The organism is Gemmatimonadota bacterium (genome assembly GCA_021295815.1).
In the GTDB taxonomy this organism is placed as follows: domain Bacteria; phylum Gemmatimonadota; class Gemmatimonadetes; order Longimicrobiales; family Gaopeijiaceae; genus JAGWBQ01.
In genome coordinates this window covers 1-48,146 of sequence record JAGWBQ010000015.1, presented here as the reverse complement: position 1 = coordinate 48,146, position 48,146 = coordinate 1, and the positions used below count along the sequence as shown (strand labels likewise).

The window sequence follows — 48,146 nt, the reverse complement described above, 5'->3', positions numbered from 1 at the left end:
AGCCAGGGCTCCACCTCCGGGCAGGGATCAAGGTATAGGGCGCTGCCGATCGCGCTCAAGATCGACTGCCGCATCTCCACGTCGGACTCCTCCGCCATGCGGTAGAGCTCGTCGAACGCCGCGCGCTCCCACGCGCCATCCGCAGGGCATCCGATGCGCGATGTGAATATGGTGCCGGACGGACCCCGCATCTCGGTGGCCAGGAGGCGCGCGAACTCGCGGGGGTCCTCGGGCCTCTGCGCCTGGGCCGGCTCACCGGTCGGCGCCAGCCCGATCAGCGCGGCTGCGGCCGCTGCGGCAAGCGGGCTTCGATTGCTCTTCAAAGTTCGGTCGGTCTTCATGATCGGTTCCTTTGCTCCCATCAGCTCTAGAAGTTGCTCCAGTCGCACTCGGGCGGACGCGAAGCCTCTGGGTCGTTTCCTGCGGGATCTTCAACATAGTAGGCTTGCGGGCCAATCGTCGTGTCGGAGGGGTCGAAATACACGATCGGCGCGGTTTTCGGCTGAAAGTTGCCGTGTACGAAGTGGTGGTTGGTCGCCCAAGCAAAAGTTCTTACGGCGTATCTCTCCACTTCTCTTACCTTTTTTCGATGTCGGACTTGGTTCCGTACACGATGGCTCGACGAGCGCGGCGGCGTCTCCGCAGGCGATGGCGGTGTTCGCCTTTCTCATCTGCCCCGAGTGTCCCTTGCCGTTGGGACCCGGGGCGCCGCCCAGGCCCTCGTGGCGCATGGCGCCGTCAAGGGTCAGCTGAGGGTTGAGTCCCAGACCGATCAAATACGCCCACGCGTTCACCTTTGCCCTGCCGACCGGTATCTCCACCTGGCCGTTTGGGGTAAGGCGGATGTTCACTTATTCCTTCCGGTCAACAGCGTACGTCTCGGATTCAACGTACCAATAGCTCGAGAGGCTAGCGGCGGCGGATGCGCCCGGTCACGATCAGGCGCTCCTCGTATTCGCGGGCGAACGCCTCCACGTCGCGACCTTTGGACTCGAGGAATTCCCGCACGTAATTCCTCGTGGACAGCTCGAACTCGGGCTTCGGCGGTCCGGCCGCGAGTTCGAACAGAACCGCCCTGTGTGCGTCGGCAGCGCCCCGACGATGGCGTCACCTGCCGCCAGCCGAACGGACCGGTCATCCATCACTCCGATCATGGCTCGCAGTACCTGCCGCGGGCAGGTCCTACCCCGTCGTGCCGCAGAGGTGAAAACGGAGCGCGTCCAGCTCCGACGAGACGTGCCGACCGACCCTATCTCACCACCAGTATCCGCCGCGTCACAGGGTAAAGCCACTCCACGCCCCGCTCGGTGACGACCGCGTCGTCCTCCAGCGGGATGCGCACCTTGGCGTCGTTCCACTCCGGGTTGGCCGTGTAAGCGAAGAGTTCCACCGAAATGAGCGTGCCGGGGCGGAGCTCGTAGGTCAGCCGGGTCGGGTTGAAGAAGGCGAGCGACGGGCCGAAGCCGTGCCCCCAGTTGCCGACCGAGTGCGGCCCGATCACCACGTCGGTCACTGCCGGATCGTCGGTGGGTCGGTTGAACTCGATGCGGTTGAAGCCGGCGGTCTCGATGGCGGCCCAGGTGGCGTCGAGGGCATCCTGGGCGGTGGGGGCGGGCTTGATCGCGGCCTTCATGACGTCGCGCACCTCCATGGCGCGTTCGAAGGCGTTGCGGATTCCCGGCGGCGGTTCGGTTTCGCCGTCGCGCAGAACGTAGGCCACCCGTTTCATGTCGGTATAGAAGTCGAGGAAACCGACACCCCAGTCGATCATCAGAAGATCGCCGCGCTGGATGATCCGGTCGGTGGAGGTGGCCTCGATACCGTTCGGACCTGTCAGGTAGACGGACGGCATGTCGAAGGACGAGTCGAGCCCGCGAGCGAGAAGCTGGTCCAGCATCCACCAGGCTACGTCTTCCAAGCTCGTGACGCCTGGGGTGATGACCTCGTTCGAGAATGCCCGCTCCGCGATTTCACGGCTGATCTCACCCGCTTCGGCGAACGCGGCGATCTCGGAGGCGGTACGGGTCGCTCGGAAATCCGAGACGAATCGTTCGGCGGAGACCAGCCGGTCGGCGTAGGGATCGCCCAGCTCTTCACGCAGGTGCAGCCAGGAGGTGTGGGACAAGCCGTCCGCGCCCCCGATCGAAGTCGCCATGTTGACCCCGATCCGCTCGGGATCGCGCTCGGCCACGTAGGCGGCCAGCGAGGAAGCCGGCCCGAAATGGTCGTACACTCCGCACTGCTCCAGCTTGTAGCCGCCGACCCCCAGCGCGGCGCGTTCGCTGCGCTCGCCCCGATCGGTGAAGACGTAGTAGGCCCAGTCGCCCACGTAGCCTCGACCCAACGCCTCCCACATCGGGTCGAGCAATCCCTCGCGCATGACCACGATCCACATGTCGAGGCCGTTGTCCTGCATCGCCCTCGGCAGCACCAGATCGAACTTCTCGGCTCTGATCTGGCACATCCTCTCCCAGCGCCGCCGCGCCTCCTGCCCGTCGAGCGGCTGAGTCCACAGTACGACCCCGGCCAGGGCCAGAGCCGTCAGCAGTCCGTTCGCGGATCCTCGGAGCCGCCACCTCATCTGACCACCACCCATCCCGAACGAGCGACGCCGCCCTTGTCCGACGCGGCCTCCACGCGCACCGCCCGCTCACCTGCCGCTGCCCGCACCGTCCACGTCACCGTGTGCGAGTTCGAAGCCGCTGCGCGCAGGAACGGGTTCGACCCCCTCAGATGTGGAATCACGGTGCGCGCCTCTCCCTCCACGATATCCAGCCCTGGGTGCGAGAGCGTCACCGCGGGGGCTCTCACCACGCGCCGGTCAACACTTCCGTCCGGGCGCTCGCGGCCCACCACGCCTCGGTCCGTCACGCTCGTCGGCAGGAAGCCCGTGTTGGACACCGTCACCTCCACCCGAAAGACGCCGTCCTCAACCGTCGAAACCTGCGGTTCGCTCATCGCGATCAACGGACTCTGCTCAGCGAGATACGCGATCCAGTGCAGTTGCCGGGATGTCTCTTCCTCCAGAAACTCGGGCGGCGGGTTCTGCCCCCAGAACTTGGCGTGCCATCCCCCGATCTCGACAGCGCCGAACTCCGGATGTTCGAAGGGCGTCCAGTCCGAAAAGTACCTGCCGCCGAGCTCCTCGTCGTTGAAGCGGTGCTGCTCGGCCTCGACGATCTCTCCGTCCCCGTCGTAGTCCGTCACCCACGCCTCCGGCCCGGGCGAGAACTCCGGGACCCATCCGATTACGCCGTGATCCCAGTATCCCCAAGAAATCAGCGTCCCGTAGCGATGCTCGGTGGGGTGCGTGGAGCTGGGCACCACGGGGCGTCCGGTCGAACGCGTGTACTCCTCGCCCAGGTGCAGAATCAGCTCCAGATCGTTCGGCGGGAAGAGGGACGGGGCCGACGCCGAGGGCAGCCGGTACACGAATCCTCCCGAAGTGTGGCCGGCGACGATGCCGACGATGTTGCGATGGGCGTTGACGAACTCCGCCGCCGCGCGGGTCTCGGGTTCCGAAAGCGGATAGTCCCCGGCGCCGGGCTGAAGGTGCTCGCGCTCCCAGTTGCGCGGGAAGTTGCGGTTCATGTCGAGCCCGCCGACGCCGTCCTCGTTGAGCGCGCCGTCGACGTCGTTGTCGATCCCCTCGCTCATGGTCGTGTAACGCGGCCCGGCCATGCTCATCTCGGGATCGCGCACCAGGATGCGATCGTCCGTGGGGTCGGCCACCCAGACGCCCCGCGGGTCGGGGATGCGCATGCGCGTGATCCAGCCGTCGCCGTCGAGGTCCTCGGGCGGGTCTTCGTCCGCGGTCCCGTCCTCGTCGTCGTCGAACGGGCGGGTGGTGCTGCGCAGCGACTGGTCCTCGATCAGGGCCAGGTCCGAGCCGTCGGGATTGAACTTCGGGCGAACGTAGAACGCGCGTGTGTCGAGGAGGGCGGTGATGCGCGGATCGGCGCCGTACCCGTTCAGGAGATGGCCGACGAGGTGGGTGGCCACGGCGGATCCGGTGAGCTCGCCCGCGTGGATGCCGCCGTCGACGTAGAGGGCGGGCTTCTCGTGCGCGGGACCGGTCGCCTCGTTGGTGATGGCGATCGTCATCAGGGGTCGGCCTCGCAAGCTCTCGCCGATCCGGTACAGCTCGGTGAGTCCCGGATGGAGGGCGTGAAACTCGCGCAGGATCTGGTCGGTCTCGGCGGCGGTGTAGAAGCGGTTCCAGTCGACGGCGCCGTCGGGGGAGACGAGGCTGGACGCCTGTGAGGACGCGAGGGAAGGATAGGCGGCCGACAGCGTGGCGATGACGAGAAGAACGTGAACGGATCCACGCGAAGCCCCGTAGCTGCGACAAAGGGCGCGAGGACGTGGGCCGCGGACCGGGTGGACGGCGGGACGTCCGCTTCGGGTGGGTTCGGTCATGGGGTTCCTGGGAGTGGTGTCGTCCGGTTTGCCCTATCGAATGGCGAATCGCTGCTGCCACAGGTCGCATCCGCCTGGCGTCGAAGGTGCCCCGTTTCGCTCGCGGAAGCAACCCCGGGCGGCCTGACGGCTCGGTTCCTGAACTTGGTGCGATCCCTTCCCGCCACTTTTCATGTGCGCCGTGATGGGCTTTGCCACCAGCGACTTGCTTAGAAGCATGACCCCGCCGCCATCGACTTGAGCGCCCTGCGGTCCACCTTGCCCAGGTGAGTACGTGGGAAGTCGTCGAGCAGGTGGATCGCTCGCGGGATCTTGTAGGATTCCATGCGGTTGCGGGCGTGAGTACGCAGGTCCGTCGCGTCCGCAGGCGATCCATCCGCCAGGATAACGAACGCCACCGGGACCACGAGTCCGTCGGCGTCCTCGACCCCCACGACCGCGGCCTCGCGGACATCGACGTGGGCCAGCAGCCGCTCTTCGGCCTCCGCCGGAGAGAACCACTTGCCCGAGACCTTGAGGAGGTCGTCGGAGCGTCCCTGGTAGGTGAAGTACCCGTCCTCGTCACGGGTCATCATGTCGCCGGAGACGTACCAGTCGTGGGCGAAGGCGCGACGCGTCTCGCGAGGACGCTGCCAGTAGCCGTGCGCCCGGGAGCCGCCCCGGACGCGCATGCGGCCCAGCTCGCCGGGCGGCACCTCGCGGCCGTCGTCGTCGCAGAGCCGCACGTCGAAGCCGGGAACCGCGGTGCCGAGGGTGCCGGGCCGAACCTCGCCGGGGCGGTTCGAGATGAACACGTGCCACATTTCGGCCGTGCCCAGACCGTCGAGCAGCTCAACGCCGAAGGTGTCGTTCCACCGGCGATGAAGCGAAGCGGGAAGGGCCTCGCCTGCCGTGGTGGCGAGCCGAAGACAGCTCAGGTCCTGCTCGTGGGCGCGGGGGTGCGTCACCATCTGGTTCGCCATGGTAGGCACGTTCACGAGGATCGTGGGGCGGTGCCGGGCGATCTGAGCGAAGAGCTCGTCGGCGGTGCAACGCTCCGGGAAAAGCACGGCGGACCCTCCTGCGGCGAGCGGAAAGAGGAGGTTGGAGCCGGTGGCGTAGCCGAAGAAGAGCTTCGGCACCGAGATGGTGACGTCGTCGGGCGCGTAGCCGATCACTCGGCGGGCGTAGCGTTCGGTCGAGTTGGCGAACGAGGCGTGGCTCTGAACGACGCCTTTCGGAAGCCCGGTCGTTCCGCCCGAGAAGAGCCAGATCGCCGGATCGTCGGAGTGGGAACGGAAGTTGTCGAAATGCGGGTCGGAGTCGCCCACCACCCGTTCCCCTTCCTCGGTTCCGAGCACGAGGAGACGGGGGCGGGCTCTGGCGGAGGCCGCGGCCCGGTCGAAGGGCTCCCGCTGATCCGCTTGCAGGACGACCGCAGCGGCCCGCGTGTAGTCGCAGAGGTCGCGGAGCCGGCGCTCGTCGAGGAAGCGATTAACCATCACCCCGACGGCGCCCGCCTTGAGCGTGCCGAAGAGCGCCGCAGCGAAATCGGGCACGTCGGGGAGCGCGATCAGAACCCGCTGCTCGGGCCGCACGCCGAGGCCGCCGAGCGCGTTGGCGAAACGGTCGGCCCGCGCCTGCAACTCCGCGTAGGTGACGTTTCCGTCAGCCGTGCGGAGCGCGACGCGGCCGCCGTTCCCTTCTCGGACTCGGTCGTCCAGGAAGTAGTCGGCGATGTTGAACGGGTTGGGCGGCTCGAAGGACATGCTAGATTCCAGAGACTGCGAGAAGGAGGACTTATGTTCGGGAACAAGGAAGTCATGGTCAATGGACAACCACCTCTGGGGTAGCGCGACCTGGACCGAACTCGACGGGCTCGGTCTGGGGCGAGCGCCAGCGACGAACGAGGCTGCGGGCCTTGGCAGTTCCCGCGTCGTGGCACTTCTCCCGGTCGGCGCGGTCGAGGCGCACGGCCCCCACCTCCCGCTCACCACCGACGTGATCATCTCGTCCGCGGTCGCTGAAGCCGCGCTGCCCGGGCTCCGGGCCCTGGACCTCCATCCCCTGGTCCTACCGCCGCTCGCCTATACGGCGGCCCCCTTCGCGGACGGGTTCGCGGGAACGATTTCGGTGCGTCCGGCCACCTTCTCCGCCCTGCTGGCCGATGTGGCCGACTCGCTCGAACACCAGGGCGCAGCCGCGCTCGTCGTGGTCAACGCTCACCTCGACCCCGCCCACCTGGCCGCGATCCGGGCAGCCTGCGCGCGCGACGGCCGGATGCCCGTCATCCATCCCGACCTCACGGAGCGGCGCTGGGCCTCGCGACTCACCACCGAATTCAGGAGCGGGGCGTGCCACGCGGGGAGCTTCGAGACCTCGGTCGTGATGACGGCGGCGCCGGAACTGGTGCGGGACGAAACCCGGCGCGGACTGTCCGCGAACCCGGCATCGCTCTCGGTCGCGATCCGGGCCGGCGCGACCACCTTCGAGGAGGCGGGTGTCGGGGAGGCGTATTGCGGGGATCCCGCGGCGGCGACCGCCGAAGAGGGCGAAGCTTCGACCGAGGCGCTGGCGCGGATCATGGTGGACGCACTCGCCGAAACGCTGGCGCCTGGGCAGCGTTCGGAGTGACACGCGGCGAGCTGGCCGGACGGAAGGCCGTGGTGACCGGCGGCGGGCGCGGCATCGGCGCCGCAGCAGCCCGCGCGCTCGCGGAGGAAGGGGCGGCGGTGGTGGTCGCGGCCCGCAGCTTGCACGAGATCGGAGCGGTGGCCGAGGCATTGCGGCGCGACGGTCGGACGGTGCACGCGGTGGCCTGCGACGTGACCGATCGGAACTCGGTGGCGGCGATGGCCGCCCGAGCGGGCGAACTGGTCGGCAGCGTCGATATCGTGGTCAACAACGCGGGAGCGTCCCGATCGGCGCCCTTCCTCAAGGTGACCATGGAGCAGTGGGAGGAGCTCCACCGCGTGAACGCGACTGGGCCGCTCCTCGTCACCCAGGCGTTCTTGCCCGAGATGCTCCGGCGCGGCTGGGGACGGATCGTGAACGTCGGGTCGATCGCGGGCCTCTCGGGGTCGCGCTACATCACCTCCTATGCGGCCTCCAAACATGCGCTCCTGGGTATGGTGCGCTGCCTCGCCGAGGAGCTGAGCGGCACCGGCGTCACCGTTAACTCCGTCTGCCCGAGCTACGTGGACACGCCGATGACGGATCGGAACATCGAACGCATCGCCACGACCACGGGGCGGGATGCGGCGGGAATCAGGAAGGGACTCGAGAACATGCAACCGGGGGGGCGCATGATCACACCCGAGGAGGTGGCGCACACAATGATGACCTTCATGTCGGAAGCGGCAGGCGCGCTGCAGGGGAGCGAACTCGTGGTGCGGGGAGGAGGCGGCCGCGCTGCGACCGACGGAGAGCGATGACTTTCGAGATCTTCAACCCGGAGGCTCTCGGGCCTCCCCGAGGCTGGAACAACGGCATGCTCGCACCGGAGGGCGGGCGGACGCTCTTCGTGGCGGGGCAGATCGGTGTGGGACCGGTCGGCGCGGGAAGCGAATCCGGGATGTCCGCACAGTTCGGCGCCGCCCTCGTCAACGTGGCGCGGGTGGTGGAAGAGGCCGGGGGACGGGTAGCCGATGTCGGCCGGCTGACCATTTACGTGACCGACATGGATGTCTATCGCGAATCGCTGGCCGAAATCGGGACCGCTTACGGGTCGGTGTTTGGGAAACACTTCCCCGCCATGTCGCTCGTCGCAGTCACCGAGCTCGTCGACCCGAAGGCGGTGGTCGAGATCGAGGCCACGGCCGTCGTTCCGAGTAAGCGAACCGATGAGGTGGAGCCCGCAAGGGCGGCCGCCGAGGAGCAGCCGTGACCGATCTCAAGTCCCCTCTCACCGAGCCGCCTAGTTCCTTCCTGCTGGACTTCGACGCGAACACGAAGGTCGCTCGCATCACGCTGAACCGCCCGGAGCGGCTGAACGCACTCACCTTCGAGGTCTACGACGAGCTGAGAAACACGTTCCGGGGGCTGGACGCTACACCCGAGGTACGGGCGATAGCGATCACCGGAGCGGGGCGGGGATTCTGCACCGGCGGCGACGTGGAAGAGATCATCGGTGCGTTGTTCGAGCTCGACTTCGACGGACTGCTCGATTTCACGCGCATGACCTGCGACCTGATCGCGGCTATCCGGGCGTGCCGACAGCCGGTGGTCGGCGCACTGAACGGCACGGTGGCGGGGGCCGGCGCCGCAATCGCGACGGCCTGCGACGTGCGCGTGGCGGCGGAGTCGGCGCGGATCGCGTATCTCTTCACCCGAGTGGGACTCTCCGGGGCGGACATGGGAGCGGCGTGGCTGCTGCCGCGGATCGTGGGCTTCGGACGTGCCTCCGAGCTGCTGATGACCGGCGCGTTCATCGACGCGACCGAGGCCCACCGCATCGGACTCTACAACCGCGTGGTCCCGGACGGCGAGGCGTTGGCGGCGGCGACGGAGCTTGCCGAGGAGCTGGCCCGAGGTCCGTCGTTCGCGCTGAAGGTCACCAAGGAGGCTCTCAACCGGGAGGCGCACATGGAAATGGAGGTTGCGCTCGAGGCCGAGGCGCGCGCCCAGGCGAAGTGCATGCAGGACCCGAACTTTCTCGAGGCCTACCAAGCGTTCGTCGAGAAGCGAAGGCCGCGCTTTGATTGACCGGCGCGGGCTCTCGCTCGATGCCGTGGCAGCGTTCGTGGAGCCGTCGCACCGCAGGTACGTCGAGCGGGTTCGGGCGTTCTGCCGCGAGGAAATCGGGAACGAGGGCGATCCGGAGAGCGACTCCGCAGCGCGGAAACGGGCGAAGGAGCTGGTGGGGCGGATGGGAACGGCGGGGCTCTTCGAGCCGATCCGCGCGGGTGACGTTCGCGGCTGCCTGATCGCGCGCGAGGCGCTGGCGTGGTGGTCGCCGCTGGCCGATTCGGTTTTCGCGTTGCAGGGGCTGAGCGCTACTCCGGGGCTGATTCGCGGCGAGGACCCTGGGGGTTGGACGGCGCGGGCTCTCGCGGGCGACGCGATCGGCGCATTCGCGATGACCGAGCGGGAGGCGGGTTCGGACGTGGCCGCGCTCGCAACGGCGGCCGTGCCCGACGGCGCGGGCCGCTATGTGCTCAACGGCGGCAAGGCCTTCATTTCGAACGCAGGCATCGCCGACTTCTACGTGGTCTTCGCGACGACCGATCCGAGTGCGGGAACGCGCGGCATTTCGTGCTTCGTGGTGCCCGCCGACGCACCGGGACTGGAGTTCGTCGGTGCGCAGGTGATGAGCGCACCGCATCCGCTCGGCGAGATCCGCCTCGACGGCTGCCGCGTGTCGGCCTCGGCCATGCTGGGCGAGCCCGGAACCGGCTTCAAGACCGGGATGGCGACGCTGGACCGGCTTCGTCCCACCGTGGCGGCTGCGGCGTGCGGGATGGCGGGACGGGCGCTCTTCGAGGCCATCGAGCATGCTCGGAGCCGCAAACAGTTCGGGAAGCCGCTCGGATCCTTCCAGCTCGTCCAGGCCAAGCTCGCCGATTCGGCCGTCGAGCTGACCGCCGGGCGATTGCTGGCCTACCGGGCAGGGTGGGAGAAGGACCGGGGCGCGGCGCGCATCACGCTCGAGGCGGCGATGGCCAAGGCCTTCTGCACCGAGGCCGCCCAGCGAATCGTCGACCGGGCGGTGCAGGTGCTAGGAGGGCGGGGCGTGCTGGCCTCGCATCCGGTCGAACGCCTCTACCGGAGCGTGCGGGGGCTGCGCATCTACGAAGGGACGACGGAGATCCAGCGACTGATCGTCGGGGGAGCCCTGGTGCGGGACTCCGAAGGTTGAAGGTCAACGTCGTCGGGGGCGGACCCGGCGGACTCTTCGCCGCGCTGCTCCTCAAGAAGGACGACCCGAGCCGAACCGTCGAGGTCTTCGAGCGCAACCGGCCGGACGATACCTTCGGCTTCGGCGTCGTCTTCTCGGACGCGACCCTGCAGGAGGTCGCCGACGCCGACCCGGCCACGCTTCGGGCCGTCGAGAAACGGTTCCACCACTGGGACGACATCCACATCCACTATCGGGGCCACCTACTGAAGTCCACCGGCCACGGCTTCGCAGGGCTCTCGCGCCGCGAACTCCTTCTGCTGCTGCACCGCCGCTGCCGCGAGCTCGGGATCGAGCTCAATTTCGAGGCTGAGGCGGACGACCTGGGGCCGCTCCTCGACGCCGACCTGGTAATCGGCGCCGACGGGGTCAACAGCATGGTGCGCAGCCGCTTCGCCGACACCTTCGAGCCCTCCGTCGACCTGCGTCCCAACCGTTTCGTCTGGCTGGGGACGACCCGGCCCTTTCCCGCCTTCACCTTCTGGTTCCGAGAAGACGAGCACGGACTCTGGCGTGTCCACGCTTACCAGTACGACGCCCGGGGCCGCTCGACCTTCATCGTGGAAGCCACGGAGGAGACCTGGCGGCGAGCGGGGATGGACGCGGCGAGCGAGGAGGAAACGGTCCGCTTCCTCTCGCGCCTGTTCGCCGAGGAGCTGAACGGCCACCCGCTGATCCGAAACCGGTCGACTTGGCGGCGATTCACGACGGTGACGAACGTGCGCTGGTCGGCAGGCAACGTCGTGCTGGTCGGAGACGCGGCCCACACCGCCCACTTCTCGGTGGGGTCCGGCACCCGCCTGGCCTTGCTCGACGCGATCAGTCTTGCGGAGGCGTTGCGAGAGAACGGGCCGGACGGTCGCGGCCGGGAAGAGCTGGGTCGAGCTCTCGCCGCCTACGAGGCCGAGCGTCGCCGCCCGGCGGAGTCGCTCCAACGCGCCGCCCAGGCAAGCCTCCAATGGTTCGAGGACACCGAACGCTACATCCGTCTGGAGCCCGAACAATTCGGCTTCTCTCTGCTCACCCGCAGCCTGCGCATCTCCCACGAGAACCTGCGCGAGCGCGACCCCGCCTTCGTCCGGAAGGTGGACGCCTGGGTGGCGCGAGAGTCGGAGATTCAGGCCGGGGTGACGATAGCTGAGCACGAAGCTGCGCTGGGGATCGCGCGCGCCGCTGGAGACCGCTCGCCTCCGCCCCCTCTATTCACTCCGTTTCGCATTCGGGAACTCATGCTGCCCAACCGGGTGGGCGTGTCGGCCATGTGCCAGTACTCGGCCCGGGACGGCTCGGTCAACGACTGGCACCTCGTCAACCTCGGGTCGCGCGCCGTCGGCGGAGCCGGACTCGTCATGGCCGAGATGACCGCCGTCGGGCGCGACGGACGCATCTCGCCGGGATGCGCGGGCATCTATCTGGACCAACACGTCGGGGCGTGGCGCCGTCTCGTCGATTTCGTGAAGCGCTTCACACCCGTGCGGATCGGGATCCAGCTCGGCCACGCCGGGCGCAAGGGCGCGACCCGGCTCGACTGGGAGGGGCCGAACGAGCCTCTGGAAGAGGGCGGCTGGCCGATCGTTTCGGCATCACCCGTCGGGTACTTCGAGCACAGCCCTGTGCCTGCGGAGCTGGACGAGGCGGGTATGGACGCGCTGGTCGCGGATTTCGAACGCTCGACCGAGATGGCCATCGAGGCCGGCTTCGACATCGTCGAGATACACATGGCGCACGGGTATCTCCTCGCCAGTTTCCTGTCGCCCTTGACCAACCGTCGGGCCGACCGCTACGGCGGAACCCTAGAGAACCGGATGCGCTTTCCGCTGCGCGTGGTGAGGGCCGTGCGCGATTTGTGGCCGGACGAGCGCCCGCTCTCCGTGCGCCTGTCCGCGGTCGACTGGTGGCCCGGGGGCACCGAGCCCGAGGACGCCGTGGATATTTCGCGCGCGCTCAAGGCCTGCGGCTGCGACATCGTCGACGTCTCGGCCGGCCAGACGGTCCCCTACCAGCGGCCCCGGTACGGTCGTCAGTTCCAGACGCCCTTCGCGGACCGCATTCGCCACGAGGTCGGAATCGCCACGATGGCCGTCGGGAACATCTCGTCGTTCGAGGACGTGAACGGGATCATCGCGGCGGGAAGGGCCGATCTCTGCCTCATGGCCCGCGCTCACTTGTGGGACCCGTACTGGACCAGGCACGCAGCACACGCGCTCGGGTATCCCCTTCCGTGGCCTTCGCAATACGAGACGCTGAAAGACTACACGCCGCGGTTCGGGGCGACCGGCGGCGCCTACGGACCGGATACCGGAGATGAGTGAGAGTCCGCAACCGTTGGACTACCCGCAGTACATAGCGCTGCCGGAGCTGCTGTCGCTGCAGCGGCCCCTCTCCGACCCTCCGGAGCACGACGAGATGCTCTTCGTCATCGTGCACCAGGTCCACGAACTGTGGTTCAAGGCCGCGCTCCACGAGCTTGATCGCGGCTGCGAGCTCCTGATCGGAGGAGACGGGGCCCGCGTCGCCGCCACTCTCAGGCGCGTGCGCTCTATCATGAAGGTGCTGGTGGCTCAGATGGACGTCCTGGAGACGATGACCCCCGTGGAGTTCGAGTCCTTCCGCGACCGGCTCGAAACCGCCAGCGGGTTCCAGTCCGCCCAATTCCGGGAGCTGGAGTTCACGCTCGGCATCAAACGGGCTTCGTTGCTCAAGGGTTTTCCGGACCTGGACGAGCAGCAGCGCTTGGCGAGGAGGCTCGAGGAGCCGTCGCTCTGGGACGCGTTCCTCCGGTTTCTGGCCCGCGGAGGGTACCACGTTCCGGAGTCCGCCCTCGATCGCGACCTGACCGAACCCGTCACGCCGGACCTCGGAGTGCAGGAAATGCTGGCCGGGGCCTACCGCTCCGACCCGGCGCTGGTCAACCTGTGCGAGCGTCTCGTGGATCTCGACGAGGGATTCCAGGAGTGGCGGTACAGGCACGTCAAGGTTGTGGAGCGTACGATCGGCACCAAACCGGGTACGGGCGACAGCGCGGGCGCGGCCTACCTGGCGACCACGGTCAAGCCCGCCTTCCCCGACCTGTGGGAGATGAGGTCGGCCTTGTGAGCCGTTTCCGGCGCGACGCTTCGCGTTCCCGCGACACCATCTGCGGACCGCTGTGGCCCCCCTATTCCTCGACCTTCACCCGAAACGCCCCGGTCAGCACCTGGCCCTCTCGCTTCACCTGCACCCAGACGGCGTACTCGCCGGGCTGCGGAAAGGCGTAGGGAAACTCCACCCGGGCGGCCGGGTCGTCCGAGCCGGCGACCATCAGATCGCGCGTGCCGTCGCCCATGCCTTCCTCGACCGCACCAGCCTGCGTCGGCGGACGCGCATCCGGCGCGAGCACGGAGAGCGAGCCCATGGAGATCGTGCCCGCCGGGTGCAGATGCACGAAGACCGAACCGTCGGTCCGAGTCAGGGCGGCGTGGCTTAACATTCCCATGTACGGCTCGAGCGCCGCCGGGTCTCCCACCGGATCCCGTACCGCGAAGGTCAGCTTGACCTCTTCGTCGACGCGGAGCTCGGTCTCGCCCATCCACACCAAGGTAGATCCGTCCGCGAGGGGGGTCGACGGGTTTGAATCGGTCAAAGGGACCGGCGCCCCGCGCCACGAGGAATCGTCCGGATCCCCCTCCCCGACGGCTACCGGCTCGGCTCGCGTGAGTGCCTCGTCGAGTACGAACAGGGTGTCGACGACGGTCTGCGCGAAGCCGGATTCGTGCACGATGTCGCCGTAGATCCGGTACTCGCCCGCAGGCAGGTCCGGCCAGGGCGCGCGGAATGTCGCCGAGTCGACCGGAACGGGGTGGACATGCGCGAAGCGTCGCATGTCGGGTGCGCCGATCACGAACATGTGCATCAGCTTGCCGTGGTCGGGCACGAGCGGGCTCCAGTTCCGCCCGAGCCACGACCGATCCGTGACCCGGACTTCGAGCACCGGCCCACCGACAGCCGGGGTCACCACGCCCTCCACGGAGAGGCGCTGGAAGATGCCGCTGCGTGCCTCCCGATCGACCGCGTTCCACCAGGCGTACCCTCCGTATGCGGCCGCCAGCAGCGTGCCCGACGCCAAAGCCATGGCGAAACGGGCGCGACGGCGATGGGTGTTTCGGACCCCCTCGTTGGCCGCCAGCCGGCTCTCTCGCACCGCAGCGCCCGCGATCGCGACCGCACCGGACAGCAGCAGACCACCCAATACGACGAGCAACCCTCCCAGGGCGGGCGGCAGGTCGCGCACGCCTCGCATCACCGAGGTCACGGGCACCGACGCGGTTCCGGATCCGCGCGTACCGTCCACGGTCACCTCGATTCGGTATGCACCTACGGTCATCAGCCACAGCTCGGCGCTGTAGAGCTCTGAATCGCCCGGCACGGGAACGGCGGGATCGGGCGGGGGCGCACCTCCCTCCTGCGCATCCCAGCGCACGGGACGAACCGTGACGCGCTCGACGTCGTTCCGGCCATCCGGAACTCGCACCGAAATCTCCGCCAGCCCCGGAACGACGTCGGGCGGACGAACCACGACCGAAACGTCGTAAGGACCCGCCGCGCCCGAGAAGAAAACGTTCTTGCTGCCGACGTGCGCCGCAGTCGCCAGATAAATGGCGGCGGCGAAGATGGCGGCGCGCTTCATCTGCGCACCTCCCGCATCCAGTTGCCCATGGAAAGGCCGGCCCGTGCCGAGACGAACCCTATCGGCAGCGCCCATACCGCTCGCGCCCAGAAATGGGAGGCCGAAAAATCACCGCCCGCGAAGCGGCCGCCGTGCCAGAACTCGTACTGCCAGGGACCGGGAGCGGAGAAGTACCCCCATTGGTCTCCTTGGAAGAAGTAGTTGCGCGCACCCTCGGACAGCATGAACTCGCCGAAGTACCAGTGCGCGACACCGAAGACGCCCACGAACACGATCGAACCCAGCGCGGCGATCCCCCAGTCCCTCGAACGCCGCGGCGGAGCCCGGTCGGACCCCGAAGTCCTTTGCAGAAGCATGTCGATTCCGACCGCAGGCAGGATCAGGAGCAATGGGAACGGCGGCGGCACCATCGCATCCACGCTGCGCATTATGGGCGCCAGCATCGGCTCCGCTGGAAAGAGTGGAAGGATCCACATCATGGCCAAGGTCACAGCCGTATAGATCAGGCTCGCCCATGTGGCCGGCCACGGGAGGCGTCCGGCCCGCCCGACGGCGAAGAGGACCACCGGGTAAACGCCTGCCGAAATCATGTGAAATTCGGCTCCGTGCCAGTCGTTGGGGAACGAGCGCTCCATCGTCAGCACAGCCATCGCCAGCAGGAGCATCCCGGCCCCGTAGGCGTAGGCGAAGCACAATCGCCGCCGTCTCGCCCGCGACGCGCGATTCTGCCACGACAGGGCCATGAGCAGCGCCCCGAGCTGGATCGCGTCGATGCCCATGGCGAGGACCACGTGGGGCGGACTCAGGATTTCGACGTCGAGCCCGTACGCGTTGTGCCACCAGTCGTCGAGCGGTGCGGAGGTGAGCATCGCTATCGCGCCCCAAATCCCCAGCCAGGCTCCGAGCGGTGCGCGCAGTCCCCAGATCCGCACCGACCGTCCCACCTCCGGACCGGTGCCTCCAAAGGTCGTCTTCAGGGCCAGCCATCCGCAGGAGAGACCGGCGGCGAGTCCTCCGGCGTAGATCGCCACGTGGGCCGGCGTCCAGAACGAGTCGCGTCCGATGGTTCGGTGCCAGGAAATGTCCCAGATCACGCCCACCACAACGCTCGTCGACGCGAAGAGCACCGCGCCCAGGTACCAGGGAATCCCGTCCGAGCCAGGCCCTTCGCCTGCGTTGGACGGAGTTGCTCGAGGTGTCATGGGCCGGATTCGCTTCGTCATCGCTCTTCACAGATGGAAAAGTCTCGCTGAAGCGCGGGATCGTCGGGGCACTTCAAGTGGGGACCATGGCGCCTCGTTCCCAACGTCGCGCCCAATTTGTCATGTCCTTCTCCGAACGGCAAGTTTCGGCGGTTCGGGAGTGTCGGCGGACCGCTTGGCTGCGCTGACGCCGACACCAATGACCTAACCGTCCGCCTTCGCGACCTCCGTCGCCTTCGGCAGACCTCTCTGCTTCAACAGTAGGAAGCCCACCGGCAGGAGCAGCAGCACGACGGCTCCCGACGTGACGACCCCGCCCACCAGCGGGGCCGCTATTCTCTTCATCACGTCGGCTCCGGCGCCCGCGCTCCACATGATCGGCAGCAGTCCGAACACGTCGGTCGCGATGGTCATGACGACGGGGCGAACCCGCCGCACCGCACCCTTTCGGATCGCCTGCACGAGTGCGCCCCGGTCGGTGAGCAGCCCGCGATCCCGGTAGTCCCGGTACGAGATGTTGAGGTAGAGAAGGAAGACGATGGCGGTTTCCGCATAGAGGCCGGCGAGCGCGATCACGCCGACCCACGCGGCGACGCTGAGATCGTAGTCGAGCGCATGGAGCAGCCAGAAGGATCCCGCCACGGCGAACGGGACGCCCGCCAGCACGAGCAGGGTCTCGGTCGCCGATTTCGTGGCGACGTAGATGAGGACGAAGATCAGGAAGAGCGTGAGCGGAATGAGCAGAGCAAGGCGTTCTTCCGCGCGCTCCAGGAACTCGTACCGGCCGCTCCAGGCCAGCGTGTATCCTTCCGGTAGAGACACGCCGTTCGTGACCGCCTCGCGAGCCGTTTTCACGTAGCTCCCAAGGTCGGTGTCGCGGACATCGACGTACACCCAGGCGTTCGGCCTCGCCCCCTCGCTCTTGATGCTGGGGGGTCCCGAAGCGTACTCCATGCCGACGAGTTCTCCCAGCGGCACGTTGTGCCCGTCCGGTGTCGCGACCAGCACGGAACGCAACCCCGGAAGGTCGTCTCTCAGTTCCCGACCGTAGCGCAGATTCACCGGATAGCGCTCTAGCCCCTCCACCGTCGTGGTGATGTTCATGCCGCCGATCGCGGTCCGGATCACGTCCTGCACGTCCTGAACGGTCAACCCGTGGCGCGCGATCGCGACCCGGTCGATCTCGATATCGAGGTAGTTGCCGCCCAGGAGGCGGTCGGCATAGACGCTGGCCGTGCCCGGCACGTCCCTCACGACCGCCTCAATCTCTCGACCCAGTCGGTCGAGCTCGGCCAGATCGGGTCCGGCCACCTTGATCCCGACCGGCGTCCTGATGCCGGTGGACAGCATGTCGATGCGGCCCCGGATCGGCATCGTCCATGCGTTCGTCAATCCGGGAATCGTGAGAGCCGCGTCCATCTCCGCGATCAGCGCGTCAGGCGTCATTCCGGGCCTCCACTCGCTTCGCGGCTTGAGGGCGATGGTGGTCTCGATCATTGAGAGCGGTGCCGGATCGGTAGCGGATTCCGCTCGGCCGACCTTCCCGAACACGTGCCGGACCTCGGGGAAGGTGCGGATGACCCGATCCGTCTGTTGGAGGATTTCTCGGGCCTCGGTGATCGACACCCCCGGGAGGGTCGTGGGCATGTAGAGCAGATCCCCCTCCCACAACGGCGGCATGAACTCCGAACCGAGGCGCGACCACGGCAGCCAGGTCGCCAGAAGCGCGATCACGGCTGCTCCGATCACCCATCCGCGAAAACGCAGCACGAACCCGACGACCGGCCTGTACGCGCCCGCAAGAACCCGCCCTGCCGGCGTTGCGGACGGCCGACGAATCCTTCCCCGCACCCAGTAGCCCACCAGCACCGGCACGAGCGTCACCGAGAGCAGGGCCGCCGCCGTCATCGCGTAGGTCTTGGTGAAGGCGAGCGGTCGGAAGAGACGTCCCTCCTGCGCTTCCAGCGCGAAGACCGGCATGAACGACACGGTGATCACCAGCAAGGCCAGGAAGAGGGACGGGCCGACCTCGCGAGCCGCACCCGCGACCACCTCCCAGCGCGACCGTCGGCCCCCGCTCCGCGCGATATGCCTGTGGGCGTTCTCGACCATCACGATCCCGGCGTCGACCATGGTTCCGATCGCGACCGCGATGCCCCCCAGCGACATGATGTTGAGCGTCAGCCCCTGAAGCTTCACTGCGATCATCGCCAGCAGGATCCCGGTGGGCAGCGCCACGACGGCGACGAACCCGCTTCGGATGTGAGAGAGGAAGATCAGACACACCAGGCCTACGATCAGGAGCTGTTGCAGGAGGCTCGCCCGGATGCTCGCGACCGCGCGGTCGATCAGGGATGTGCGATCGTAGGCGACCTCGATCTCGACGCCGTCCGGCAGACCGGGCCCGATCTCCGCAAGCTTGGCCTTCACATCGTCGATCACCTTGCGGACGTCGGTCCCCGGCCGCACCACCACGATTCCGCCTACGATCTCACCCTCGCCGTTCCACTCGGCAAGCCCGCGTCTGCTCTCCGGCCCCACGCTCACCCGCGCCACGTCCTCCAACAGAATCGGCGTGCCGTCCACGCCAGCTCCGAGACCGATGCGCCGGATGTCTTCGACCGACCGGACGTAGCCGAGACCCCGGATCATGAACTCCTTCTCGGCGACTTCGATCAACCCGCCACCCACGTCGCTGTTGCTCGCCCGAATCGCTTCGCGAATCTCCGAAATGGAGAGATCGAACGCTCGGAGACGATTGGGGTCTACCGTGACCTGATACTGGCGCACGAAGCCACCCACGCTGGCCACTTCCGAGACGCCCGGCACCGCGCTCAGCTCCTGTTTCAGGTACCAGTCCTGGATCGACCGCAGCTCGCCGAGATCCTGGAGCTCGGACTTCAGGGCGTAGACGAACGCCCATCCGACTCCCGTGGCATCGGGACCGAGGGTCGGGTTTGCACCGGACGGAAGCTGATCCGAGACGGCATCGAGGTACTCCAGCACACGGCTTCTGGCCCAGTAGGGATCGGTGCCGTCTTCGAAGATCACATAAACGAAAGACACGCCGAAGTACGAATATCCTCGGACCACCTGTGCGAAGGGCGCACCCAGCATCCGAGTCGCGAGCGGATAGGTGACCTGGTCCTCGACGATGCGCGGCGCCTGCCCGGGGTAATCGGTCTGGATGATGACCTGGACGTCGGAGAGGTCGGGAATCGCATCGACCGGAGACCTGTTGAGCGATACCGCCCCCAACCCGATGACCAGCGCGGCTCCCAGCACGACCAGCAGCCGATTCCGTATGGAAAAGTCGACAATTCGCTCCAACATCGGACCTCTCCGTCAGTTGTGGTTGTGGCCGGGGGTGGCCGTATCGGCCGCCGCGCCCTCGGACGCCGTCGGCTCCGCTTCGCTGAGCAGTTGCGAGATCGCACCTCTGAGGTTCGCGTCCGAGTCGATGAGGAACTGGGACGAGACAACCACGGATTCACCCTCGGCAAGTCCGTCGGTCACCTCCTGCCTCCCGTCGCTCTCCACGCCGAGCACGACCTCGCGGGGCTCGAACATCCCTTCGCCGCGCGCCACTATCGCCACCGCGCGCGTCCCGCTGTGCAGGATCGCTTCGGCAGGCACGGTCAGGGCGTCTGCGGACCCGCTCGCCCGCACCGTCACATCGACGTACATCATCGGCCTGAGCTGGAGCGACGGATTTGCGACTTCGACGAACGCGGTCAGCGTTCTCGTGCGCGTATCCACGGCCGGGCGGAAGAAGAGGATGCGACCCGTCCATTCCTGTCCGGGAAACGCATCGGCCACCACGGTCACGGTCTGGCCTTCGCGAACATGGCGGAGATCGCCCTCGTAGAACTCGGTTTCGGCCCACAGAACGGAGTGGTCGGCGATCTTCAGGACCGTCATTCCGGGGCCGAGCTTCATCCCCTCCATGGAATCGCCCATCTTCTCGACTATGAAGCCGTCGGCGGGCGAGAAGACCTGGATCGTTCGTTCGATGGTCTGCGACTCCGCCAACGCCTCGATCTGGGCTGCGGTCATGTCCCAGTAGAGCAGCCGCTCCCGTGCCGCCGCGAGGAGGGATTGCGCCCGTCCCACGGCCTCCGGTGAAGCGCCCAGGGCTTGCAGGCGTCGCAGGTAGTCCATCGCTCCCAGGAACTCGCGCTGGGTCGTGACCAGTTGCGGGCTATAAATCTCGAAGAGCGCGTCACCCCTGGCCACGGTCTCACCCACGTTGTTGACGCTGGCGCGTTCGATCCACCCCTCGTACTTCGTCTGCACCGACACGACCCGTTCCTCGTTGTGGGCCAGGGTTCCGACGGTTCGGATCGTGACCGGCAGCGCTCCCCGACGGACCTCCGCAGTTCGCACCGCGAAGTTCTGGAGGAAGGACCGGCTCACGCGGATGCCGCTCTCTGCACCGACGGCATCCGAATCCGTGTCCGCCTGCGGTAAAGGTGCGTCTTCGTAGACGGGAACGAGATCCATCCCCATGGGGGACCTTCCGGGCCGGTCCGAGGTGTAGTTCGGATCCATGGGTGCGCGCCAGTACAGGATCCGTCGCGCACCGTCCGTGTCGCTCGCGGCCAGGTCGTCACCCCGGGCGGTCGTGCCCTGCCGCGTGTTCTCTTCCGCTTCTCCGCCGATCCGGGACGACAGCAGCAGGGCCGTTCCCCCCACTCCGATCACGAGACCCACCACGATCCCGAACGCCGCGAACCAGGTGCCGCGCATTCGCTGGGGCGCCGTCATGATCCCACCTCCTTGGAGCCCGGGTCGACGAGGAAGGTCGGGCCGCCCGCCGACGTCCCGTCGTTCCCGGCGGAGGTCGGAAACGGAGATCCGGTCGCGCGTTCCATCTCCGCCGACGCCTTCATGTAGTCGGATTGCAGCCGCGCGAAGCCGAGCCGGACATCGAGAAGCAGTCGTTCGCTGTCAAGGAGTTCGACCACGCCGGTGACCCCGGTGGAATACGCCTCTTCGGTCGTGCGGAGCGCGTGTTCGGCCTGCGGGATCAGCGCTCGTTCGAAGAGATCGAGTTGCCGGGCGACGGTCTCCAGGCGGAACGCGGCGGTGCGCACGCCCATGGCCGCGCCGGCGGTCAGGTCCCGGTAGGTCTCTTCGGCCGCCGCCAGCTTGGCCGAAGCTTCCTCCACGGCCGCTCGGTTCGCGGTTCTGGAGAAGGGAATGCTGGCACCGAGAGTCAGGCTGAAATGGTCCCGGCCGTTGCCTGCGGGAGGGAGGGCGAGTCCCGGATCGTCGCGTCGGGGCAGCACGGCACCCCAGGCGATGCCGACCGTAAGACCGGGCCGGGAACGTCGGTTGGCCAAGCTTACTGCGTGTCGGCTTCTCTCCACACCCATCCGGGCCGCGGCGATCTCCGGCCTGACTGCGAGGCCGATCTCCTGCAAGGTTTCGGCGTCGATGGGGTCCTGGGGACGATATCCGACGTCGAGGACCGGCGCAATAGCGGCCCCGATCTGTCGGGCCGTCAGATGGTTCAGCAGGGCTTCGGTATCCGTCCGTTGCTGCAGCAGCTCCTGTCGTCGGTTCAGGACCCGTGTAATCTCGGCTTGGAGCTTTACCGCCTCCTGCAACTGGCCCGAGCCCTGGGAGTAGCGCGCCCGAGCGAGAGACTCGTAGTGCCGCAGAAGCTCCTCCTCCTCACCGGTTACCCGCAACGCCCGGTCGAGATAAATGAGATCGTACCAGGCCAGTTTGACCCGGCGCACGATCTCGGCTCTCAACGCCTGGTAGGACTCGCCGCGAATCGCGGACTCGGACTCGGCCATGGCGGCGCGGTCCGCGAGGGTGCCGAACCAGGGCATGGACTGGCTCAGCGAGATGTTGGAAAACTGCGGTCCGACCCTCGTCTGGGGGCCGAGCACGTGTTGAGTGAAGGACACGGTGGGATTGGGCAGCACCGATGCCTGGGGGATGCGCGCCTCGGCGGCCACCCATTCCAGCCGTGCAGCTCGGAGCTGCGGGTTGCGCTCGACGGCTTCCTCGATGAGGGCGGCCAACGCCGTGTCGCCGTTCGTACTGTACGTGAGCGTTTGCGCTTCGGCGCACGCGGCGGCGGTGCTGTGGAGAACGGCGATCGCATGTGCGACCGCCACGATTCGCGGTGTGGACATGGGTTCCTCGCGGCCTGAATAGTCGGTCGCCGGGCGGAAACGCCCGACGTGACGCGTCGTCGAGCCTGACGCGTGTCGAACAGCCCGCGGGTTTCGCCGCGGACTGCAAGGGGATCAGGCGACGTGGCGTGGAGGCGGCGTCTCGACCGAGAGATTAACAGCGCGGGGGATCGGAGCGGCATGGAAGGCGTTACGCTCCGACACGGCAGGAATGTGAACGACCGTCACGGCCCGGCCCGGCCGCGCCGATGCCGAACCGCACCCCAGAAACATCATGCACCCGTTCCCGGCGTCGTGGTGCCGACCGTGCGAGTCCGGCGGCCTTTCGGACGGAGCGGCGCGATGCCCGGGTACGCCGCGGGCCGGGTCCTGATCGCTCACCCTCGACGCCGCTGCGGCATGGTGCTCCGACCCGCCCTGTGTCCCTCGGGACGCACCGGTCCCCATGTCGCAACGGGAAGCGACCGGTTGGGACCATGAGAGTCCCACTAGAGCGATGAGAGCTACGGTGCGGCGCATTAGTGTGAAAGGTAGCCCGTTTTGGCCAGGAAAGTCTATCTTGCGAGGTTAGTGACCTAGGCGCGTCCCGGAAACCGGACGGAGGCGCCTATGCTTCATCCTCCACCGAATGGGGCGGTTTTCTTCGGTCGGCTGCCGGCGGCCCGGAACCGTTCGGGTCCTTGGTCGAGAAATCCCGGTTCACGAGGTCCGCTTCCGGGCCGCGACCCACCTCCTCGCGGCGGCAAGCGCGACGGATGCGCCGACCGCCATCACCCCGGCCAGCACGTTGAAGAGCATGTCGACGGGGTCGTACGTGCGGTTCGGTACGACGATCTGGATGAACTCGTCCAGCGCGCCCAGCGATCCGGTTGCCGCGACGGTCAGCAGTGCCGGTACGGGAACCTCTCCGCCGCGAGCGGCCCGCTCCACGAGCGCGGCGTGGATGCAGATGGCCACGACGCCGTACTCGACCAAGTGCGAACGTTCGGTCGGAATCGCCATGCGCGCGAAGACGAGCGCGTAGACAGCGGCGATCCCGAGGGCGACCCCCCACTCGGCTGCGGTCGGGCGCCTGCTCAAGCCTTGCGTGACGACGGCGATCAGAATCAGGAGGCACGCTGCGGCAAAGATCCATTCGCCCACGCCGGTTCCTGCGAACCGAGCCGCGAGGGTGCCGGCAAATCCGAGGGTCGAGTAGATGGCCGCCACGGCGACGAACGCACAGGTCCAGAGACGGCGCTCCCGTCCGGAAGAGAAAAAGGAGGAAGGTAGGGATGGCATGCGGAAAGATCGGCAGGAGCGGTGCCGCTGCGCGGTTCGTCGGTCGGCAGGCGGCTCCGATTGGCGGGATGCGGGCCGGTCCCGGCGCCGGCGGTGGAGACGCGGAACCGACCGCTCCCCCGCTAGATTCTATCCGAACGCCTTCAGAACCTCTCGTAGGAGATCCCAACGGTTGAAGCCCTGGCGTCCGTAGTCGAGACCGCGGCGCACGATCACGAGGTCGTGCGAGGGCACCACGAGCACGAACTGCCCGCGGTTTCCCGCCGTGGAATAGGCGTCCTTGGGAACGTCGTCGCGACCGTCGGGCACCAGCCACCACTGCCCGCCGTACATGTTGCCGCGATCCGCGGTCGCCGGGGCGGGAGTGCGGGTGAACTCGATCCATTCCTCCGACAGCAGCCGTTCGCCGTTCCAGACTCCTCCGTTGAGGTACAGGAGGCCGAAACGTCCGAGGTCGCGGGCGTTGGTGTACACCTGGCTGCTCAAGATGAAGTCGCCGAACCGGTCGGTGGAGAGGAGCGTGTTTCGCATACCGATGACGTCGAGAAGCCTGCGGCGCGGGAACTCCAGATAGGCGTCGCCCCCGCCCAGGGCCAGTTTCATCGCCAGCACTCCCAGCAGCGTGTCGTAGTTCTCGTAGTCCCAACTGCTCCCGGGTTCGCGGATGAGAGCCCTGGAGAGCGCACCGGTGACCGACGATGCGCCGGCCCAGTAGGAGAGCCCGGACCCGGTGGCGTACTCCATCCCCCTATTGTCAACCGTCTCGAGTCCGCTCGACATGTTGAGCAGGTGGCGCAGGGTGATTTCGCGCCGCGGATCGGTATCTTCGGGATTCTGTCGCGGCAGCCACTCGAATGGAAGCGGATCGTCCAACGAGAGCAGACCGTCGTCGACCGTCATCCCGATGAGCGTGACCGCGATGCTCTTGGCGGTGGACCAGGTGCGGGTGCGCGTATCCATGTTCACACCGTCCGCGTAGCGCTCGTGGATGATGACGCCGTCGTGGACGACGAGGAGGGAGAGCGTGACCTGCTCCGGCGACTCCCGCTCGAACGCCCATTGCGAAGCCGCCTGGAGCGCGTCGGCGTCGACCCCGTCCGGAACGACGACCTCTTCCACGAGATCGCCGTCAGGCCAGGGAATGTCGGACGCGTCGCGCACGGGGGCTCCCATGGGGTGCTCCGGAAGCGAACCTATGTCGTCGAAGTCCTGATCGGGGGCCATGGTCACGCAGCCGATCCCCTCTCTGAAGGCGGCGCGCATGGTGGGCACGGCTCCGTCCTTGCCGATGGCGACCGCGCGCAGCTCCTCGTTCACCTCGTAGTCGCCCCCTTCGGCGGAGCCCACGGGACTGGCCAGATAGGCCAGCTCCTGCTCGAAGACGAGATCGACGGGCCGGTGGGAGGTGAAGAGTCCGTTGCACTGAAGGATGGCCTGCACTCCCCTCTGGATCATGTCGCGCTGGGGCGCCCAGTAGTCCCACTCCGAGCTCCGTTGCTGAGCGCTCGCCCGGGCGGGCGCGTTCTCCCCGTTCAGCGCCGGCTCGCAGGCCGTAGACGAGAGCAGGACGAAGACTGCGAACGCGCCAGGGACCTGGGCGGTCCGACGCGGCTGGGACGCGGTTCGAAGCGATTCCATGGTTGTCAGTTGCGAGTATCGAGTGATTTGCGGTATTCTGCCGAAGCACCGTATCCCGCCGGATCCTGGAAGAGCGCTCCGAGCCCGACCGAAGAGGTCCACATGTCCCTGGAAGAGTGTCCCACACCCGGAACCACGAGTTCGCGGTGGCTGTGTGCGTCGAAGAATTCGTTCATGAAGCGAACCAGAAGCTCTCCCCTCTCGAACCTGTGCCGCCCCTGGAGGTTGGCCCCGCACGACACGTCCAGGTTGGAACTGGTAGAGTCCGCGCTGCCGATGAGGATGGTGACGTCGCGACGCAGCGTGCGAGCCTGAACCGTGTCGATTTCCAGCCCCTCCACCCGGCTCGGCCGTTCCTCCAGCCCGTAATGCCATTCGTTGTAGTCGGAGCAGAGCGTGCGGTCCGGAACCGCGAACTCCGTCCGCTGCCAGCGTTCCGGGCGAAGGTAGAGATAGGTGGACGGGTTGGCGACCACGTAGCGGACCCTGGCCGACGGCACCGAGACGTCCTCCACCGGACTCGTCGCCGCGAACCTGTGTACGAACTGCCCCCCGGCCGAGTGACCGGTCAAGACTATCGTCGCGATCTGCGGGAAGAGCGAGCGGTTGGCCAGAGTCTCGATCAACCGATCCATCGCCAGATAGGAGCTCACGCGGGGAGACGGCCCTTCCGGTCGGGAGAGATGCCCCTTGCGCCAGCCGGCGCTCGACCAGAAGGGTTCGTCCGATTCGGGGGCGTCGTCCGAGGTCTGGAAGTGCGGGGCGACGATGACGGCGGTCGCACCGGCTCGGGCCGCGGCGGCGGCGACGTTGCCGGTGACGAAGTAGTCGTCGGCGTTCCGGTCGATGCCGTGAACCGCGATCACGGCCCGGGTGACGCTCGCGTCGCCGGTCGCGAGTTCGTGAGACGAGAAGATGGGGAGAAAGAGGCCACCGGCGATCTCGATGCGCTCGGCGCAGGTCGCCGTGCCGGTCGTGCAAGGGACGGGACGGACCGCCGTGGTATCCACCGGGGGCGGCTGGGTGGGCGGAGGGTCGGATCCGCATGAGGCCAGCGTCAGACCGGCGGTCACCAGTATCGGCGCTCCAAGCCCGAGAACCGTGGGCGTTGCCGGAGATCCGCGTGAGCGTCGTAGTGTCATGGGCTTGAAGATACCGGACCGCAAGGCGGTTAGGCAAGCGAACCGGACCGCCCGCTTTCCGCGGGTGCGAACCGACGGTTCGAAGGAGCACCTCTCGCGCCCCGGGGTAATCCGGGCCGTCGCCTTCCGAGGCGCTTCCCGGAGCGACATTCTCCTTCGCGCGGAGGGCAAACCATCAGCGAAAAAGTGAAGAAGAGCGACGCCGAGTGGCGCGCCGAACTCGACCCCGAAGCCTACCGCGTGCTCCGGAAGAAGGGCACGGAACGAGCTTTCACCGGAAAATACACCGACGAGACCCGACCGGGCACCTACAAGTGCATGGGTTGCAGTTCGCCGCTCTTCGATTCCGATTCCAAGTACCATTCCGGCTGCGGCTGGCCCAGCTTCACCGATCCCGTGGTCGAGTCCGCGGTCGAGGAGGCTCGCGACACCTCCCACTTCATGGTGCGGACGGAGATCCTCTGTTCCGCTTGCGGCGGCCACCTCGGTCACGTCTTCCCGGACGGCCCGTCTCCCGGAGGTCTCCGCTACTGCATCAACTCCGCCGCCCTCGATCTCGACGAGCGCTGAGGGCTCGACCTCAAGGAAGTCCGAATGTCAAAGACCGTAACCGTCATCCCGGGTGACGGAATAGGGCCGGAGGTGGTCTCGTCCGTGCTCGCCGTCCTGCGCGCATCCGGAGCCGACCTGGAGTACGACTTTCACGATGCCGGGCTGACCGCTATCGCAAAGCACGACGTCGCGCTGCCCACAACGACCATGGAGTCCGCCGAAAGGAACCGGGTCATCCTCAAGGGACCCATCACCACCCCCTCGGGGACCGGGTTCCGCTCCATAAACGTCGAGCTGCGCAAGGCGTTCGATCTCTACGCCAACGTCCGCCCCGTGCGCACCCTGATCCCGGGCCGCTACGACGACATCGACCTCGTGCTCATCCGGGAGAACACGGAAGGGCTCTACGTGGGCGTCGAGCACCACATCGGCATACGCGGCGACCCGAGGGCCGCTGCCGAGTCCGTGATGATCGTGACACGCTTCGGGTCGGAGCGAGTCTGCCGCTTCGCGCTCGATTTCGCCCGCCGGAACGGTCGCAGGAAGGTCACCGTGGCACACAAGGCCAACATTCTGAAGAGCACTCAGGGTCTCTTCCTGGACTGCGCGCGCGACGTCGCCGTCGATTACCCCGAAGTCGAGCTCGAAGACAGGATCATCGACGCCACCGCCATGCTGCTGGTGCTCGATCCCTATCGGTTCGACGTTCTCGTCATGGAGAACATGTTCGGCGACATCCTTTCCGACCTGATGGCGGGACTGGTGGGGGGACTCGGTTTCGCTCCGGCCGCCAACCTCGGCGCGGACGCGGCGATGTTCGAAGCCGTGCACGGGTCGGCTCCCGATATCGCGGGCAAGGGACTCGCCAACCCTACCGCTCTTCTGCTTTCGGCTTGCATGATGCTCGACCACGTCGGCATGGCTCCCGAGGCGGAGCGGATCCGCGGGGCCATTGGGCAGATAATCCGCGATCCCCACTCTCGCACCCGCGACATTGGCGGACGCTCCTCCACCGCCGAGTACACCGAGGCGATCGTGCGGGCCCTGGGATGAGGGCAGACAGTCGCGGTTTCAAGGTCCTCGCCGAAACGCCCGAGACGGCCACGTGCCTCGTCTGCGCCGACGATTATCCTGAGATGGAGCTCGACCGCATGTTCTGGTGCACCGGCTGCATGCGGAGGGCCCGGGAACGGGCGGGATGGTGGGGATGGCTGGGCGGCATCGGCATCGGTGCGGCGCTCGCGCTCTACATCGCCCTCGGCATCCGACCCAGCGCCGATCTGCTCGGCGCCTGGTTCGGCGTCGTCGCCATGGGCACCTGGCTGGGCTCGAAGGCGTGCCGGGAAATCGCATTCGGCGTCATCCGCTACCGGACCGCCGCCGAGGACGCCGCCCTACCTGAGAGTAAGCCGTCCTCCTGACCTCGGCCGCCTGCGCTACCCCCCCACCTGCGGGAAGGTGAAGTTGGCATAAGCCAGCTCGTTACCCGATGCGTACGGGAACACCGTGTCTCTGAATGACTTCCAGGAGTCGTAGACCATCTTGAATTCCGCGTTGTCGGCCGCCTGCTCCTCCAGGTAAGCCATGGAATGGCTCATCGCGGCCGCCATGATGTCCTCGCTGAAGGCGTGCACGGTGACCCCGTCGTCGCGGATGAGACGCTGGAGGGCGCTGGGGTTGAGCGCGTCGTACATCGCGGTCGTGACGGAGATGGATTCCCTGCACGCGACCTGGAGAGCCGACTGGTACGAAGCGGGTAGCTCGTCGTAGGCCTCGCGCTGGATGAGGAGCGACATGGTGACCCCGGGCTCCCACCACCCCGGGTAGTAGTAGTTCTTGGCCACCTGTTGGAATCCGAGCCGCTCGTCGTCGTGGGGTCCGACCCATTCGGTAGCGTCGATCGCGCCCCGTTCGAGCGCCGGATAGATTTCGGCGGCACCGAGGACCTGGACGGTGACACCGAGCCTCGACATGATCTCGCCGCCGATCCCGGGTATGCGCATACGCAGGCCGGTCAGGTCGGCGAGCGATCCCACGGGCTCCAGGAACCATCCCCCCATCTGGCCGCCGGTGCAGGAGACCGGGAAGGTGATGAGGCCGAAGTCGGCATAGACGCTGTTTATCAGATCGAGGCCGCCGGCATGTTGGAGCCAGGCGATCTGCTGGCGTGCGTTGAAGCCGAACGGAACTGCGGCGTCGAAGGCCAGGGCCGGATGCTTGCCGGTGTAATAGTAGCCGGGAGAGATGCCGCAGTGGACGGTGCCCTGCTGGACCGCGTCCATCACCTGAAGAGCGGGAACCAGTTCGCCGGCCGCGTAGACCCGAATGTCGAAGTGGCCGTCGGTAAGCTCGGCGACCCGGGCCGAGAGACGCTCTCCCGCTCCGTAAAGGACGTCGAGCGTGGGCGGAAAGCTCCCGGTAAGCCTCCAGCGCACGTCCGGCCGAGAGGCGGCTGTCGCGCTCAGGGTCGCGGACTCGCCCGCTCCGCAGCCGGCCAGAGCCATCGCACCGGCGCCCGCTCCTGCGGTCTTGAGGAAATCCTTGCGGCGAATGGTCTCTCTGGGCATGGCGGTCTCGTTGCTGTGGAACTGCGACGGGCTTGCTATCTAACCTTTCCCGCCCGAAGTCGCAAGCCGGTCTCTCCCGAATGCGCAAGCCGAGAGGCTCGACGCGGGCGGTCCCTACCAGTCCGGGCGCTCCATCTCCTCGATCCTTCGCAGCTCGCGCGCTAGTCTGTCCTCGTCGGCCGCGGAGACTTCCGGAACGGTGAACGAGCTCGCGCCGTCCGCACCCCCGGCCCTAAGCGCTGAGCCTCGCACCCTTCGGCTGACCAGCGCTCCCGTGAAGAGGATCGCCAGCCCCGGCAAAAGGTATCCCAGGAGGTTGAAGCCCTCGGGAGGCGGAGCCATGAGCACCGTGGGTCCGAAGTCGGCGACGAATCCCGCCCTTATCGCCTCGGGGGTCTCGCCCTGTTGAAGCGCGGACATGATTCGCCGCGACCATCCCGGCGAGATGGCGCACTGCATCTGGAACTGGCAGGAGTGCAGATCGAGTCCGCATCCGCAACTGCAGCGGATGTCGCCTTCGATCGCGCGCAGAAGCTCACCGAACTCGCCCTCGTAGGCGTCGGGGGAAAGACGCGCGGCCCTTGGATCGTAGCCCGAATGAGCGGGACCCGCCGACTGCGGCGCCGCAAGCGAGAGGGCGAGCGCGAGCGGTAACGCGGTCATCGGCCGCCCCTAGCGATTCCCCGGGCCCCGGCGTCAGGGTTGCGAGCGTCCGGCACCCCCACCCGTTCACCCGAGCGGCCGTGGATCACGATCGAGTTCGCCCGACCCTGAGATCCGATCGTCTGGACCGTGTGGCCCATCTCCTCGAGCAGCGCCACGGTCTGGTCACTCACGCCGCCGCGCTCGATCCGGATCCGGTCGGGGAGCCACTGATGGTGTATCCGCCGCGCCGATACCACCTCTTCGGGCCGCATCCCGAAGTCGACGAGGTTGAGAACGAGCTGGAGGACCGTGTTGATGATGGTCCGTCCGCCAGGAGTCCCGATGACGGCCACGAGCTCGCCGTCGCGCGCCAGGATCGTAGGCGTCATGGAGGAAAGCATGCGCTGGCCGGGCCGCGCCAGGTTGGGCTCGGTGCCAATGAGTCCGGTTTCGCTGGTGAGTCCGGGTCCGGCGTTGAAGTCGCCCATTTCGTTGTTGAGGAGGAAGCCTCCGCCCGGGACCACTATGCCCGAGCCGTATCCGAACTCGAGCGTGTAGGTCACGGATACCGCCATGCCGTCTGCGTCCACCACCGAGTAGTGGGTGGTCTCCGGCGATTCGAACCCGAGCTCGACGTCGCTCGGGCTGGATTCTGTCGCGGCCTCGGAGTCGATCGTCTCGCGCAAGGCGCTCGCGTGCTCCTTGCCGGTCAGCCGGTGGAGCGGGACGTCCACGAAGTCGGGATCGGCCAGGTAGTGGGCCCGGTCCCTGAAGGCCCGGCGCATGGCCTCTGCCAGATGATGCACGTAAGGAGCGGTGTTATGGCCGAACGAGGCGAGGTCGTAGCCCTCCAGGATGTTCAGCATGGTGACCAGCGCGACGCCGCCGGAGCTGGGCGGGGGCATGGAGATGACGTCGTATCCTCGGTAGGTACCGTGAACCGGGCTCCGCTCGCGAACGCGATAGGCGGCGAGATCCTCCTCGGTGATGAGCCCTCCCTCGCGGCGCATCTCGGCGGCGACAAGGCGAGCGGTCTCGCCCTCGTAGAAGCCGTCCCGGCGGTTCAGCATGATCCGGCGCAGGGTGGCGCCGAGATCCGGCTGGCGAAGCGTGTCCCCCGCTTCGTAGTGCTCGCCGTTCTTGGAGAACTGGGCAACCGTGGCCCAGTGCTGGGAAGCCCTCTCGACCAAGCCGGCCAGACCTCTCGCGAGCACCTCGCTGACCTCGAAGCCGTCCTGGGCCAGAGCCACGGAGGGGTAGACGAGCCGTTCCCAGGGCAGGCCGCTCCCGTAGAGCAGGTGAGCCTTGTCGAATCCTGCGACCGTGCCGGGCACCCCGACCGCGGCGTGGCTGAGGTGATGGCGCTGGGAGGAGTACTCGCCGTCCACCAGCCACATCTCCGGGTGGGCCGCCGCCGGCGCCATCTCGCGGAAGTCGAGCGCCGTCGTGGCGCCGTCGGGGAATCGGATCACCATGAAACCGCCGCCGCCGATGTTGCCGGCTGCCGGATGGGTGACCGCGAGGGCGAATCCGGTCGCGATGGCCGCATCCACCGCGTTGCCGCCAGCCGCGAGAACGTCCCGTCCCACCTCGCTGGCTCGCCACTCCTCGCTGACGACCATGCCCCCGTCGGAGCGTTCCACCTGGCCGTTCTGGAGGGCCGCCGCACCAACGGGATCGAGCCACGAAAGCGCTGCGGCGGCGAGCCAGAGAGCGATGAGAAGCGGGTGCGGCTTGAGTACGGGTGTGGAGTTCGTTGCCGGGTGGCGCACGAGCGGGTCCTCGGTGAAGGGGCGCTGGCGATCTGCGAACATGGAATCTAACAGCCCGTGCACATCCCCCGCGAGCACCAAGCAGCCTCTTCTCCGCCGGCAAGCGGCGCCCACCGGGCAAGGCTCCGTCAGCTAGCCACCACCAGCTCGTACACGACCACGTGCTCCACATCCGTTTCGTCCAACTGCACCCCCAGCACGAGCCCGTGGGCCACATCCAGGATCCGATGCCTCGGCGGCGACTCCACCTTGCCCAGCCACTCCCCGTTGGGGCCAATGACGGTGTAGACGGGCACACCCTCGCTCCTTACGCCCGGCCGGTAGGAAGGCAGCCATACCCGGTTCTCAGCGTCGGCGAAGGGCGTGGTGAAGAGGGGCATCGATCCGCCGATGACGGCCCGAAAAGTGGCCATGTTGCCGTCGGTCATGCGATCGATGTCGGCAGCCGTGGCACCCGGGTTGGCCATCTGATTGCCCGCCCTGTACCCGTCCTCGATGCCCTCCAACATCTCCTCGGTCAGCGGAGCCGGCTCGGCCTGCCAGCGCACGATCTGGGTGACGGTGCCATCGGGCAGACGCCAGGTGACCTCCGGCCTGTCGGATCTGGTGTAGACGAACTGCCCGTCCGAGACCGTGACCCAGCCGGCCGCTCCGATCGGGTTCCACCGCAGCTCTGGCGGAGGTCGCTCGATGTAGTCGTAGGACGCGACCGTGTCGACGGCACCGGTCTCCATGTCGAGCCGGACCATGTGCCCCCGAAGCCACTCCTCTTCAAAGCCGGGCATGTGCGAACTCGTGGTCATCAGCAACTTTCCGGATGAGCCGAATCCCTTTACACCCAAGCCGTCCGCGTGCCGGATGTCCACCGTGCGCTCGACCGAACCGCCGGCGAAAATGGTCAGGCGGTTCAGGAACTCGTCGACCGCCAGAAACCTGTCCTGCCCCAGCGTGAAGGTGGCCCCCACGTAGTCGACGTCGCCCGGTCCCTCCCCCGGCCCGGCAATCACCTCGTGCGAGGCGCCGTCCGGACTCAGCACGATCAGCTCCTTGTTGAACACGTCTGAGACTATGGCGCTGCCGTCCGGGAAGAGGCTGCCGGGATGTATGCCCTGGAAGGTGTAGTCGCCCGGATTGGCGCCGTGGCGGTAGAGTGGCTCCGCCGAAAACTGGAAGGGCGCTTCGACTTCCGGCATCCCGTCATACTCGACGACCCGCACACCTGCGCTGTCCTCGATCTGAACCGGGACACCGCCGTTCTCGCGGACTTCGCCTACGCCCCCGCAGCCGCTGAGACCGACCGCCAACGCGGGCACCAGCAGCAGGACGAGTTCGTTTCCGTTTCGCATGGTATGGAATACCTCCGGCTGATCTGCAATTTCTTACACCACCACGTCTGCACCGTTCCGGGACGGGTCGGACTCGAGCCGCACACCGTCAGCGATACCCGCCCCATGGTCAGGGCGGCGGCCAGCGACGAGCCCGAGAGCGCTGAGAATCCGGCGAAGGCGACGAGCGCCGAGTCCGAACCTCCGCCCGTGGCGATCACGACCAACTGTCGCCCGGACCTTGTCTGATAGGTCATCAGGTTCTCATTGGTCGGGAACAGCGTCGCGCCACGCCAAAGCTCCATGCCCGTGGCCTTGTCGAAGGCGTTAGAGGAACGGGTCGCCACCGCCCAGGAAAACCAGTCCTCCCCTGGTCACCATCGGACCGGCGTGCCCAGCGTGCCTAGCCTCTCCGGCAGGTCGACCGGGCCGTGTGCCGAACTCCTCGAGAGGCGTCTCGTTCGGATCCTAACGCCAGTCGATCTCGAGTTCGTCGACGTTGGCGACCGCGATCTCCTCGGCCGCGGAATAATTGGTGTGCGCCTGGTCGGAACCGACAAGCGGCCAACCCTCCCCAGGGCCAGGGTCCGAGCCGCACGCGGCGGCGGCTGATGCCAGGGCGACTGCGACAACGAGACGTGTCATGAGCCTTGCTTGGGTTGAATAGTGGACTCCGGTTCCAGGTCATCATCATTCCGGTCGAGCGGATCGTCCCCGAAACGCTCGGCCATCAGATACCGGTAGAGCTTAAGGGCGAGCCGCTCCTCTCGCTCCTCCAGCCGTCGTCGGGCGACATGCGAGAGAACCATCGCGGTGCAGGTCGGGTCGGCGCTTACGCTCAACGCCGTGTCGCTCGGGTCGAGCGGCCAGATCGCGTCTCCCGGACCGTACTGACGAAGCCGCCTGTTCGCGGCGTCACGGGCGGATGCCTTGCCGGAGACCAGCAATATCAGCCCGTCGCTCGGTACGCCCGGACCGGTCAGAGTCTCCCTTGAAGCGTACCGGCAAGGATCCAACCAGCCCCCGAGCTCCTCGATCAGCTCTTCAAAACCGGCCTGCCGTTCGAGCTGCCGCTCCAAAACACCGACAGCGCCCGCCAGCACCGAGGACCGGCGCTCGAAATCCCTCTCCGCGTTCACCTTCCACTCGTCGATGACGATCTCCTCGCAATGTTCAAGCACACGGTCCAGGCTGGGCTCGACCTGCACCGACGCGAAATGCGACGGGGACAGATTCCTGCCCAGGCCGGTCCTCACCTGCTCCGACGGCGCGCTCAGAACCACTTTCGATCCGCCGGAAATGGCTGATCGCAGGAACCTCGCCAGCACGTTCACGGCCGAAAAATCGAATCCGGACACGTGTGTGAAGTCCAACAGCACGGCGTTGGGGGGTGGACGGCGGTCGATCGACTCCTTTAGGCGGTCGGCGAGCGAGTAGACGCTTCCGAAGAAGACATAGCCGCGCAGCCGCCACGCCGGTACGCGGTCGCCCCCGTGGTGAAGGATGACGGAGTCGGGGACGGAACGCGATCTGGTGCTCCGGCGCTCGCTTACCGTGAAACACTCTCCCACAGGGTCGATGCGGCTCAGCCGCGCTGCGAAAAAGACGAAGGCTGCCAGCATTCCGACGCCCACGCCCTCAAAGAGCCCGAACACCATCGTGACGACAGCGATCAGCACGATGACTCCGTACTCCGTCCATGGAAGGCGCTTGCGACTCCTCAGGAGTCCCTCGTCCAGCATGCCGAAGCCTGCAAAGACCAGAATGCCTCCGACGAGCGGAACGGGGACAAGTTCGAGCATCCCGTCGCCCAGAAACACGGCTGCCGCGATGACGAGGGCCGCGACGATGCCGGTAAGGCGGGTGGCCGCTCCGAAGAGCATGCTGCGCAGCGACGCCGGCACGATCAGGCTGGCCGTCGTTCCGCCGCCAAGGCCTGCCACGATGGTCGCGATTCCCGTCGCGCGGAACTCTCGGTTCCAGTCCAGATCTCTGTGCGAGGCCATCTCGAGCCCGGCGAAATTCATGATGACCACGATCAGGGCGACGAACACCAGCAAGAGGAGGGTGGGAAGGTGCGTCGCGATCGCGAACCAGTCTATGTGCGCGAGGTCGGCGGGCGCCAGGGACGGCCACAGGCTCGCCTCCGACGTGCTCGTCAACAGCAGACCCGCCACCCTCGCCTCGTCGCCGGAGATTCCGAGCAGGATCAGTGCGAGGTGGTACCCGCCCACGGCCAGCCCGACCCCGACAGGCATGATGAGTGGACGGCCCCACCGCTTCATCGCGAAGTAAAGGGCTGCGCCGAACACCACGCCCGGGAGCCATTTCCAAAGCTCAGGAGGTTGGAGGAGAGCCGGAACCGTGTGCCAATCCGGCTCCGTCACCATGAGCGACATCGCCGCCAGGCACACCGCTCCCCCAATTCCGGCGATGAAGCCGGCCGCGACGGAGTAGGGGACGAAGCGCACCAGATTGGCCAGTCCGTAGCGCCATATCGCGAGAAAGCAAACGCCTGCGGCGACAGCACCGATCGCGAGTGCGCAAACGGTGGTGACGAAGAGCGTCTCGCGCGAGCCGCCTATGGTGGCGCCGACATGCGCCATCACCAGGACGAGCGCCGGAGACAGTCCCGAGATGGCCCCGCGAAAGCCGCCGGCAAGCGCGATGACCAGGCAGGCGGCGAAGTTTCCGAACAGCACCAGTCCGACGCCTTGGGACGAGTAGGGAGCGAGGGGGCCCGAGAATATCAGGCTCCCGTAGGCGACCTGAGCGACCAGCAGCGCCAGGCCGGAGGTCAACCCGGCCGCCAGAGCCGGTACGGCCTTCGCCGAGCCGGCATCCGTCCGAAGCTCAGAAGCGAGATCGCGCAGCGACGATGTCACAGGCGGCGATCCGGTGCCGGCGCGACTTCCGCTACCGACGATCGTCGGACGACCCGTTCAAGCGGCCTGCGGACGCGAACTATCCACGCTCCCGCGACAGTTCGACTCATCGCCTCTCCCGCAGAGATCCGCTTACGGTCAGAGGTCTCTCGGCGCAACATTTCATCTCCGGGTTCAAGGCATTCCGGGCTAAAGGCGATCCGGGTCCGAGCCAAGCTGGTTAGATTATGTCCTTCCATCCCGTCCCGAGCAACGTCCCCCACGCCGACGTACCCGGATCGCCGGGCCCGAGGCCGGGAGCGAACCCCGATCACCGCTATGCCGGCATACGCCATCAGCCACACCAAGTGGGACGACATACCTCTCGAGAACGTCAAGGAGGGCATCACCCGACGTCTCTTCACGGGCGAGCGCATGATGCTCGCGCAGGTATATCTGAAGAAGGGTGCCGTGGTTCCGACCCACTCGCACGACAACGAGCAGCTCACCTGGGTCGTCGAAGGAGCCCTTCACTTCTGGATCGGAGAGGGCGACGACATCGAGGAACGCGTGGTCTCGGCGGGCGAGGTTCTCTTCCTGCCCTCTCACGTGCCCCACAAGGCGGTGGCCCTGCAGGACACTCTCGACGTGGATGTCTTCTCTCCGCCGCGCCAGGACTGGCTCGACGGGACCGACGCCTACTTTCACGAGGAGGACTAGAAGCCGTGGTGCTGGGAATTTCAGGCCGCCGCGCCCTGGTGTGCGGAGCCAGCTCGGGACTCGGCAAGGCCATCGCCGGCGCGTTGACCGCGGAGGGGGTTCGCACCGCCATCAACTCGCGCTCGCTCGAACGGCTCGAGGCGGCCAGGGCCGAGATACGCAGGCAGGCGAGCGACGAAGCCCGCATAGAGTGCGTCGAGGCCGACCTGAGCGTGCCCGGGGGACCGGAAAGGGCGGTGGCGGCGGCCCGTGAGCTTCTGGGCGGGGTGGACATACTGGTCACCAACACCGGCGGACCCCCTTCGGGGCCCTTCGAGAATCACGACGCCGCGACTTGGTCCCAGGCGATCGCCCAGAACCTGGAGAGCGTCGTCGGGCTGGTGCGCGCCGCCCTCCCGGCGATGAAGGATCAGCGCTGGGGGCGCATCGTCAACATCACCTCGGTCTCGGTGAAGCAGCCGGTGGCTGGGCTCATCCTCTCGAACGCCATCCGCGCCGGAGTCACCGGCTTCGCCAAGACCGTTGCCAACGAGGCGGCTTCGTTCAACGTGACCGTGAACAACGTCCTGCCCGGGTTCACACGTACCGAAAGGCTCGGCTATCTGGCACGGGCGATCGCGGCGCGGGAGGACATTTCCGAAGCGGACGCCTTCCGGAGATGGGAGTTGGAGACTCCGATGGGACGTCTGGGCGAGCCGGAGGAAATCGCAAGCGTGGCGGCCTTCCTCTGCTCCGAAGCCGCTTCCTACGTTACCGGCCAGTCCGTCGCGGTCGACGGCGGCTGGACAAAGGGGATTTTCTGATGGGAACGGTAGGGTTCAACGAGGCCGATTGGATCTGGCGTGACGGCGAGTTCGTACGCTGGGAGGAGGCCAACCTCCACTTGCTCTCGACGGCCGTGCAGTTCGGAACCTCGGTCTTCGAGGGGATCCGCGCCTACGAAACCGAGCGCGGCCCGGCGCTTTTCCGGCTCGACGAGCACGTGCGCAGACTCTTCGATTCCGCGAAGGTCTATCGGATGACGCCTCCGGAGCTCTCGCCGAACGACGTGCGCACCGCGATCCTCGAGACCGTGCGCAAGAACGACCTCGTCGAGTGCTACGTCCGCCCGATGATTCTGCGCGGCTACGGTGCGGCGGGCATCGACCCCCACGCCTCCCCGATCGACACCTACATCGCGGCGTGGCCTTGGGGCGCCTACCTGGGCGAAGAGGCGCTGAGCCGGGGCGTGGACGTGTGCGTGTCGTCATGGTGGCGAGCGCACCCCAACACCTATCCCACCGCCTCGAAGGCCGGCGGCCACTACACCAACGCCCAGCTCATGAAGCTCGAGTCGACGGCCAACGGCTACGACGACGCTATCGCGGTCGGACCGGGCGGACTCGTGAGCGAGGGGAGCGGCATGAATCTCTTCCTCGTGCGCGACGGCAGAGTTCTCACCCCCTTCCTGGACGGCACTTCTCTCCACGGCATCACCCGGCTTTCGGTCATCCGGCTTGCGCTCGACCTTGGGTTCGAGGTTCGGGAGCAGGACGTTCCCCGGGAATCGCTCTACATGGCCGACGAGCTTTTCTTCACCGGGACCGCGGCCGAGGTGACGCCGATCCGGAGCGTGGATCGCATTCCGGTGGGCGAGGGCAAGGCCGGACCTGTCACGCTAGCCATCCAGGAGCGCTTCATCGAGACGGTGCGCGGAGATAACGACGACCCGCACGGCTTCCTGACCTACCTCTGAGCCGGAGCTGGGTCGGGCTACCTCCCGCCCTTCCTGAGCACGCGCCCGGCGAGGGCGCCCGTGAACTCGCCGTCGCGCATGGCCGCCGTTCCGTTCACGAAGACGTGTACCATGCCCTGGGAGTACTGGTGAGGCTCGGTGTATGTGGCCGGATCGTCCATCGCTTCCAGGTCGAAGACCACGATGTCCGCCGCCATGCCGACCTGGAGCCGGCCGCGACCCTCCATTCCGTAGACCGAGGCAGGCAGGGAGGTCGCGCTGCGCACGGCGCTCGCGAGGCCGTCAATCCCCTGCTCGATCGCATAGCGGGCGATCCGCCGCGAGAAGGCGCCGTACGAGCGGGGATGTGGCACGCCCTGGTTCAGCGGAACGAGTCCACCGTCGGATGCGGTTATCGTCCAGGGCTGCGCCATCAGCACGGCGATGTCGTTCTCGTTCATGTTATGCGAAACGATGCTCACGCTCCCGCCTCGGATGAGATCGGAGGCGAGGTCGAGCCGGTCGATGCCGCGCTCCTCGGCGAGCTCCGAAAGCAGCCTGCCCTCGACGCTCTCGTCGGGAACGTAGCGTCGGAGCCGTATCCGCTCCGCTCCGCCCCTGCGCGCCAGGCCCGCCACCATGCCCTCGCGGATGCGGGCCATGTCTTCCGGACGATCCATTCGAGCCAGAAGGGAATCGCGACCGCCTGCCTGCGACCAACGCGGCAGTAGCGCGGCACTCAGGCTCGTGGCGGAGGCCGCATACGGATACTGGTCCGCGAAAACCGCGACGCCTTCGGCCCTCGCCGTCGCGACCCGGGCGACGATGCTGTCGCCGAAACCCCAGACGGTGGGTCCCAGAGCCTTGACGTGCGTGAGCACTGCCGGAACGTCCGCGACCCGACCGACGTTTATCACCTCCTCGACCGCCGCCAGGAGGCCGACCGAGTAAGAGGCCTCGTCGCGAATGTGGCTTTGGTAGGCGCCGCCGAAGGGCGCGACCTCCTTGGCCAGCTCCTCGATCTCCTCGGGGGGCGCGTAGCTGCCCGGAACGTAGAAGGTTCCCGAGGAGAGACCCCAGGCTCCTTCCGTCATCGCGTCGCGCACGATCCGCCGCATCTCGTCGAGCTCGGCGTCGGTGGCGGCTCGGTCCTCCGAACCCAGCACGTGTCCACGCGTGGAACCGTGGCCGATGAACTGGGCGACGTTGACCCCGAGGCCGTCCGCCAGGAGCTCGGTTCGCTGCTCGGCGATCTCGATGGGACCGCCGCCGTCGGGGTTCGCGAAGATCGTGGTAACGCCCATGGCAAGAAGCGGTTCGCCGTGCGATAGTTCCTCCCTGGCGAGCCCGGGTCCGGCGTGCGAATGGGTGTCGATGAAACCGGGCGCGACGTAGAGTCCGGTCGCGTCGATCACCTCCGCACCGGGTGCGTCGATCCCTCTGCCTACGGCCGCGATGCGATCTCCCTCGATGAGCACGTCGGCGCGGAGCCACGGATTTCCGGAACCGTCCAGGAGGCGACCGCCGGCGATGAGCACCTGGGCGCCGTTCGGAGCAGGCGCGCAACTGAGCCCGAGGCCTGTGACGAGCATCGCGAGCACGGCTCCGATGCCGAGGAAGGCTGCTTTCTGGACACCCGCTCCCCCGCCGAAAACCGGGCTGTGTCCGTCGATTTTCTTCATGGCGTTATTATATGCCATCGGGTTGAAGCTCGCAGCGGCCCTCTGTCGAAGGCCCACCCATTCAATTCAGCAGGCCACCCATGCTCGAGCGGTTCTTTCAGGTCCAGGCCCGGGGCTCGACCGTTCGTACCGAGCTCCTCGCGGGCCTGACCACATTCCTCACCCTGAGCTATATAGTGGTGGTGAATGCGAGAATCCTCGAAGATGCCGGGATCGATTTCGGCGCGGCGATGGTGGCGACGTGCGTGGCGGGCGCCGTGGGCTCGGCCGTCATGGGGCTCCATGCCAACTACCCCGTGGCGCTGGCGCCGGGGATGGGAATCAACGCCTACTTCGCTTACTCGGTGGTGGGCGGCATGGGCTACTCGTGGCAGGTTGCGCTGGGCGCGGTCTTCGTGTCGGGCGTCCTGATGGTGATCATCTCGGCGCTCCCGATCCGGAAGGCCATCGTGCGCACCATCCCGCCCTCGCAGAAGACGGCCATGGCGGCGGGAATCGGAGCCTTCCTGGCCCTGATCGCCATGCAGCAGGCGGGCGTGAGCGTGGACGACCCCGCCACCCTGCTGGGCGTGGGCGATCTCACATCCTGGCCAGTGATCCTGGCAGCGGTCGGACTCGTGCTCGTCACCACTCTCGACAACCGCAAGGTGACCGGAGCCATCCTGATCGGGATAATCGGGGTCACCGTCGTCGCCTGGGTGTCGGGAATCGCGGACGGCCCCGAAGGCTCGCTGGTGTCGCTGCCCCCCTCGGTGGAATCGAGCTTCCTCGCCTTCGACGTGGTCGGTGCGCTCGAACTCGGGCTCATCGCGGTCGTGGGCACCTTCTTCATGATCGACGTCTTCGACACCACACCCACGCTCGTCGCGGTCATGCAGGAGGCCGGTCTCACCGACGAGGCCGGACAGACGCCCCGCATGGGTCGAGCTCTCGTCGCCGACGGGGCTGCGACCGTCGTAGGTGCGTGCATGGGCACCTCGACCGTCACCAGCTACGTCGAGAGCGCGGCGGGAGTGAGGGTCGGCGGCAGGACCGGGCTCACCGCGGTGACGGTCGCCTGCCTCTTCCTGCTCGCTCTCTTCATCGCGCCGATCGCCGAGGCCATACCGAATTTCGCCACCGCTCCGGCCATCTTCTTCGTGGCTTGCGTCATGATGAGGTCCCTCGCGCGGATCGATTGGCGGGACCTCACCGAAGCGGTCCCGGCCATGGTCACGGTTCTGGCCATGCCGTTCACCTACTCGGTTTCGACCGGACTTGGGTTCGGCTTCATCGCCTACGTCCTCATCAAGCTGAGTTCGGGCCGGGCTCGGGAGGTGAGCGCGGGAATGTGGATCGTGGCCGGGCTCTTCGCACTCAAATTCACGTTCGGTTAGGGATGGACGTGTCGCCACAGCTTCGTTCTTCCCGGCAGCCGGCGGACCGCTAGCCCCGTGGAACTGCGCAACGTCGCGATCATCGCGCACGTCGATCACGGCAAGACCACCCTCGTCGACCAGATGTTCAGGCAGTCCGGGGTCTTTCGCCGCGGCCAGGAGGTCGCCGAGAGGATCATGGACTCGAACCCGCTCGAGCGAGAACGGGGCATCACCATCCTCTCCAAGAACACTTCGGTGGAGTGGCGGGGGGTGAAGCTCAACATCGTCGACACCCCCGGGCACGCCGATTTCGGTGGAGAAGTGGAGCGTATCCTGCGCATGGTCGACGGGGTCCTGCTTCTGGTCGACGCCGCAGAGGGACCAATGCCGCAGACCCGGTTCGTGACCCGGAAGGCGCTCGACCTCGGGCTGGCTCCGTTGATCGTCATCAACAAGGTGGATCGCGGCGACGCCCGGCCCGAGGAGGTCCAGGACGAGGTTCTCGAACTGCTCATCGATCTCGACGCCACGGACGAGCAGCTCGACGCCCCCTTCCTCTACGCGGTCGGGCGCGACGGATGGGCGTCCGACACGGCGGACGAGCCGGGCACCGATCTCGCGCCTCTTTTCGACGCGGTCCTCGAACACGTGCCCGCTCCGCAGGTGAGCGCCGACGGTCCGTTCCAAATGCTGGTCTCCACTCTGGATCACTCCTCTTACCTGGGCCGCATCGCCATAGGGCGGGTGGAGCGGGGACGGCTCGCGGTGGGCGACCCGGTCGCACGCATCGGAAGCGAGGTCGTCGAGAACGCGCGCGCAGGCGGCCTCTTCACATTCAGCGGACTCGAACGCCTTCCGGTCGACGAGGTCCGAGCCGGCGACATCGTAGCGCTGGCGGGCCTCGCGAGGGTCGAGATCGGCGACACCATCGCCGATCCGGCAAGCCCGGACCGACTCTCGGGCATCACTGTCGAGGAGCCGACCATCACGGTGGACTTTTCGGTCAACGACTCTCCGTTCGCGGGGCGATCGGGCAAGTACGTGACCACCCGGCAGCTCTCCGAGAGGCTTGACCGGGAGCTCGAACGCAACGTGGCTCTGCGGGTGGCTCCGACCGAACGCACCGGCACCTTCTCCGTCAGCGGACGCGGGGAGCTGCACCTTACCGTGCTTATGGAGACCATGAGACGCGAGGGCTACGAATTCATGGTGTCCAGACCGCGGGTCGTGACCCGGACCGGGGAGAACGGGCAGACGCTGGAGCCGTTCGAGGAGGTGGTGGCGGAGGTTCCGAACGAGGCGACCGGCACGGTCATCGAGAAGCTCGGTCGCCGGCGGGGCAAGATGACCTCGATGAGGCCCGTAGGAGACTCCAGGGTCACTCGGTTGGAGTTTCGGGTCCCCGCGCGCGGCCTCTTCGGATACCGGACCGATTTCCTCACCGACACCAAGGGTGAAGGAACGCTCCACCATCGTTTCCATTCGTGGGACGAGTGGGCGGGACCGGTGCGAGGCCGCAGTCGTGGCGCGCTGGTCGCGGATCGGCAGGGCAAGGCGGTGGCCTTCGCGCTCTTCGGGCTGCAGGAACGGGGGGAGCTCTTCGTGGATCCGGGAATCGAGTGCTACGGCGGCATGATCGTCGGCGAGTGCTCGCGCTCCGGCGACATGGACGTGAACGTGAGCCGTCAGAAGAAGCTCACCAACATGCGCACCACGGCTGCGGACGAGGCCCTGCGGCTCGAGACTCCTCGCCGTATGACGCTCGAACTGGCCCTGGAATTCATTGCCGACGACGAACTCATCGAGGTCACGCCCGACGAGATCCGGCTCCGCAAACGCCAGCTCGACCCGAACCGGCGCCGGAAGGCCAAGAAGGCGGCCAAGGCCGAGAGCGCCGCGAGAGCGACGGTCGGCCGATGACCGGCTCCGAGGAGGAAGGCGAACGCCGGTCCGGCGACGAGGAGCGGGCCGGAGGAGTCGAGCTTGCGCAGGAGATCGAGCGCAGCCTGCCCGGCCTGGGCGAGGCCCTCTCTCTGGTCGGCAAGGGAACGGCGGCCACCGCCTTCAAGTTCTTCGATTCGCCGGAGTCCCTCAAGGACGGCAAGGAAAGCGATTCGATGCTGGGACTGCCGGAGGAGCGATCCGGCAAGATGAAGGACGAGTTCGCCCGAACGCCGGTGATCCCGTATGCGCCGGAGCACGCCTGGGTGAAGGTCTCCTCGTCGCTCGCTCTTTCGGGCGGGCTGGCGGTCGAGCCGGACGGAGCGGTTTCGGGAAGCTCGGGCGCGCAGCGGGTGCTCGAGCTGACCGAGTATCGGCGCTTCGACGAGCCTCCCGAGCCTGAGGCGGCCATGGCCGTCGTCTTTGCCGGACCGAGGTTCGCCGCCCGTGCGGCGGACGTGCTCGCGCTCGGCCCGGGCGAAGCCGTGTCCATGAACCACGGCCGGGAGCTGAGCGCCAAGCTCGTCATCCGATGGAGCGACATCCTGACGGCCGAGATCGGACGTCTCGCCACCCTGCTCTCCAAGCTCGATTCCGAGGCGGACGAGCCTGCGGACCGGGACGGGACCACCAGCGGCGAGGACAGCGACCCGGACGACGCCACGGAGAGCGACGACGAGCTCGCGTCACCCCTCGGCGTCCGCTCCCGGCTCTCGCTGCATGCCAGCTTCAGCGCCCGGATCGAAGACGCCTTCGAGCTCGTCTTCGTCCGGCCCGATAGCGAATCCGCCCTCCGAGGCATCGTGCGCAGGTCGGCCGGCGAGAAGACTCGGGCGCGGGTCTCGCCCAGAATCACCGCCTCCCTGATCGAGGACGAGGGACTCGACGAAGCCACCGAAAACCTCGTCGAAGGCCTGCTTGGCGCCTCCCCCTCCTGGCTGCGCACCTTGATCTCCGCAGGCAAGGCCGGCTCGCTCAACGAGATCGAACGAGCCCTCCTCAAAGGCATTCTCGGAAGATTCGGTATCGAAACCGATCTCGATGTCGCCCGACTCCTGCGCACCGTCGAAGAACGGCTCGACGCCCTGACCGAACGCGCCCGGAAGCTCCTGGCCGCGGCGGCGAACACCAGAGTGGCGGCGGCTTTGGAGTTCGAATACAGCCGGATCGAATCGGAGGAGGTCGTCTTCGAAGCCGCACTGACGACGCCTGCGGACGCCGATTCCGAGTCGCCTCCGACTGCCGATCCGTCGACGAATTCCGAGTGGACCGCGTTCGAGGAACTCCATTCGGCGCTCGTCCGAGGCAAACTGGAAGAGGCGGCCGAACATCGCCTCGCAACGGTGCGCCGTTTTCTCGATCAGAAGAGCTTTCGGGTGGAACGCTCCTGGGGGGCGTCGCTCTCGATCGGCCCCTTCGATTTCGGAGGCACGGAGCTCACCCGGGTCAGGGAAGTGTCTCGCACGGACCGAAGCGGCGGACTCGGCGAGTACTCCTTCAGCGGGATGCGCTCCTACCGGGGAAAGTGGGCGCGTGACCGATTCTCGTGGAAGGCGACCCTGAGCGTCCGCAGCCCGACGTCGAACGAGCGGAAGCGTGGACGAACCGCTCTCGTCTCCTCGCTCTACCTGCTCATGGAGCGCAAGGAACCGTCCCTGAGCGTGGAGGAGCTGCTATCGTGTCTCGACACCGCAGCGTGCTGGGGCATACTCGACGCCGATGCCGTCCGTTTGCAGGCGGCCCGCCTCGTCGACCTCGTCGAAGGAGCCGACGAGGTCGATCTCTCTCTCCACTTCCGGCTCGGCAAGCACGCCCTGCCGGCCGCTCTGCCTCTCCTGGCGCAAGCCCCGGACACCGCCCTGGCGGCTGCGCTTGCGGAGGCCATGCCTTGGCATCCTCTCCACCCGGAACGCCACTGGCCTTCGATCCGGAGGCAGCTCTACGCCGATCTCTGGCGACACTACCTCGAGGCCGGCGGCTCGGACGACGCGAGACCGCTGGCGGGGCTCGCGGCAGCACACCTGCGGCGGGTCGGGCTCAGGAGTCTGGCGGATTTCGAAGGCGAAGCGGCGGAGCCTCGCTCCGGCTCGTTCGTCGACCTCGTCAGGCTCAACCCGAAGACCCGCGAACGGTGGCGGAAGCTCCGTCGAGGCGCGGCCGCGCTGTCCCTCCAGCTCCGCCACGACACGTCGGACGACCTCCATTTCACGGAAGCGTTCACCTCGCTCTCCGCGGTCGTCAGTCAATCTCATCACCTTCGCGCCCTCGGCGTGCTGGTGAGGCATCTCATCGCGCCCGACCGCAAGGCCTGGAAGGATGTGAGGCGAACACTGCGCGTCGGCTACAGGAGGGACGGAAAACGAACAGTCGAGAACATCACCCAATGACCGGTTACGCAGCCATCGACCCCGGACGCTTCGCCGGGGCGCCCACATTCAAGGAGTACCTGGAGCTGGTCGAGGAGCATCGCGAGCTCTGGACAGGGATCCGTTCGAGAGTTCGGCTTCAGGAGGAGCAGATCGAGGCAGCCGCCGCCATCCGACCCGTACCCCGCCTTCTGGCGCTCTCCGAGGACTGGTGCGGAGACGCGGCCAACACCCTGCCCGTGATCGCCGGTTTCGCGGAGGCCCTTGGCTGGGACCTGCGCGTGCTCGCTCGCGACGAAAACCCCGACATCATGGACCGCCATCTCACCGGCGGACGGAGCCGTTCGATTCCCGTGGTGATCGGCTACGACTCCGACTGGAGCGAGATCGGCTGGTGGGGCCCCAGACCGGGAGAGCTGCAACGATGGGCGCTCTCGGCCGAGGCGCAGGCCATGTCGTACGACGACCGCTATAAGGTCCTGCGGCGCTGGTACGCCAGGGATCGAGGCGCGACGACGATCGCGGAGCTTCTGGAGATGCTGGGCTAGCCTGCGGATCGCCTCTCGTTGTCGACTCTATGTGATTACATCGGTGGCACCTACGACGAAGATACCGGCGAATGCAACTGCGCTTCCTGGGAGACCTTGAACGAGGAGGGCATGTGCGTGCTTGACGAGGACGACGACGATGACGGCGGTGGTGGTGGTGGCGATGACGATGAGGAAGAGGAGGAGGAAGGTGAGGAGGGCGTAGGGGGGCGGTGGTGGTGGTGGAGACGATGACGATGATGGAGAGGAGGGAGAGGAGGAGGACGATGAGGACGATCGAGGGACTTTCAAGATTTCATGCAGTCCGAGCACGGTGGAGAGGGGTAAGACGGTAAGATGTACCGTGAAGGGCTCACCGATGGTGGTTGACGGCACTGAAATTCCCTTGGACAGCCTCGAATATGGATGGATGGAAGGAGAACAACTACTTGAGAGGAAATGGGGTATGACGGAATGGCAGGGCACGGCCGTAAAAACCGTCACTATTTCCGGTTGGGTGGATCACGACTTGGTCCAGCGAGAAACGATGGCTGAGGTAACGGTCACGGTGACTCCCCGTACTTCCTTCAATTGGTCACGTCCGACAAATCATGCGATGGTTGGGTACAACGAGAGGGACGCCTATCGGTGGGGTTCGTACGAATCAAAATTCACACCGCCTGTCTTAGGTCTGGGCACCGGACCTTGGAGGATGTACTACTGGGTCCAGGTTCTAGCCCATGAGAGACGCCACGAGCAGAGCTTGAACATCTGTCTGAACTCGCTGATGACACCAGACTGGCTTGACCGGATGGAAGGCCTTACAGCCCGGGGAGCAGAAGGGTGGAGCAAGATTCAGGAAAATGTTGCCGAGCTGTGGAAGGACGAGGTTACCGAAAAATTAGCGGATGCTGAAGAAACCGACATGAAGAACGAGACCAGCGGCGTCAAGGTGTGGAATTACTGGGCGGACTCCGGGCCGTGGACGTTCAGCTCTCAGACCGCCGCAAACCACAATGGTACCTGGGGGTGCTCCTAAAATGAACAAGACGACATCGACGAGAACGACGACGATCCCGGTATCGGTTCTGGCGGCGCTGACGCTCGCCCTGGGACCGCTCTCCGCTCAGGACCCCGAGGTCCTGCCGATTCGGGACCGGCAGCATCAGCATCCTCCTACCGGATCCATGGGGATGCTCATGGACGAGAGCGGAGGGTGGCGGGAAGCGACCGTCGAGGAGGCGTTCGCGTTGCTCCGGCTTGCGCCGGATCCGCAACTGGAGATGCTGGTGGGGGAGGGTGACCATCCGGCAGGTTCACCGGGATCTGCCGGGGAGCGTGCTCGACGGACTGATACGGGACTTGAAGGAGACCGTACTCGACTTCAGCGCCCCGGAGGAGGTCCGAGGGAAGGCGATTTCGGTGCTGGCGGCGGCGGCCAAGGACTCCCGTTTTTCGTCCTACGGTAAGCAGGCACCGGGCGCCTTCGAGGCCCTGGTTCAGATCTACGAGGGACTGGGGGATCAGACGCTTGCCGATGCCGAGGGGGACGATCCGGTTCAGGAGGCAAAGGGACGTGTGGGGGGCACGATGGTCCAGATCTTGCATGATATCTTCTGGGCCGAGCCCACGGGTCGAGGAAAGGACTATGTCATGGACCTGTACAGCCGCCACGACCCGGGGCCGATACCTGAAGGTACCGATAGATGGGAGTACAGGAGTGGAACATGGTGCGCGG

Annotated in this window: 40 protein-coding genes; 21 read left to right on the top strand and 19 right to left on the bottom strand. The window is 66.9% G+C overall.

What is annotated here, in order from left to right; all coding sequences use genetic code 11:
* From J4G12_07640 to J4G12_07625, 4 genes are all read right to left on the bottom strand, one after another.
* Positions 1-341: hypothetical protein (locus J4G12_07640; protein MCE2455683.1), on the bottom strand; the 341-nt coding region annotated here is incomplete at its 3' end.
* 908 nt (positions 342-1,249) lie between these two features.
* Complete coding sequence (locus tag J4G12_07635; GenBank protein MCE2455682.1) at positions 1,250-2,581, bottom strand: aminopeptidase P family protein; 1,332 nt, start codon at positions 2,579-2,581, stop codon at positions 1,250-1,252.
* Positions 2,578-4,419 (bottom strand): hypothetical protein, encoded by a 1,842-nt coding sequence (locus J4G12_07630; GenBank protein MCE2455681.1) that lies wholly within the window; start codon positions 4,417-4,419, stop codon positions 2,578-2,580. Before J4G12_07630 ends, J4G12_07635 begins: the two co-directional genes overlap by 4 nt.
* A 209-nt stretch (positions 4,420-4,628) precedes the next feature.
* A complete protein-coding gene (locus tag J4G12_07625; protein MCE2455680.1) occupies positions 4,629-6,167 on the bottom strand; it encodes a benzoate-CoA ligase family protein in 1,539 nt (512 codons plus the stop codon).
* Positions 6,168-6,228: 61 nt separating this feature from the next.
* Between J4G12_07625 and J4G12_07620 the strand changes: the two genes are divergently transcribed.
* The 7 genes from J4G12_07620 to J4G12_07590 are packed head-to-tail and all read left to right on the top strand — an operon-like array spanning position 6,229 to position 13,390.
* Positions 6,229-7,032, top strand: coding sequence for a creatininase family protein (locus J4G12_07620; protein MCE2455679.1), 804 nt, complete (start codon positions 6,229-6,231; stop codon positions 7,030-7,032).
* Complete coding sequence (locus J4G12_07615) at positions 7,029-7,832, top strand: SDR family oxidoreductase (protein MCE2455678.1); 804 nt, start codon at positions 7,029-7,031, stop codon at positions 7,830-7,832. The genes J4G12_07620 and J4G12_07615 overlap by 4 nt, the downstream gene beginning before the upstream one ends.
* A complete protein-coding gene (locus tag J4G12_07610) occupies positions 7,829-8,284 on the top strand; it encodes a RidA family protein (GenBank protein MCE2455677.1) in 456 nt (151 codons plus the stop codon). The genes J4G12_07615 and J4G12_07610 overlap by 4 nt, the downstream gene beginning before the upstream one ends.
* Positions 8,285-8,325: 41 nt before the next feature.
* Positions 8,326-9,102, top strand: coding sequence for an enoyl-CoA hydratase family protein (locus J4G12_07605; protein ID MCE2455676.1), 777 nt, complete (start codon positions 8,326-8,328; stop codon positions 9,100-9,102).
* A gap of 25 nt (positions 9,103-9,127) precedes the next feature.
* Positions 9,128-10,255 carry an acyl-CoA dehydrogenase gene (locus J4G12_07600; protein MCE2455675.1) on the top strand — a complete coding sequence of 376 codons (1,128 nt, stop codon included), beginning with the start codon at positions 9,128-9,130 and terminating at the stop codon, positions 10,253-10,255.
* Positions 10,252-12,606 (top strand): bifunctional salicylyl-CoA 5-hydroxylase/oxidoreductase, encoded by a 2,355-nt coding sequence (locus tag J4G12_07595; GenBank protein ID MCE2455674.1) that lies wholly within the window; start codon positions 10,252-10,254, stop codon positions 12,604-12,606. The genes J4G12_07600 and J4G12_07595 overlap by 4 nt, the downstream gene beginning before the upstream one ends.
* Positions 12,599-13,390 (top strand): tryptophan 2,3-dioxygenase, encoded by a 792-nt coding sequence (locus J4G12_07590; GenBank protein ID MCE2455673.1) that lies wholly within the window; start codon positions 12,599-12,601, stop codon positions 13,388-13,390. The genes J4G12_07595 and J4G12_07590 overlap by 8 nt, the downstream gene beginning before the upstream one ends.
* A 61-nt stretch (positions 13,391-13,451) precedes the next feature.
* Here the strand turns inward: J4G12_07590 and J4G12_07585 are convergent, their stop codons facing one another.
* The 8 genes from J4G12_07585 to J4G12_07550 form a co-directional block, all read right to left on the bottom strand.
* On the bottom strand, positions 13,452-14,960 hold the full coding sequence (locus tag J4G12_07585) for a hypothetical protein (GenBank protein MCE2455672.1): 1,509 nt from the start codon (positions 14,958-14,960) through the stop codon (positions 13,452-13,454).
* Positions 14,957-16,162 (bottom strand): hypothetical protein, encoded by a 1,206-nt coding sequence (locus J4G12_07580; GenBank protein MCE2455671.1) that lies wholly within the window; start codon positions 16,160-16,162, stop codon positions 14,957-14,959. Before J4G12_07580 ends, J4G12_07585 begins: the two co-directional genes overlap by 4 nt.
* 204 nt (positions 16,163-16,366) lie before the next feature.
* Positions 16,367-19,495 (bottom strand): efflux RND transporter permease subunit, encoded by a 3,129-nt coding sequence (locus J4G12_07575; protein MCE2455670.1) that lies wholly within the window; start codon positions 19,493-19,495, stop codon positions 16,367-16,369.
* Positions 19,496-19,507: 12 nt separating this feature from the next.
* Complete coding sequence (locus tag J4G12_07570) at positions 19,508-20,929, bottom strand: efflux RND transporter periplasmic adaptor subunit (protein ID MCE2455669.1); 1,422 nt, start codon at positions 20,927-20,929, stop codon at positions 19,508-19,510.
* Positions 20,926-22,314, bottom strand: a complete 1,389-nt coding sequence (locus J4G12_07565) for a TolC family protein (GenBank protein MCE2455668.1) — start codon at positions 22,312-22,314, stop codon at positions 20,926-20,928. The genes J4G12_07570 and J4G12_07565 overlap by 4 nt, the downstream gene beginning before the upstream one ends.
* A gap of 699 nt (positions 22,315-23,013) precedes the next feature.
* Complete coding sequence (locus J4G12_07560; protein ID MCE2455667.1) at positions 23,014-23,595, bottom strand: VanZ family protein; 582 nt, start codon at positions 23,593-23,595, stop codon at positions 23,014-23,016.
* A 129-nt stretch (positions 23,596-23,724) separates the two neighbouring features.
* Positions 23,725-25,233, bottom strand: coding sequence for a serine hydrolase (locus tag J4G12_07555; protein ID MCE2455666.1), 1,509 nt, complete (start codon positions 25,231-25,233; stop codon positions 23,725-23,727).
* Between the two features lie 5 nt (positions 25,234-25,238).
* Positions 25,239-26,375, bottom strand: coding sequence for a hypothetical protein (locus J4G12_07550; protein MCE2455665.1), 1,137 nt, complete (start codon positions 26,373-26,375; stop codon positions 25,239-25,241).
* Between the two features lie 174 nt (positions 26,376-26,549).
* Here J4G12_07550 and msrB point away from each other — a divergent pair, with 174 nt between their 5' ends.
* From msrB to J4G12_07535, 3 genes are read left to right on the top strand one after another with little or no spacing between them, the layout of a single operon-like run.
* Positions 26,550-26,945 carry a peptide-methionine (R)-S-oxide reductase MsrB gene (gene msrB, locus J4G12_07545; GenBank protein MCE2455664.1) on the top strand — a complete coding sequence of 132 codons (396 nt, stop codon included), beginning with the start codon at positions 26,550-26,552 and terminating at the stop codon, positions 26,943-26,945.
* A gap of 24 nt (positions 26,946-26,969) precedes the next feature.
* Positions 26,970-27,980, top strand: a complete 1,011-nt coding sequence (locus tag J4G12_07540) for an NAD-dependent isocitrate dehydrogenase (GenBank protein MCE2455663.1) — start codon at positions 26,970-26,972, stop codon at positions 27,978-27,980.
* Positions 27,977-28,348: a hypothetical protein gene (locus tag J4G12_07535; GenBank protein ID MCE2455662.1), complete on the top strand. Its 372-nt coding sequence runs from the start codon at positions 27,977-27,979 to the stop codon at positions 28,346-28,348. The genes J4G12_07540 and J4G12_07535 overlap by 4 nt, the downstream gene beginning before the upstream one ends.
* A 15-nt stretch (positions 28,349-28,363) precedes the next feature.
* Here the strand turns inward: J4G12_07535 and J4G12_07530 are convergent, their stop codons facing one another.
* The 4 genes from J4G12_07530 to J4G12_07515 all read right to left on the bottom strand — a co-directional run bounded on the left by J4G12_07530 (position 28,364) and on the right by J4G12_07515 (position 33,257).
* Complete coding sequence (locus tag J4G12_07530) at positions 28,364-29,479, bottom strand: ABC transporter substrate-binding protein (protein ID MCE2455661.1); 1,116 nt, start codon at positions 29,477-29,479, stop codon at positions 28,364-28,366.
* A gap of 129 nt (positions 29,480-29,608) precedes the next feature.
* Complete coding sequence (locus J4G12_07525) at positions 29,609-30,157, bottom strand: cytochrome c-type biogenesis protein CcmH (GenBank protein ID MCE2455660.1); 549 nt, start codon at positions 30,155-30,157, stop codon at positions 29,609-29,611.
* Positions 30,154-31,761 carry a gamma-glutamyltransferase gene (gene ggt / locus J4G12_07520; GenBank protein ID MCE2455659.1) on the bottom strand — a complete coding sequence of 536 codons (1,608 nt, stop codon included), beginning with the start codon at positions 31,759-31,761 and terminating at the stop codon, positions 30,154-30,156. The genes J4G12_07525 and ggt overlap by 4 nt, the downstream gene beginning before the upstream one ends.
* A 278-nt stretch (positions 31,762-32,039) precedes the next feature.
* Complete coding sequence (locus J4G12_07515; protein ID MCE2455658.1) at positions 32,040-33,257, bottom strand: hypothetical protein; 1,218 nt, start codon at positions 33,255-33,257, stop codon at positions 32,040-32,042.
* Between the two features lie 3 nt (positions 33,258-33,260).
* Between J4G12_07515 and J4G12_07510 the strand changes: the two genes are divergently transcribed.
* The gene (locus tag J4G12_07510; protein ID MCE2455657.1) at positions 33,261-33,485 is read left to right on the top strand and encodes a hypothetical protein; all 225 of its coding nucleotides are present in this window, start codon (positions 33,261-33,263) and stop codon (positions 33,483-33,485) included.
* A gap of 219 nt (positions 33,486-33,704) precedes the next feature.
* Here the strand turns inward: J4G12_07510 and J4G12_07505 are convergent, their stop codons facing one another.
* Both J4G12_07505 and J4G12_07500 read right to left on the bottom strand, forming a co-directional pair.
* Positions 33,705-33,881 carry a hypothetical protein gene (locus tag J4G12_07505; protein MCE2455656.1) on the bottom strand — a complete coding sequence of 59 codons (177 nt, stop codon included), beginning with the start codon at positions 33,879-33,881 and terminating at the stop codon, positions 33,705-33,707.
* Positions 33,878-36,121 carry a SulP family inorganic anion transporter gene (locus tag J4G12_07500; protein ID MCE2455655.1) on the bottom strand — a complete coding sequence of 748 codons (2,244 nt, stop codon included), beginning with the start codon at positions 36,119-36,121 and terminating at the stop codon, positions 33,878-33,880. The genes J4G12_07505 and J4G12_07500 overlap by 4 nt, the downstream gene beginning before the upstream one ends.
* A 318-nt stretch (positions 36,122-36,439) precedes the next feature.
* Here J4G12_07500 and J4G12_07495 point away from each other — a divergent pair, with 318 nt between their 5' ends.
* From J4G12_07495 to J4G12_07485, 3 genes are read left to right on the top strand one after another with little or no spacing between them, the layout of a single operon-like run.
* Positions 36,440-36,820 (top strand): cupin domain-containing protein, encoded by a 381-nt coding sequence (locus J4G12_07495; protein MCE2455654.1) that lies wholly within the window; start codon positions 36,440-36,442, stop codon positions 36,818-36,820.
* A 5-nt stretch (positions 36,821-36,825) separates the two neighbouring features.
* On the top strand, positions 36,826-37,623 hold the full coding sequence (locus tag J4G12_07490; GenBank protein MCE2455653.1) for an SDR family oxidoreductase: 798 nt from the start codon (positions 36,826-36,828) through the stop codon (positions 37,621-37,623).
* The gene (locus tag J4G12_07485; GenBank protein ID MCE2455652.1) at positions 37,623-38,555 is read left to right on the top strand and encodes a branched-chain amino acid transaminase; all 933 of its coding nucleotides are present in this window, start codon (positions 37,623-37,625) and stop codon (positions 38,553-38,555) included. The genes J4G12_07490 and J4G12_07485 overlap by 1 nt, the downstream gene beginning before the upstream one ends.
* A gap of 17 nt (positions 38,556-38,572) precedes the next feature.
* Here J4G12_07485 and J4G12_07480 read toward each other — a convergent pair whose 3' ends face one another.
* On the bottom strand, positions 38,573-40,234 hold the full coding sequence (locus tag J4G12_07480) for an amidohydrolase family protein (GenBank protein ID MCE2455651.1): 1,662 nt from the start codon (positions 40,232-40,234) through the stop codon (positions 38,573-38,575).
* Between the two features lie 62 nt (positions 40,235-40,296).
* Here J4G12_07480 and J4G12_07475 point away from each other — a divergent pair, with 62 nt between their 5' ends.
* From J4G12_07475 to J4G12_07445, 7 genes are all read left to right on the top strand, one after another.
* Entirely contained in the window at positions 40,297-41,592 is a 1,296-nt protein-coding gene (locus tag J4G12_07475) for an NCS2 family permease (GenBank protein MCE2455650.1), read from the top strand.
* Between the two features lie 57 nt (positions 41,593-41,649).
* Positions 41,650-43,494: a translational GTPase TypA gene (gene typA / locus J4G12_07470; GenBank protein ID MCE2455649.1), complete on the top strand. Its 1,845-nt coding sequence runs from the start codon at positions 41,650-41,652 to the stop codon at positions 43,492-43,494.
* Positions 43,491-45,902, top strand: coding sequence for a hypothetical protein (locus J4G12_07465; protein MCE2455648.1), 2,412 nt, complete (start codon positions 43,491-43,493; stop codon positions 45,900-45,902). Before typA ends, J4G12_07465 begins: the two co-directional genes overlap by 4 nt.
* Complete coding sequence (locus tag J4G12_07460) at positions 45,899-46,429, top strand: thioredoxin family protein (GenBank protein MCE2455647.1); 531 nt, start codon at positions 45,899-45,901, stop codon at positions 46,427-46,429. Before J4G12_07465 ends, J4G12_07460 begins: the two co-directional genes overlap by 4 nt.
* Positions 46,430-46,447: 18 nt before the next feature.
* Positions 46,448-46,663, top strand: a complete 216-nt coding sequence (locus tag J4G12_07455; protein ID MCE2455646.1) for a hypothetical protein — start codon at positions 46,448-46,450, stop codon at positions 46,661-46,663.
* Between the two features lie 79 nt (positions 46,664-46,742).
* Positions 46,743-47,447 (top strand): hypothetical protein, encoded by a 705-nt coding sequence (locus tag J4G12_07450; GenBank protein MCE2455645.1) that lies wholly within the window; start codon positions 46,743-46,745, stop codon positions 47,445-47,447.
* Positions 47,448-47,707: 260 nt separating this feature from the next.
* A partial coding sequence (locus J4G12_07445) for a hypothetical protein (GenBank protein ID MCE2455644.1) occupies positions 47,708-48,146 on the top strand: 439 nt, incomplete at its 3' end.

What these genes read in the sequence shown, in the direction of transcription:
- J4G12_07635 (MCE2455682.1), bottom strand. Translation starts at nt 2,581, where the DNA reads ATGAGGTGGCGGCTCCGAGGATCCGCGAACGGACTGCTGACGGCTCTG.
- J4G12_07630 (MCE2455681.1), bottom strand. Translation starts at nt 4,419, where the DNA reads ATGACCGAACCCACCCGAAGCGGACGTCCCGCCGTCCACCCGGTCCGC.
- J4G12_07625 (MCE2455680.1), bottom strand. Translation starts at nt 6,167, where the DNA reads ATGTCCTTCGAGCCGCCCAACCCGTTCAACATCGCCGACTACTTCCTG.
- J4G12_07620 (MCE2455679.1), top strand. Translation starts at nt 6,229, where the DNA reads ATGGACAACCACCTCTGGGGTAGCGCGACCTGGACCGAACTCGACGGG.
- J4G12_07610 (MCE2455677.1), top strand. Translation starts at nt 7,829, where the DNA reads ATGACTTTCGAGATCTTCAACCCGGAGGCTCTCGGGCCTCCCCGAGGC.
- J4G12_07590 (MCE2455673.1), top strand. Translation starts at nt 12,599, where the DNA reads ATGAGTGAGAGTCCGCAACCGTTGGACTACCCGCAGTACATAGCGCTG.
- J4G12_07585 (MCE2455672.1), bottom strand. Translation starts at nt 14,960, where the DNA reads ATGAAGCGCGCCGCCATCTTCGCCGCCGCCATTTATCTGGCGACTGCG.
- J4G12_07580 (MCE2455671.1), bottom strand. Translation starts at nt 16,162, where the DNA reads ATGACACCTCGAGCAACTCCGTCCAACGCAGGCGAAGGGCCTGGCTCG.
- J4G12_07575 (MCE2455670.1), bottom strand. Translation starts at nt 19,495, where the DNA reads ATGTTGGAGCGAATTGTCGACTTTTCCATACGGAATCGGCTGCTGGTC.
- J4G12_07570 (MCE2455669.1), bottom strand. Translation starts at nt 20,929, where the DNA reads ATGACGGCGCCCCAGCGAATGCGCGGCACCTGGTTCGCGGCGTTCGGG.
- J4G12_07565 (MCE2455668.1), bottom strand. Translation starts at nt 22,314, where the DNA reads ATGTCCACACCGCGAATCGTGGCGGTCGCACATGCGATCGCCGTTCTC.
- J4G12_07560 (MCE2455667.1), bottom strand. Translation starts at nt 23,595, where the DNA reads ATGCCATCCCTACCTTCCTCCTTTTTCTCTTCCGGACGGGAGCGCCGT.
- J4G12_07555 (MCE2455666.1), bottom strand. Translation starts at nt 25,233, where the DNA reads ATGGAATCGCTTCGAACCGCGTCCCAGCCGCGTCGGACCGCCCAGGTC.
- J4G12_07550 (MCE2455665.1), bottom strand. Translation starts at nt 26,375, where the DNA reads ATGACACTACGACGCTCACGCGGATCTCCGGCAACGCCCACGGTTCTC.
- J4G12_07540 (MCE2455663.1), top strand. Translation starts at nt 26,970, where the DNA reads ATGTCAAAGACCGTAACCGTCATCCCGGGTGACGGAATAGGGCCGGAG.
- J4G12_07535 (MCE2455662.1), top strand. Translation starts at nt 27,977, where the DNA reads ATGAGGGCAGACAGTCGCGGTTTCAAGGTCCTCGCCGAAACGCCCGAG.
- J4G12_07525 (MCE2455660.1), bottom strand. Translation starts at nt 30,157, where the DNA reads ATGACCGCGTTACCGCTCGCGCTCGCCCTCTCGCTTGCGGCGCCGCAG.
- ggt (MCE2455659.1), bottom strand. Translation starts at nt 31,761, where the DNA reads ATGGTCGTCAGCGAGGAGTGGCGAGCCAGCGAGGTGGGACGGGACGTT.
- J4G12_07515 (MCE2455658.1), bottom strand. Translation starts at nt 33,257, where the DNA reads ATGCGAAACGGAAACGAACTCGTCCTGCTGCTGGTGCCCGCGTTGGCG.
- J4G12_07510 (MCE2455657.1), top strand. Translation starts at nt 33,261, where the DNA reads ATGGAATACCTCCGGCTGATCTGCAATTTCTTACACCACCACGTCTGC.
- J4G12_07505 (MCE2455656.1), bottom strand. Translation starts at nt 33,881, where the DNA reads ATGACACGTCTCGTTGTCGCAGTCGCCCTGGCATCAGCCGCCGCCGCG.
- J4G12_07495 (MCE2455654.1), top strand. Translation starts at nt 36,440, where the DNA reads ATGCCGGCATACGCCATCAGCCACACCAAGTGGGACGACATACCTCTC.
- J4G12_07485 (MCE2455652.1), top strand. Translation starts at nt 37,623, where the DNA reads ATGGGAACGGTAGGGTTCAACGAGGCCGATTGGATCTGGCGTGACGGC.
- J4G12_07480 (MCE2455651.1), bottom strand. Translation starts at nt 40,234, where the DNA reads ATGGCATATAATAACGCCATGAAGAAAATCGACGGACACAGCCCGGTT.
- J4G12_07475 (MCE2455650.1), top strand. Translation starts at nt 40,297, where the DNA reads ATGCTCGAGCGGTTCTTTCAGGTCCAGGCCCGGGGCTCGACCGTTCGT.
- J4G12_07465 (MCE2455648.1), top strand. Translation starts at nt 43,491, where the DNA reads ATGACCGGCTCCGAGGAGGAAGGCGAACGCCGGTCCGGCGACGAGGAG.
- J4G12_07460 (MCE2455647.1), top strand. Translation starts at nt 45,899, where the DNA reads ATGACCGGTTACGCAGCCATCGACCCCGGACGCTTCGCCGGGGCGCCC.